The sequence below is a fragment of the Grimontia sp. SpTr1 genome, assembly GCF_947387585.1.
Taxonomy (GTDB): domain Bacteria; phylum Pseudomonadota; class Gammaproteobacteria; order Enterobacterales; family Vibrionaceae; genus Enterovibrio; species Enterovibrio indicus.
Genome location: NZ_CANDOD010000001.1, coordinates 633702 through 691372, shown reverse-complemented (window position 1 = coordinate 691372; position 57671 = coordinate 633702). Strand labels below are relative to the sequence as shown.

Annotated in this window: 52 protein-coding genes (1 of these 52 only partly in view); 15 read left to right on the top strand and 37 right to left on the bottom strand. The window is 47.7% G+C overall.

The features are described from left to right. The first annotated feature begins 20 nt into the window (after positions 1-20). Entirely contained in the window at positions 21-323 is a 303-nt protein-coding gene (locus QL223_RS03260; protein WP_002535968.1) for a hypothetical protein, read from the top strand. Positions 324-380: 57 nt separating this feature from the next. Here the strand turns inward: QL223_RS03260 and QL223_RS03255 are convergent, their stop codons facing one another. Next, the gene (locus QL223_RS03255) at positions 381-953 is read right to left on the bottom strand and encodes a glutaredoxin domain-containing protein (RefSeq protein ID WP_281543889.1); all 573 of its coding nucleotides are present in this window, start codon (positions 951-953) and stop codon (positions 381-383) included. Positions 954-1198: 245 nt separating this feature from the next. Between QL223_RS03255 and QL223_RS03250 the strand changes: the two genes are divergently transcribed. Both QL223_RS03250 and QL223_RS03245 read left to right on the top strand, forming a co-directional pair. Continuing rightward, a complete protein-coding gene (locus QL223_RS03250) occupies positions 1199-1882 on the top strand; it encodes a spondin domain-containing protein (RefSeq protein ID WP_281543888.1) in 684 nt (227 codons plus the stop codon). Positions 1883-1891: 9 nt separating this feature from the next. After that, complete coding sequence (locus QL223_RS03245) at positions 1892-2620, top strand: spondin domain-containing protein (RefSeq protein WP_281543887.1); 729 nt, start codon at positions 1892-1894, stop codon at positions 2618-2620. A gap of 67 nt (positions 2621-2687) precedes the next feature. Here QL223_RS03245 and QL223_RS03240 read toward each other — a convergent pair whose 3' ends face one another. The 7 genes from QL223_RS03240 to QL223_RS03210 all read right to left on the bottom strand — a co-directional run bounded on the left by QL223_RS03240 (position 2688) and on the right by QL223_RS03210 (position 11446). Next, positions 2688-3113: a hypothetical protein gene (locus QL223_RS03240; RefSeq protein WP_281543886.1), complete on the bottom strand. Its 426-nt coding sequence runs from the start codon at positions 3111-3113 to the stop codon at positions 2688-2690. Between the two features lie 133 nt (positions 3114-3246). After that, a complete protein-coding gene (locus tag QL223_RS03235; RefSeq protein ID WP_281543885.1) occupies positions 3247-3759 on the bottom strand; it encodes a GNAT family N-acetyltransferase in 513 nt (170 codons plus the stop codon). Continuing rightward, entirely contained in the window at positions 3756-4274 is a 519-nt protein-coding gene (locus QL223_RS03230; RefSeq protein WP_281543884.1) for a GNAT family N-acetyltransferase, read from the bottom strand. The genes QL223_RS03235 and QL223_RS03230 overlap by 4 nt, the downstream gene beginning before the upstream one ends. A gap of 160 nt (positions 4275-4434) precedes the next feature. Next, positions 4435-4884, bottom strand: a complete 450-nt coding sequence (locus QL223_RS03225) for a DUF302 domain-containing protein (RefSeq protein WP_281543883.1) — start codon at positions 4882-4884, stop codon at positions 4435-4437. A 227-nt stretch (positions 4885-5111) separates the two neighbouring features. Continuing rightward, a complete protein-coding gene (locus QL223_RS03220) occupies positions 5112-8990 on the bottom strand; it encodes a glycosyl hydrolase (protein ID WP_281543882.1) in 3879 nt (1292 codons plus the stop codon). Positions 8991-9205: 215 nt separating this feature from the next. After that, entirely contained in the window at positions 9206-10018 is an 813-nt protein-coding gene (locus tag QL223_RS03215; protein ID WP_281543881.1) for an alpha/beta hydrolase, read from the bottom strand. Between the two features lie 102 nt (positions 10019-10120). Further along, positions 10121-11446: a DEAD/DEAH box helicase gene (locus tag QL223_RS03210; RefSeq protein WP_281543880.1), complete on the bottom strand. Its 1326-nt coding sequence runs from the start codon at positions 11444-11446 to the stop codon at positions 10121-10123. A 217-nt stretch (positions 11447-11663) separates the two neighbouring features. Between QL223_RS03210 and QL223_RS03205 the strand changes: the two genes are divergently transcribed. The 3 genes from QL223_RS03205 (at position 11664) to nhaA (ending at position 14084) form a co-directional block, all read left to right on the top strand. Beyond that, positions 11664-12185 (top strand): NUDIX hydrolase, encoded by a 522-nt coding sequence (locus QL223_RS03205; RefSeq protein WP_002535988.1) that lies wholly within the window; start codon positions 11664-11666, stop codon positions 12183-12185. A gap of 84 nt (positions 12186-12269) precedes the next feature. Beyond that, positions 12270-12746: a DUF4442 domain-containing protein gene (locus tag QL223_RS03200; RefSeq protein ID WP_281543879.1), complete on the top strand. Its 477-nt coding sequence runs from the start codon at positions 12270-12272 to the stop codon at positions 12744-12746. Positions 12747-12881: 135 nt separating this feature from the next. After that, complete coding sequence (gene nhaA / locus QL223_RS03195) at positions 12882-14084, top strand: Na+/H+ antiporter NhaA (RefSeq protein WP_281543878.1); 1203 nt, start codon at positions 12882-12884, stop codon at positions 14082-14084. Between the two features lie 405 nt (positions 14085-14489). Here the strand turns inward: nhaA and QL223_RS03190 are convergent, their stop codons facing one another. The 6 genes from QL223_RS03190 to QL223_RS03165 all read right to left on the bottom strand — a co-directional run bounded on the left by QL223_RS03190 (position 14490) and on the right by QL223_RS03165 (position 25728). Further along, positions 14490-17558 carry an efflux RND transporter permease subunit gene (locus tag QL223_RS03190; RefSeq protein ID WP_281543877.1) on the bottom strand — a complete coding sequence of 1023 codons (3069 nt, stop codon included), beginning with the start codon at positions 17556-17558 and terminating at the stop codon, positions 14490-14492. Then, the gene (locus tag QL223_RS03185) at positions 17558-18655 is read right to left on the bottom strand and encodes an efflux RND transporter periplasmic adaptor subunit (RefSeq protein ID WP_281543876.1); all 1098 of its coding nucleotides are present in this window, start codon (positions 18653-18655) and stop codon (positions 17558-17560) included. Before QL223_RS03185 ends, QL223_RS03190 begins: the two co-directional genes overlap by 1 nt. A 1-nt stretch (position 18656) precedes the next feature. Next, positions 18657-19694, bottom strand: a complete 1038-nt coding sequence (locus tag QL223_RS03180; protein ID WP_281543875.1) for an efflux RND transporter periplasmic adaptor subunit — start codon at positions 19692-19694, stop codon at positions 18657-18659. 474 nt (positions 19695-20168) lie between these two features. After that, a complete protein-coding gene (locus QL223_RS03175; RefSeq protein WP_281543874.1) occupies positions 20169-23477 on the bottom strand; it encodes an ATP-binding protein in 3309 nt (1102 codons plus the stop codon). 4 nt (positions 23478-23481) lie between these two features. Beyond that, the gene (locus QL223_RS03170) at positions 23482-24690 is read right to left on the bottom strand and encodes an HDOD domain-containing protein (RefSeq protein ID WP_002536002.1); all 1209 of its coding nucleotides are present in this window, start codon (positions 24688-24690) and stop codon (positions 23482-23484) included. A 153-nt stretch (positions 24691-24843) separates the two neighbouring features. Then, positions 24844-25728: a PhzF family phenazine biosynthesis protein gene (locus QL223_RS03165; protein WP_002536004.1), complete on the bottom strand. Its 885-nt coding sequence runs from the start codon at positions 25726-25728 to the stop codon at positions 24844-24846. Between the two features lie 310 nt (positions 25729-26038). Between QL223_RS03165 and QL223_RS03160 the strand changes: the two genes are divergently transcribed. Continuing rightward, entirely contained in the window at positions 26039-26212 is a 174-nt protein-coding gene (locus QL223_RS03160) for a hypothetical protein (protein ID WP_002536006.1), read from the top strand. A 48-nt stretch (positions 26213-26260) separates the two neighbouring features. Here the strand turns inward: QL223_RS03160 and QL223_RS03155 are convergent, their stop codons facing one another. The 4 genes from QL223_RS03155 to QL223_RS03140 all read right to left on the bottom strand — a co-directional run bounded on the left by QL223_RS03155 (position 26261) and on the right by QL223_RS03140 (position 34289). Beyond that, positions 26261-29008 carry a M16 family metallopeptidase gene (locus tag QL223_RS03155; RefSeq protein ID WP_281543873.1) on the bottom strand — a complete coding sequence of 916 codons (2748 nt, stop codon included), beginning with the start codon at positions 29006-29008 and terminating at the stop codon, positions 26261-26263. A gap of 457 nt (positions 29009-29465) precedes the next feature. After that, the gene (locus QL223_RS03150) at positions 29466-30917 is read right to left on the bottom strand and encodes an MFS transporter (RefSeq protein WP_002536010.1); all 1452 of its coding nucleotides are present in this window, start codon (positions 30915-30917) and stop codon (positions 29466-29468) included. Positions 30918-31582: 665 nt separating this feature from the next. Beyond that, positions 31583-32647, bottom strand: coding sequence for a 3-deoxy-7-phosphoheptulonate synthase AroG (aroG, locus tag QL223_RS03145; RefSeq protein WP_002536012.1), 1065 nt, complete (start codon positions 32645-32647; stop codon positions 31583-31585). A gap of 166 nt (positions 32648-32813) precedes the next feature. Next, positions 32814-34289 carry a cobyric acid synthase gene (locus QL223_RS03140; protein ID WP_281543872.1) on the bottom strand — a complete coding sequence of 492 codons (1476 nt, stop codon included), beginning with the start codon at positions 34287-34289 and terminating at the stop codon, positions 32814-32816. 199 nt (positions 34290-34488) lie between these two features. Between QL223_RS03140 and QL223_RS03135 the strand changes: the two genes are divergently transcribed. After that, a complete protein-coding gene (locus tag QL223_RS03135) occupies positions 34489-35040 on the top strand; it encodes a hypothetical protein (RefSeq protein WP_002536016.1) in 552 nt (183 codons plus the stop codon). A gap of 63 nt (positions 35041-35103) precedes the next feature. Here QL223_RS03135 and QL223_RS03130 read toward each other — a convergent pair whose 3' ends face one another. After that, a complete protein-coding gene (locus QL223_RS03130) occupies positions 35104-35991 on the bottom strand; it encodes an AraC family transcriptional regulator (protein WP_281543871.1) in 888 nt (295 codons plus the stop codon). Between the two features lie 226 nt (positions 35992-36217). Between QL223_RS03130 and QL223_RS03125 the strand changes: the two genes are divergently transcribed. The 4 genes from QL223_RS03125 to QL223_RS03110 are packed head-to-tail and all read left to right on the top strand — an operon-like array spanning position 36218 to position 40549. Then, positions 36218-36682 (top strand): (2Fe-2S)-binding protein, encoded by a 465-nt coding sequence (locus tag QL223_RS03125; protein ID WP_281543870.1) that lies wholly within the window; start codon positions 36218-36220, stop codon positions 36680-36682. A 4-nt stretch (positions 36683-36686) separates the two neighbouring features. Then, complete coding sequence (locus QL223_RS03120) at positions 36687-38891, top strand: xanthine dehydrogenase family protein molybdopterin-binding subunit (RefSeq protein WP_281543869.1); 2205 nt, start codon at positions 36687-36689, stop codon at positions 38889-38891. 24 nt (positions 38892-38915) lie between these two features. Then, positions 38916-39938, top strand: coding sequence for an XdhC/CoxI family protein (locus tag QL223_RS03115; protein ID WP_002536024.1), 1023 nt, complete (start codon positions 38916-38918; stop codon positions 39936-39938). Positions 39939-39940: 2 nt separating this feature from the next. Further along, the gene (locus QL223_RS03110) at positions 39941-40549 is read left to right on the top strand and encodes a nucleotidyltransferase family protein (protein ID WP_002536026.1); all 609 of its coding nucleotides are present in this window, start codon (positions 39941-39943) and stop codon (positions 40547-40549) included. Between the two features lie 18 nt (positions 40550-40567). Here QL223_RS03110 and QL223_RS03105 read toward each other — a convergent pair whose 3' ends face one another. The 6 genes from QL223_RS03105 to QL223_RS03080 form a co-directional block, all read right to left on the bottom strand. Further along, the gene (locus tag QL223_RS03105; protein ID WP_281543868.1) at positions 40568-42103 is read right to left on the bottom strand and encodes a BCCT family transporter; all 1536 of its coding nucleotides are present in this window, start codon (positions 42101-42103) and stop codon (positions 40568-40570) included. 272 nt (positions 42104-42375) lie between these two features. Further along, entirely contained in the window at positions 42376-42810 is a 435-nt protein-coding gene (locus QL223_RS03100) for a hypothetical protein (RefSeq protein ID WP_002536029.1), read from the bottom strand. 249 nt (positions 42811-43059) lie between these two features. Further along, the gene (gene modC / locus QL223_RS03095) at positions 43060-44166 is read right to left on the bottom strand and encodes a molybdenum ABC transporter ATP-binding protein ModC (protein ID WP_281543867.1); all 1107 of its coding nucleotides are present in this window, start codon (positions 44164-44166) and stop codon (positions 43060-43062) included. Beyond that, complete coding sequence (modB, locus tag QL223_RS03090; RefSeq protein ID WP_281543866.1) at positions 44163-44855, bottom strand: molybdate ABC transporter permease subunit; 693 nt, start codon at positions 44853-44855, stop codon at positions 44163-44165. Before modB ends, modC begins: the two co-directional genes overlap by 4 nt. Then, positions 44855-45628, bottom strand: coding sequence for a molybdate ABC transporter substrate-binding protein (gene modA / locus QL223_RS03085; RefSeq protein WP_281543865.1), 774 nt, complete (start codon positions 45626-45628; stop codon positions 44855-44857). Before modA ends, modB begins: the two co-directional genes overlap by 1 nt. A 123-nt stretch (positions 45629-45751) precedes the next feature. Further along, a complete protein-coding gene (locus QL223_RS03080; protein WP_002536037.1) occupies positions 45752-46051 on the bottom strand; it encodes a hypothetical protein in 300 nt (99 codons plus the stop codon). A 211-nt stretch (positions 46052-46262) separates the two neighbouring features. Between QL223_RS03080 and QL223_RS03075 the strand changes: the two genes are divergently transcribed. From QL223_RS03075 to QL223_RS03065, 3 genes are all read left to right on the top strand, one after another. Next, positions 46263-46385, top strand: a complete 123-nt coding sequence (locus QL223_RS03075) for a hypothetical protein (RefSeq protein ID WP_002536038.1) — start codon at positions 46263-46265, stop codon at positions 46383-46385. 456 nt (positions 46386-46841) lie between these two features. Then, positions 46842-47273 (top strand): RNA-binding S4 domain-containing protein, encoded by a 432-nt coding sequence (locus QL223_RS03070; protein ID WP_046305355.1) that lies wholly within the window; start codon positions 46842-46844, stop codon positions 47271-47273. A 582-nt stretch (positions 47274-47855) separates the two neighbouring features. Next, positions 47856-48806, top strand: a complete 951-nt coding sequence (locus QL223_RS03065; protein ID WP_281543864.1) for a TDT family transporter — start codon at positions 47856-47858, stop codon at positions 48804-48806. A gap of 36 nt (positions 48807-48842) precedes the next feature. Here the strand turns inward: QL223_RS03065 and ureG are convergent, their stop codons facing one another. The 12 genes from ureG to urtB all read right to left on the bottom strand — a co-directional run. Next, positions 48843-49463 carry an urease accessory protein UreG gene (gene ureG, locus QL223_RS03060; protein WP_046305351.1) on the bottom strand — a complete coding sequence of 207 codons (621 nt, stop codon included), beginning with the start codon at positions 49461-49463 and terminating at the stop codon, positions 48843-48845. A gap of 11 nt (positions 49464-49474) precedes the next feature. Then, positions 49475-50143: an urease accessory UreF family protein gene (locus tag QL223_RS03055; RefSeq protein WP_281543863.1), complete on the bottom strand. Its 669-nt coding sequence runs from the start codon at positions 50141-50143 to the stop codon at positions 49475-49477. A gap of 2 nt (positions 50144-50145) precedes the next feature. Continuing rightward, entirely contained in the window at positions 50146-50337 is a 192-nt protein-coding gene (locus tag QL223_RS03050; RefSeq protein WP_046305348.1) for a hypothetical protein, read from the bottom strand. Between the two features lie 37 nt (positions 50338-50374). After that, positions 50375-50842 (bottom strand): urease accessory protein UreE, encoded by a 468-nt coding sequence (gene ureE / locus QL223_RS03045; protein WP_281543862.1) that lies wholly within the window; start codon positions 50840-50842, stop codon positions 50375-50377. 8 nt (positions 50843-50850) lie between these two features. Then, positions 50851-52557: an urease subunit alpha gene (ureC, locus tag QL223_RS03040; protein WP_062664477.1), complete on the bottom strand. Its 1707-nt coding sequence runs from the start codon at positions 52555-52557 to the stop codon at positions 50851-50853. Position 52558: 1 nt separating this feature from the next. Next, positions 52559-52915, bottom strand: coding sequence for an urease subunit beta (locus tag QL223_RS03035; protein ID WP_281543861.1), 357 nt, complete (start codon positions 52913-52915; stop codon positions 52559-52561). Positions 52916-52924: 9 nt separating this feature from the next. Continuing rightward, positions 52925-53227: an urease subunit gamma gene (ureA, locus tag QL223_RS03030; protein WP_002536054.1), complete on the bottom strand. Its 303-nt coding sequence runs from the start codon at positions 53225-53227 to the stop codon at positions 52925-52927. Between the two features lie 71 nt (positions 53228-53298). Next, positions 53299-54174: an urease accessory protein UreD gene (locus QL223_RS03025; RefSeq protein ID WP_281543860.1), complete on the bottom strand. Its 876-nt coding sequence runs from the start codon at positions 54172-54174 to the stop codon at positions 53299-53301. 10 nt (positions 54175-54184) lie between these two features. After that, positions 54185-54880: an urea ABC transporter ATP-binding subunit UrtE gene (gene urtE, locus QL223_RS03020; RefSeq protein ID WP_002536057.1), complete on the bottom strand. Its 696-nt coding sequence runs from the start codon at positions 54878-54880 to the stop codon at positions 54185-54187. 11 nt (positions 54881-54891) lie between these two features. After that, positions 54892-55785: an urea ABC transporter ATP-binding protein UrtD gene (urtD, locus tag QL223_RS03015; protein ID WP_281543859.1), complete on the bottom strand. Its 894-nt coding sequence runs from the start codon at positions 55783-55785 to the stop codon at positions 54892-54894. Then, positions 55782-56861, bottom strand: a complete 1080-nt coding sequence (gene urtC / locus QL223_RS03010) for an urea ABC transporter permease subunit UrtC (protein ID WP_281543858.1) — start codon at positions 56859-56861, stop codon at positions 55782-55784. Before urtC ends, urtD begins: the two co-directional genes overlap by 4 nt. Then, positions 56862-57671, bottom strand: partial view of an urea ABC transporter permease subunit UrtB gene (urtB, locus tag QL223_RS03005; protein WP_281543995.1) — the 3' end only. The gene runs 852 nt beyond the window's last position; 810 of the gene's 1662 nt are visible here — the last part of the coding sequence; the start codon falls outside the window, past its right edge; its stop codon occupies positions 56862-56864.

Below are 57671 nucleotides of genomic sequence, written 5' to 3'. Positions count from 1 at the left end.
TTTGCAAGTAGGGAAATAACATGAAAAAACTCGTATGCGCTATCGCACTATCAGTCGCTCTGACTGGCTGTTCCACGCCTTTTGATGAAAGTGCGAAGTTCAATGCATTCAACGCTCAAACCAATGTCACCACAATGGACAGCGTCGTTTCTTATCATGGTGAACCTGATGAGATCATTGAAGCCGCTGATACCACCGTTTACGTTTATGAGTACCGCGAAACCGTCGATATTATTCCGTATTTCATGTCTACCATGGCCTTCCGATCGCGCGCTTTTACCTTCGATAACGAGACTAAAACACTGTTAAAGGTCACTGACTAAAAATGAAAAAGCATCCGCTGATTCACTCAGGCGGATGCTTTCAAATACTTTACCGATTTACGCGTTAGCTTTCGAAGCCAGCCATTGCTCTAAGTTATCTGCCCCGCCGATGTATTTTCCGTCCATCCAGATTTGAGGAACAGTAACCGGCGTTTTCTCACCAATGATGGCTTTCACTTCCGGGATCATGCGATATAAAGCAGCACTTTCAACCACCACATCGTGGTAGTTATATTCAATCCCAGATTCCGCCAGCATCTCTTTGGCTTTCACGCAATACGGACACGTTGCTTTGCCATAAACAATGTTGCCTTGCAGTGTGTCGCGCTTCGCCCACTCTTTGATAACAGATTGAACCAATACACCGCGATTAAGCGCTTCACCCTGGCTAACGAGCTTGCCTTCTACCATCAGGATTGGCGCATGCCATGCTCCCACTTTCAGAGGTTCCCACCAATGGGAAAGCCAATCTTTCACTTCCAGTTCGATAGGCACATCACCGAGCTCTTTTTCAAAAGTGTCTTTCAGGATGTCTTTGGTAAGTGTGCATTCCCCACATGGGATTTTCACACTGAAAGGTCCCCAACTGCCACCCCAGCGATAAAGCGTTACTTTGATTGGCTTAGCCACAACGACTCACTCCTTAGCCTTGCTTATGTAGGTGCTCATAACAGGCTCACCAAACAAGCCTTCATTTAGAAAACTGTCTTTGAGCATGCTATCAGTATCAAACTGCAATAATCACATTCATATAGACCCCAATAAACCCATTTTCATTGCAATAAATTTGTGAGGTTTTAACGAAACTCTTGAGATCGGGTTGAGAAGTTTGCTCTTCACACTACTTAAAAACTCACTCGTTAAGGAAGAGCAAAATGAGAAAGTCCACCAAACTAAATCTAACAGCAATCGCCCTGACCTGTTCAATGGCTTCTGCGTCTGCCCTCGCAGCTCAACTCGATATCAGTTTAACCAACGCAACGAAAGGCATTCACTTTACCCCTCTGCTAGTCGCGGCTCACGATGGTTCTACATTTCTATTTAGAGCAGGAACCAGTGCGTCAGCGGAATTAGAATCAATGGCTGAAGGGGGTGATATCTCAGGTTTATCTTCTGCTGTCACAAATGCTGGAGGAATTGTTGTTGAGAACCCTGCCTCTGGCCCTCTGGCACCGGCGACTGGCACTAACTTTTCTATCGATACCGGAGAAATGGGGTACATCTCGTTAACTGCCATGCTGCTGCCAACAAACGATGGATTCGTTGGGTTGGACAGCTGGCCAATTCCTTCAGAGCCCGGCACTTACCATATCAAGTTGAATGGTTATGATGCTGGCACAGAAGCAAACGATGAGTTGAGCACAAGCATCCCTAACCCTCCTTTCCTCACCTTTGGTGCAAATGGTACTGGCGTGGAAACCACTGTTAGCAATAACACCGTTCATGTTCACCCAGGTAACATTGGAGATGGTGATGCAAATGGCGGTCGAAGCGACGTCGACTTCTCTGTTCACCGCTGGCTGAATCCTGTTGCTGTTATGACCGTTGTCGTCAACTAAGGAGGCAGCATGAACTCTCGTTTATTAATTATTGCTGGCTCAGCACTTGCTCTGGCGGGTTGCCCATTCGATTCGGATGACAATACAACTAACCCGTCACAGTCTTCGCCACCAGAGACTGAAACCAGTCAAATGACCACGTATGAAGTCACGGTGACCAACGCCACTTCGGCACAACCGCTGTCACCAATTGCATTGTTGGCTCACGATAACAACTATACGTTGTTTAAGACTGGTGAAGCCTCGTCAGACGCGCTGGAGATCATGGCAGAGTCTGGAGACAATACAGGGTTAATCGATATGTCTTCACTGGAAAGTGTTCATATAACGGCAAGCGGCAACGGAATTGTGCCGCCTGGAAGTGCCGAAACCCTTTCTTTTGACATTGACCTATCAAAAGCAAAATACCTCTCTCTCGGCACCATGCTGGTCAACACAAATGATGCATTTGCTGGTTTTACTCAGTTTGATCTTTCAAGCGTCGATGAAGGCATCACACGCACATTTGGCGCAGAAGTCTGGGATGCAGGTACAGAGGGCAATGATGAGTTGGCAGCCAGTATTCCTGGGCCGGCCGGTGGCGGAGAAGGTTTTAATCCAACGAGAAATGATGATAACCGCGTCACCATTCATGCAGGTGTTATCTCTCAAGATGATGGATTAACAACGTCTGCCCTCTTTGGACAGCATCGTTTTGATAATCCCGGCATAAAAGTCAGCATCAAACGAGTCAACTAGCCCTAAATAAAAAGCGCCGAGCTTTAGCTCGGCACTTTTTTAATCATTCAATGTGTAGCGTTTTTGGTTACATCACACACTCTTTTGCCGCTTTGGCTTTCTCTACACCTTTCTCAATCAAAGATTGGGTATCTTCGCTGCCAATCGCTGACATGAACTTGTTCAGCAGCTTTTCTGCCGTACTTTCAGAAGTGGCATCAACTAAGCACGCGTAAGAGTTCGCTACTTTTTCCTGAACGTCTGCAACGACATCTGCATTCGTCAAATCAGCGGTGAGTGCTTCTTCCATCGACTCAGTAAACTCTTTGGCATACGCTGTCGCGTTCTCCAGGGAATCCAAATTCAGCTCGCTCAAATCAACGGCATCGACTTTATCTTGAATGCTATCTACTGCGCTATTTGCCGCTTCTTGCGCTTTATCAATCGCCTCGTTGGCCTCTTCACAACCTGCCAGCGCGAAAACAATAGCCGCTGAAACAATCATCTTTTTCATCATAATCTGCCTACGTTGGGATAGTCTGCATTGGGTTCTAGCATATTAGTGCAAACTGTTTCATTAGATAAAGAGAAATTGGTAACGGGAGATTGAAGAGTGTTAGTGCTGGCTAGGCGCGTTTGACACGTTGTCACTCTGATATCTTTGAGGTGCTTGGATAGTGAAAATGAATAAAATACATTTCTAAATCGGTGTCCACTTCCAAGCCCAAAGAGTAGTCACCTTCCACCAGCGCTTCGACCGCAGACTGCCAGAAGCCAAGTACCGCAATATTTTCCTTTAGAATGCGGACTTGCCAATCACCGTGTCGTTTATCCAACACTGCTGATAGTGCCTTTCTACCTATCCCTTTGCCTGCAAACTTGCGTAAGACAAAGAACTGGTCAATGTCCCACACAGCAATGTTGGGTGGATAACGACGAACCAGCACAAAGCCGGCTAATTCACCATCAGACAGAATGAAATACGGATGGTGATCATCACGAAGCCAATACGGATTTAGGGTTTCAGGTTTGAAGGCGTATTTACCATCACTATCAAGGCTTAGCCCTAAGGGACGGGAAAACTCATACACATAGTAAGAGAACAAATTTTCCAGAACATGACGTTCTCGGATATCAATAGGTTTGAGAGAGACTGTCATTCGCATTCCACCCTAAAGTGGACAATCGGCCATTTATTCACTTTGCCGACGACCGTTTTTACGTACTGGCCACCATTGGCTTTGATGATCTTTTGAGAAGCGAGATTGTCTTCATCCGCCATAACAAGTGCTTTGGATATTCCCAATAATTTTGCCTTTGGTAAAGCAAGCTTAAGCATGGCAGTTCCATAGCCCTTTTGACGATGAGAAGGCGCGACATCATAGCCTATGTGACCACACTCAAGGGCAAGAAACTCGTTGTTAATATGGTGTCGTACGCGAATAACGCCAACCATGTTGTCTTTATCATCCATCAACCAAAAGTGACTGCAAGGTACAAACCCTTCCCGAAGATTGATCCCTTTAGACTCATCCAACAAGCTTTGAACGTAACAAGAAAAATCCACTTTAGCTGCCTGATAATAATTAGCATTTTCTGGATCATTCTTTGAAAAGTCATCGTAAAAGGCGTGAAATGCTTTTTCATAACCCGATGATGGGGTCACCAATTTCATCGTACTCTCTTTTTGTTAAACAACATCCCAGACAGGTTTTTACTGGACAGCAAGAAAAAGGGATTGTCGATTCATGCTACCTCAAATTGCGGTAGAAATCGGATATATGCCAATAACAAGAAGCCCAACTGCTTGCCAGGCTTCATATAGGTTGAATGGATTATTTCGTCGCGGTTTTGCTGATTGCACCAAGTACTTTAGACACTTTCTCCAGCACCTTTTCACAACCTTCCATGTTATGGCGCTCATTCAGATACATTGGGTCGTTATAGGTTAGCCAAACATTGTTTTCCTCGTCTTGGCTAATCAGCATTTTTTGTGGCAAATCGATAGCCACGCTTTGCGCACATTGCATCAGGGGCGTACCAACCTTTGGATTACCAAAGATAATCACTTCTGTAGGACGTAGTTCCAAACCCACCTTCTCAGCGTTAGCAGTATGATTAATGCGTGCAAACTGGGTGAGTCCTTTTTCCTTCAAGAATCCTTCAATATTATCCGCCGTTTGGGCAACAGAATGCGCACTTTGTATTTTGATCAACCCGTTATCGGCATGCACTGAAAATGCCACCATCATTGAAGCCACCGCAGCCACTACATATTTTTTCATTGTCGTTTTCCTTTCTCTGTTTCTGTTCTAACTTTTCCGTTCATACACAGATATGAAAACTCGCCTAAAAATTACAATCAGCTACCTGATTTGTCGGCCCTGCCACAAATAAAAAAACTCAACGAGGTTTCCCCCGTTGAGCGCGTATCAATCGTATCGCTAATAACCAGTGGCAGTGGTCAACGACACATTGGTGTATGAATTCTGCTAACTACTTAATCGCGTCTTTACTTCACCAAAGTGCCAAAACTGTTTGCTTGTACGTTCAATGTTGTTCCATCACTGAATCGCACGGTCTTGACTACATCATCATAGTTGTAGACAAGATATGTCATTGTATTACCGTTCTTAAAGGCAACAGCCGCTGGGTAATCTGCTGTCAATTCGCCCGTTCCGGTTTCAAGTTGTCCCAACGCCTGCCAGTTGTATATCCAATGGTAGGTATGAGCTTTTGATTCTCCCTCTTCCGGAATGTAGTTGGAGCCTACGGTTTCATAATCTGCGATAGACGCATCAGCATCTGTCATCGCCCAAAGGTTCCACCAGATATCTCGCCAGTGGCCGTCCAGCAAACCAGAAGGTTTACGGTTTGAAGATTCCGTCAAACCCAGCTCGACATAATCTTTCATGTAGTCGGCATGCAAACCAACATGGAATACCAATGGGTTCAGAGGTAATCCTTGTATACCCAGGATGTGCGCAAAGGCAGGACTGAACCAGGTCGAGAATGAAGCACCTTGCCCCCAGATTATCGATGTCGTGATCTGGTTATAGTTATCCGGGAAGTTGTCATAGCTGTCGCCCAAATTTGGGTAAGACGGCGAGGCATTTCGGTAACCATCAAGGTTATTCCAATATTCCCAATATGTCGCCGCAGACGAAGCGTGTAGATAGATACCTTTGTCTACCAACTCTTGGTCACCTTTAATTAACCCATAAAGGATGATGGCACCGTAAGAGTTTGCCGCTTCAGAGGTTGATTCGTTGTTGTTACCCAACGCAAAGTTCGCGTGGCCGGACGCCCAGGAGAAACCATTGGCCGGGTCGAAATTGCGCAAGTAAGGGAACATGTCATCGCCTTTACTCGCTGCATAATCGCGGATAAGCAAATCAACCATTGGCCCATACTGATCTTCACCACACCATGATTTATCTGTGCGACAAACTTCCGCTGCAGCACGGACAAAGTAGCCATAGTGGAAGTGGTGGTCATTAAGCTGTTGATGCGCGCCAAACGATTCTTCAACACCTAATAAGGTCGTCCATAACTCGTCATACACAAAGTACTTAACGGTATCGAGATCTCCAGAAGTATCAGCGGTAAACCAATCTTCCAGCTCATGCTTCAACCATGCGGTTAAAGTATTGGCTTCTGATGTCATACCAATATCACGTGCAATAGCGATAATTTCGGCAGCTTTACCATAGCTCTTACCAGACCAGTAAGTGTCCGTGTAAGGGTTCCAGGAATGCTCTCCACCGTTCATGTATTCGATAACCAGAGCACGTAAAGTGTTCAGATCGAGGTCTGCAACATTCGGTAAGAATGGCAACACACCCACAAATGGTAGTGTGTAACTGAAGCCGTTAGTTTGAGCGAACTTGGTGATGCCGCGAGTACTGCGCACGCTGTATTGTGTCGGCATTGCATTGCTGTTTTTCCAATGCAGAGGCTGCATACCAGCAAGGGTTTCGATTGAATTACCACTTGCGTCAAGATATACATGTGACACCGTCACTTCATTGTTTGCATGATTAACCGAATAAGCTATCTCGACATCACGAACTACTTGGCGAGCAAGACTTTCGAAATATTCTGATTCAGCACTGCTTGGTGTTCCAGCTGATGGCAACAAAGCGACTGTCATTTCTTTTGCTGAGTTACTGACCGTAATGAGATTGCCCGAGATGTTACTGAAAGTGGTATTACCCTCACCAACAATCAGGAAGCTGTTTCTATTGCCAGCAATATCAGTCCACACCCCCAAAGATTGGCTGTTTTGATAGAAAGTGCCTTTCTGGGCTCCATCAGAGCTGGTCGTTTTGATCTGGAAATCACCGTCGTAAGACTTGAAATAGACATAAGGTGAACCATGTACAAAAGTGGCTTCCATCACTGGTGTTGCACCTGACCACCATTCGACTGTCATGGCACCATCGCTATGGTCTTTCAGATAGCCTTCCATATTGGAATGCTTGCTGTTGGCAACCGCAATCCCATCAAATACTTCGTTGAATGGATCCGGCACCACATACTGGAACAAGTTACCCTGCCCTTGCAGTGCATTGGGAATACCCATGATTCTTGCGCCACGCTCTGAAATGCGGGCGGTCACTGGATCAGGCGTAATATAGCCAGCATCGTTCGGGTCACCGATCGTCATTTCACCGTAGAAAGAGACAGATCCCCACCATTTGTGCGTGGCAATGGGTTGGTCTTCCAATTCAGGAACGATTTGTGGGTAAAGCTGTTTTGGCGTGCCTATGTTGTCACAAGAAGGTACACCCGGCTCAACAACACCAGCATTCGAGACCCAAAAGCCATGATCGACCGTACATCCGTATCCTTGAGGGTTGAATGTGTTTGCCACGTTACCCGCGCCATATTGCGTGACGAAGGCATCAACTGGCACATTTTCTATGTAAATATCAGCAAGCTCGATAGTGCCGTCACCCGCGAACATCAAACCAATCCAAGTCAGGTCGTCAAACCCAGGGAATGGCACTTCCATTTCATACCAGTCGTTACCCAAAGCAACAGCAGTGCCAAGCGAGTAAACCACTTTTGATTCTGAGCTGTTTACACCTTGGATAGACACTTCAACTTGTGTTGCGAAGTCTGATTTGTATTTGAAACGAAGAAGATCAAACCCTGTCGTATCAATAGCGTTTGCAGACTCATTACCCCACGCAGCAACCGCAAATGGAGCTCCCCAACTGCTACCACTTGTTACCTGAATACTTTGAGCAAATTGGCTACCGGATGGATTCCATACTGCTGTAGAGCCCGAATTCCAGGCATCGCCCTGATGTTCAAATTCGAAAGAAGAAGCATGTGATGAATGATACACATAGGCTATTTCATTAGAACTCGGTGGTTCTACTGGAGGCTCTACTGGCGGCGGTTCCACTTCTTTAGCAAAAAGCGCGACAGTTACCGACTGTTCAGTCGTCGAGAGATAGGTGATCTGCTGTTTAGATTCATATTCTGTATGAGATACCGAGATCTGATGTGCACCATAAGCCAGACTAAATACAGCTTCACCTGCAGTGTCGGTCTGAAGTGTTGTTCCATCGATTTCAATGGTGGCAACGCTGAGCGTTTCGTTTGTGTCGGCATTGACAACTTTTACGGTCAGTTCGCTAGTGTTGCCAGTCTCCTCGCTTCCACCTTCTTCAGTGCCTTCGGAGCCATCTTCCCCGGAACCGCCACCAGTACCGCCAGAATCTGTATCGCCACCTTCGCCCGAGCCTTCTTCGGAACCAGCACCGCTATCGCCTGAACCACCTTGCTCTTCTGAGCCACTATCAGTGCCGCCAGAACCTGTACCGCTGCCTTCGCCGGAGCCTTCTTCGGAGCCCGCACCGTTATCGCCTGAGCCACTTTGCTCTCCGGAACCGCCATCAGTGTCGCCAGAATCTGTACCGCTGCCTTCACCCGAGCCTTCTTCGGAACCAGCACCGCTGTCGCCTGATCCGCCCTGTTCCGCGGAACCACCTTCAGAACCAGAGTCACCGCCGCTACTTTCTCCACCCTCTGTTACTGTTGGGTTTGATGCCATTCTTACGTCGAGAGTTTGGGCAACACTGCCTAATGTCGTTGTGATCTTGGATGTTTCATAACCATCTTTTTCAACGGTTACGTCGTAGGTGCCGCTGCTCAAAGAGAGTTCAGCGACGCCAGAAGCATTCGTTCGGGCAATCTTGTTATCAACACTCACCGTCGCGTCACTTAATGGCGTACGGGCGTTGTCTGTCACATTGACAGTGAGCGTAAAAAGCTGAATATCGGAGCCGGAATCACTGTCTCCTCCCCCTCCGCCACCACAAGCAGAAAGAACAAGGGTTGCTAACGTCAAAAACAGCAAACGGCAATACTTCTTCAAACCCAAACTCCTTATGGTGTGCACTATAACGACAAAAGAAAGCGCTTTCTTTTCGTGCAGTATAAGGATCTACATTTTCTTAACAATCGGGGTTTGCCTTTGAATCAAACGATCGTTCGATTTGTCTCATTACCAAAACAGATCCGATGAGTTATGAAAGAAAAACATCATAAAAAAAGCCGCAAATTGCGGCTTTATCATTGATTTAATCAGGGTTATAGATGGCCTGAAAGAAACGTGCTCAGTGCATCGGTAACAAAATCTGCCTGTTCAAGGTTACTAATATGGCCAGCGTTTGGAATCACAATATATTGACTGCCATCAATCGCATCATGCATCAGCATGGATTCAAGAGGTGGACGAGGTTTGTCTTCCGAACCAGCCATGATGAGCGTAGGTAGCGTAAGTTTTTCTACGTCGTCAAAGGTGTCGCGGCGATCAAAAACCATGCGGCCTACCCTGACAACATTTTTTGCTTCTTCACCTTTCAGATTCGCCAGCTTTTCTCTGAATGCAGAAACCAGTTCCGGGTTGTCCGTTTCAGCGTTATTAGCGAAGAATAAAGGTGTGATTGCATCAATCATTGGTGGCGGAATGAAGCCAATCTGCTCGATAGTGTCGAACATGCCGAAGTATTTCGCTTTCGCGACTTCAGGTTCAAAGCCAATGAATGTATCCATCAATACCAAGGCACTTACACGTGTTGGTGCTTTTAGCGCTAACTCAGCGCCCCACATTCCCCCAACCGATAGGCCAACCAACGCAAACTTGTCGATATCAAGTTGATCCATCAATAACAGAATGTCATCAGCATAGTGAATCAGCGAAGTGGTGCTTTCAGGCGCTGCGTCCGACTGACCATGAGCCCAAAGATCCGGGACGATGCAGCGATAGTTTTGGCTTAGCGAATCGATCTGTGGACGCCACATTTCACTGTCCCACAAGTAGCTGTGACCTAACAGTACGACTGGACCTTTACCAACATCCAAGTACGACATATTTTTGCCGTTTATCTGAATTGAATTCATTGAGTTTCCCTGTAGTTATACTTCTGTTTATATGGATTGATATAGACCGACAATATAGAAAAAAAGCGCCAATGGAAGGCGCTTTTTTGAAGCAGAATCTGATTATTCTTCCGCAGGCTTTTTCTTCTTAACAGCAAACACTTGTTCGCCAACAGCCACACCTTGGTAGAAGCTCTTGTTACGCTTCTTAGGTGCTGCTGCTTTCTTCTCTGAAGGCTTGCCAGTTTTCTTCTTGTGCTGTGGCTTCTTGCTAAAGGTTTTCTTTTTCTTCGGAGCCAAGCCTTTGAACTTGCCTTCAAGGCCTTCGAAAGTCACGAAGCTCATGCGCTTATCGAGGAAACCTTCAATGCTCTTGAAGCTGTTCCAGTCTTTAGGGCCTACGAAAGAAATCGCGATGCCTTTGTTACCTGCTCGACCAGTACGGCCGATACGGTGAACATATTCTTCAGCATGTTTTGGCATGTCGAAGTTCACCACGTGAGATACGTTTGAGATATCCAAACCACGTGAGGCGACATCTGTCGTTACCATCACTTTATGGAGGCCACGTTCAAATTCGTTCATGATGCGGTTACGCGCGCTTTGGCTCAGATCACCGCTCAGAGCAACGGCTTTAATACCACGGTCAGCGAACACTTTAGCCAAACGATCTGTATCCGCGCGGGTCGCGGTGAAGATCATCATTTGCTGGTACTGCTCTTCTTCCATGACTCGATCGAGCAAGGCTTGTTTGTGGTCAAGATGGTCACAAAGGAAAAGACGTTGTTCGATGTCTTTGTGCTCTTCATTCACAAAGCCAATTGCAACACGCTTTGGCTCCTTAAGCATGTCAGCAGCAATCTCGTTAACTTGCTGGTGATCCAGAGTTGCAGAGAACATCAGCGTTTGACGACGACGATGGCTGGCCGCGTTATTGATCGCTTCCAATTGCGGAGCAAAACCCAGGTCTAACATACGGTCTGCTTCATCAAGAATGAGCAATTCCAGACCTTCCAGCGTCAAGTGACGGTGTTCCAAGTGGTCCGCCAAACGGCCCGGGGTTGCAACGATAAACACAGGATCTTTACGGAATTCTTTTGCTTGGTCGTTAAAGTTTTCACCACCAAGGATCAGCATGCCTTTGTATTGGGTGCCAGCCAGCAGTTTACGCAGTTCACCATAAACCTGTTTTGCCAACTCACGGGTTGGTGCAAGAACTACAACACGTGGACCAGAACGGCTGAATGCTTTACCGCGCATCACGCGCTGCAATGCAGGCAGGAGAAAAGCCAGGGTTTTACCTGATCCGGTTTTAGACGACGCCAGCAGATCTTTGCCTGCACAAACGACAGGAATGGCAGAAGCCTGCACATCAGTCGGGGTACTAAAGCCCCAAAGTTCCATCGTTTTAAGAAGGCGTTTATCTAAACCCAGGTCTTCAAATTGCAAGGTAATACTCCAGAATTATCATCTATACAGAGAGTTACTGAGCCCACTTGGCGTTCCAACTCCCACAAAATTGGCGCGGATTCTACCATACTTCTGTAAATTGCCGCAGTTTTTATTGTGGTGGATCACATTTTTACGTTGCCTAATCAACCAATCTTCTGCCTTTAACGGTATTGCAGTTAGCGTAGTCGACAGCACTTCAATGGAATTATCATCTATGAACCAACCTAAACAACTCTTCGCCTGGAAACGATTCTCTCTTGAAGAGAGCGAACACACGCTGCCAAATGGTCTTGTGACCAATCACATCACTCTGGAGCATCCCGGCGCTGTTCTTATTCTTCCGATCGCAAACGATGGGAAATTAGTGATGATCCGCCAATACCGCCCTTCTATTCGCAGATGGATTTATGAATTTCCGGCAGGAACCCTCGAATCATCGGAATCACCCAATGTTTGCGCACAGCGAGAATTGGCAGAAGAAGCTCAATTACAGGCCGATGAATGGCACGCCATTGGTGAGTCTCTTCCCGCACCGGGCTTTTGCAATGAAACCCAGTACCTGTTTGTTGCTAAACAGCTATCCCCCTGCGCGGCAGAGATGGATGACGATGAAGTCATTGAAGTGGTGCATTTTACCGTCGATGAAGTCAAACGACTGATTGCAGAAAATGAAATTCAGGACAGCAAAACCATTGTCGCATTTTGCCGGGCGCAATTACTCGGACTGATCACATAGAGCGCTCATTAACAGTGGCTTAACATTGACATCCGACCAGTTGAAAATTAGGGTGAACGCATCTTTCCTCTTCAAGGACGAAGCATGAAACAGTCTCTCGCCCACGCCAACCGCATGCTTAAGCTGTTTGGCTTCTTCAAAGTTCCTCTGATTTGGTACTGCCGCCCCAAGATCTTGGTGTTGAACGAAGAACAAGTTCAAATCCGTATTCCGCTCAAGCGCAAAACCAAGAACCATCTCAATAGCATGTATTTTGGAACGCTAGCAGTTGGCGCTGACGTTGCCGGTGGCTTTATGGCAATGAGTAAAGCAGAATCCCGTGGAAAGGAAATTTCGCTGGCTTTTAAGGCTGTCACCGGGGAATTTCTGAAACGCCCGGAAGCAGATGTTATTTTCACCTGCAATGACGGCCAGTTAATCGACGACATGCTGGATCAAACCATGGCAACCGGGGAACGCGTTAATCAACCCGTCCGAATCACTGCCACATGTCCTTCCTTACATGGCGACGAACCAATGGCTGTGTTTGACCTAACCTTGTCTGTCAAAGCTGTGGGATGATCAATTAGTTGCACTAAAGGTCGATCTGTCTAGCTTCTATCACAAATTTCTCTCATATCCATGGGGCAGACTTTGCCCTTTTCTCTTTTTACTCATTAGACTTATGTAGTATTAAAAGATATCGGGAGAAGCATTTTGAACAAAAAGCTAGTCGATTTTTTTCAGCTCGATACAGCGCCCGGTATCATCCTGATTGCCTCTGCATTTTTGGCTTTAATCATCGCAAACTCGCCCCTCGCTCATTTCTATCTCGCACTTCTCGATACACCGATACATTTCAAAGTTGGATCGTTGGATATCGAAAAGAATCTTCTGCTTTGGATTAACGATGGCCTGATGGCCATCTTTTTCCTTTTAATCGGTTTGGAAGTGAAACGAGAGCTGATTCAAGGCGCCCTCAGAACCCGCTCCCGAGCTATGTTTCCCGTGGCTGCAGCCATTGGCGGTATGGTTGTTCCGATTTTGTTCTTTGCCGTCTTTAACTACGATGATTCGAAAGCCATGCAAGGCTGGGCAATTCCAGCCGCAACGGACATCGCCTTCACGCTCGGTGTGTTGGCATTATTTGGAAAACAATCGCCAGTCAGCTTAAAGGTTTTTCTATTGGCACTGGCAGTCATCGATGACTTGGGGGCGGTTATTATTATCGCCCTTTTCTTTAGTAGCGATTTGTCTGTTATTGCCCTGTCTATCGCTGTGCTTGCCAGTGCAACGCTCTTTTACATGAATGCAAAAGGTGTCGCCCGCCTAACAGGATATTTGCTGGTCGGTGCAGTGTTATGGGTAGCGGTGTTGAAATCAGGCGTTCACGCAACAGTTGCCGGTGTCATACTGGGCTTTGCTATTCCGCTTCGTATTAAGCATCATCGCGTCCGCAGCCCTCTCCGTTATCTTGAACACGGTATACACCCTTGGAGTAGTTATTTGATACTACCAGCCTTCGCTTTTGCTAATTCGGGTGTGCCGCTGGATAACTTTAGCCTTGGTCTTTTGCTAGAACCCTTACCGCTGGGTATTACCCTCGGCTTATTGCTCGGCAAACCCATCGGTATCTCATTGGCCTGCTTTATCTCGATTAGGATGGGTATTGCCAGCCTGCCCAAAGGGCTTCATTTTGCCCACATCATGGCAGCGTCGATTCTTTGCGGTATCGGTTTTACGATGTCCATATTCATAACTACTCTGGCGTTCCCGGGGACAGACAATCATGCGCTGGTTGATTTGTCGCGTATTGCCATATTTATCGGCTCGTTTCTGGCCTCTGTATTGGGCTACTTGGCGCTCAAGCAAACCTTCGAGCGGATTCCTCGTCACTCCTCAGAAGCAGAGCAGACTTAGCTCTGACACATTAACGATATATCAATCAGTTAAAGCCCGTCAGAAGATCATTTGGCGGGCTTTTTCTGTTCTACAAAATCATGAGATGCGTTTAGTAAAAGGTTAAAATTCTGCAACCCAGAATTATCCATTTCGTCATTGAAACAGATGAGGTATTGACTTTCACAGAGGCCGCTTTTAGTAAGGTTTAGGAAGAGAAATCTACCGACTTATCAACTGTTTTTGTGGATAAAAATTCCGTTATCCACAAGCGAAACATAAGCGTAATGCATTGTTTTTATTTAATTATTTATATAACAAGTAATTACAGACAAATGAAATAAATTTTTTCTGTGTGATTTTTAGCACTATTTTCAAATGAAAAATGCCTGCATTATGCAGGCATTTTTATGGGTGAAATCGTGCTTAGGCAGGATGATATTTTATCTTGTAGAAGATCCGGTAAAGTACCGGCACCACAATCAAGGTCAACACCGTTGCAAATCCCAAACCGAACATGATGGTCACCGCCATCGGCTTGAAGAAAACATCAGGCAGCAGAGGCACCATACCAAGCACGGTAGTAATTGCCGCCATGCATACTGGACGAACCCGGCTCACAGCAGCGTCAACAATCGCATTGTAATGGTCTTTCCCGCTCTCCATTTCAATATTGATTTGGTCAATCAAGACGATACCGTTTTTGATCAACATCCCTGAAAGGCTTAAGAAGCCCAATAAAGCCATAAAGCCGAATGGGGTATCCAGTAATAACAAACCTGTCGTTACACCAATGACCGCCAATGGCACTGTCAACCAGACAATCAGCGAATCTTTCACTGAGTTGAACAGCACAACAGTGACCAGGAACATGAACAGGTAGCCCATTGGCATGGTAGTAAACAGGCTTTCCTGCGCTTCACCAGATGATTCATACTCACCACCCCACTCTATGTAATAGCCTTTAGGCAGCTCAATCTCTTCCACCAAAGGTTGAATACGTTTTTGTAGCGTCGCCGCTGTCACTTCATCCTGAAGCGGATCAGGGTCGGCCAATACTGTTAGAGTGCGTTTACGGTTTTCACGCATGATGAGTGGATCTTCCCAAATCAGGTCATAACCCAAAATCACCTGCTGCAATGGAATGTAATCTTTCAGCACAGGGCTCCAGATCTTCATTCCTTCAATGGTCTTCACATCAACGCGCTCTTGCTCTGGTAAACGTGTCACGATCGGCATCAATGTCGTGCCATCACGATAAACACCAACATTCAGACCCGAGAAGGTCATCATCAGCAGTTCATCAACGTCTCTTTTGGTAATACCGTAACGACGCGCCTGACTTTCGTTGAATTGTGGCTCGAGAATCTTGGTCCGTTCACGCCAGTCATGTCGCACGTTTACTGCATCCGGGTCTGCATTCAGGATGTCAGTTACTTGAGCGGCTATCGTACGCAGAATGGTTGGGTCAGCACCTAAGATACGCGCTTCAATTTTCGACCCGGAAGAAGGCCCTAATTCAATGCGCTTCAGCTTGTATTGGATATTTGGGAAATCGGCATCAATATGCTCACGAATCGACGCCATAGTTGGCACCACTGATTCGTAATCTTTGACACGAATAATCACTTCACCATAAGCCGAGTAACTTTTCTCCGGCGCATAGGTCAACATAAAGCGCTGAACACCCTTACCAGAACTGGTGTTTATATACTCGACATTAGGTTGTTCAAGAATCCAGGACTCCAACTCAATCAGCGTTTCTTCTGTGGCGCGGATATCGGTTCCTTCTGGCATCCAAACATCGACCATAAACATTGGCGTGGTAGAAGATGGGAAGAAAGACTGCTTCAACAGAGTGAAGCCATATAGCGCTGCCACCAATGCGCCCACCAAAATGATCATGGTTAAGTAAGCGCGCTTCATGCAGATATCCAAGAACTTTTTGTAAACCACAAACAACATACCGTTGTAGGGGTCTTCCATGGCTTTGCCGTCTTCCATGTTCTCTTCTTTAAAGAACAAACTGGCAAAAAATGGCGTCAATGTAATTGCGGTAAACCAGCTCAGCATCAAAGAGATCAACAGCACTGAGAATAAGGTGCCACAGTACTCACCAGTAGAGTCATCTGACAAACCAATTGGCGCAAATGCAGTTACGGCAATCACTGTTGCGCCCAGTAACGGCCATTTTGTTTGCGTGACGATATCGGATGCCGCTTCTATCCGCGTTCGCCCTTTCTTTAACCCTATAAGTATCCCTTCCACCACCACTATGGCGTTGTCCACCAGCATACCGAGAGCGATAACCAAAGCACCTAGGGAAATACGTTGAAGGTCGATAGCGAAGTACTTCATGAAGATGAACGTACCGAGCACGGTAAGCAGAAGAATCAAACCAATCAGCAGACCTGAACGCAAACCCATGAAGAAGAGAAGGACGATGATAACAATCGCCACAGCCTGACCCAACGACACCACAAAGCCCTTAACTGAGGTATCGACTTCCACTGGCTGCGCGTAAACCACCCCTATATCTATGCCAATTGGCTGGTTCTCTTTTAATTCGGCCAATCGTCGTTCCAAACGTTCGCCCACTTCCACAACGTTAACGCCGTCGGCAAACGACACGCCAAGGTGCAGTGCCTGTTGACCGTTGTACATTAAGACATTAGTGGGTACTTCCTGATAACCGCGCTTAATGTACGCCACGTCTTTCAGGTAGATAAGTTCCTGTGAACCCGCCTCATTGAGGATAAGGTTACCGAGTTCTTCAACACTTTCGAACTCACCCGTGGGGTGAATGCGAAGGTATTCGTCCCCGTGACGCAATGCACCAGCACTGGATACGATGTTCTGCGTCGCCAGCAAACTATCAAGGGTATCCGGTGAAATACCCAGATTTGAAAGCCTTCTCATCGACATTTCAATGAACACTTGCTCTTGCTGGGTACCTGTTACCTGAACCTTGCCGACGCCATCAACCAGTTCCAAATCCCGGCGAAGAAAGTCGACATAGTCAGACAGTTCCTTATAGGAATACCCCTCCCCCGTAATGGCGAGTAATACGCCGAATACATCACCGAAATCGTCAATGACCTGAGGGTCACCAACGCCAGGAGGTAGGCTACTTCTAACGTCATTGACCTTACGACGCAGTTCATCCCATATCTGTGGTAAGTCGTCTGGGCCGTAGTTGTTTTTCATTGTTACGGTGATCTGTGATAAACCACGGCTCGAAATCGACCTTACTTCGTCGACATACACTAATTGTTGAACGGCTTTTTCAAGTGGGTAGGTCACTTCCTCTTCTACTTGTTGAGGCGTCGCTCCCGGGTAGCTAGTAATGACCAAAGCATCTTTCAGTGTGAAAGCGGGATCTTCCAATCGTCCAAGACCAAAGAATGAAGTGGTACCGCCGATCAGAAATATCAGCGTCAGCATCCAACTGATGATCTTGTTATTGATAAAGTAGCTGGCTACGGTCTGTTTCATCAGTTGATTTCCTTATTCGCAACGATATTGACTGACTGCCCGGCACGAAGGCGGTTCACACCTTCAGAGACCACTTTGTCTCCCCGCTCTAAGCCACTGGTGACCAAGACGCCTGTCGGCGTGAGTTCACCCACTTTCACCTTGCGTTTCTCAACTGTGTTGTCAGCGCCAACGACCCATACAAATTTGTTGGAAGGATCGAGCGCATCACCATCTTCGTTGAAGACCGTTTCCATCGGGATTTCAACCTGGCTTGCTCTATCGTTGTACAGCCCAAGCTCTTCAACCACTACTTCAACCGTCATACCATCCAAAATGAACTTGTCTTCCGGCATTGGCATGGTCAGTGTCACCATGAAAGAGCCTGTTTCAGGATCCGGCTGCGCCGTAAACTCTTTCACTGATGCACGGTACTCTTTGCCATCTTCTGTTCTGACATGGGGCCGAATGGTTGCGTTGTTCTCTTCACGGGTTTTACCACCATGTTTGGAGAACAGTACATCCGGCACCTGAATGCGGATATCAACCTGGGTAGCATCATGAATGTTCAAAATACTCTGCCCTATACCCACGTTTTCGAATTGCTGAACAGGAACACGGCTGATAACGCCGTCAACCGGTGCTTTCAGCTCGGTGTAAGAAAGCTTGAGCCTTGCCAATTCAAGTTCAGCTTTGGCAATTGCTCGCTGCGCACCGATTTCATCAAATTGGGATTTTGCCAGTAAGCCTTTGTCTACCAACGGTTTGGAGCGTCGATATTGGCTATCCACCACATCGAATCTTGCTTTCGCATTGTCGACCTGCAGTTTGTAGTCTGTCGGATCCAAGGTCGCCAGCACGGTATCCTTCTTAACGATATCCCCTGCTTTTACGTTGATCTTATTGATCTCGCCAGCGACAAGAAACGAAAGTTCAGCTCTGTCTGCCGCTGCGGCAATGGCTGGGAAATGCAACTCACTACCCAGTGAGTCGTCGCCAATTTCCACGACATCAACATTCAGAAGTGCTTTTTCTTTGGACTGAGGCGCTTTGCCACACCCCGAAAGGGACAACGCCAATGCTGTCATTGCCACGGTAAGGCCGATTGGATTTTTCATATTACAGTCCTCGCTCCTTAACCCACGGGAACACCACCATGCCCTCTTCAAGACTGGATAGACCGTTCACCACAATAACATCACCATTGTTTAGCCCAGCTTCGAGTTTGTTATCTTCACCCAGCTCAACCTGAACACGTGAAACCGCACCACTGTCGGCAACACGCCAGACATAGGTACCTGCATCACTGGCTTCCACAGCCGTTTCTGGCAATTTGTTATGACTGGATGCAGTAATAGAAGTAAAGACTTGTGCTGCCATACCCGGCAGAACATTTACGTTCTCAGGCCGAGGCAAAGAGACGGTGATGCGATAAGAAGCAGATGTCGCATCTGCTTCGGTATCGACTTCTTTGAAGTCAGCCTCAAACTCTTGATTTGGATACGCGTCAAACCGAATACGTGGCTTGGAGTGCGTAGAGTCGTTTTCTTGGTCAAAGAAGCTAATCAATCTTTCTGGCAGCTGGAAGCTCACGTTAATCACATCCTTAGTTTGGATATGCATAACAGGCTCCATGGCGTTGGCAAACTCGTTCTTCTCCTTCATACGCAGAGAAATCGTGCCGGTATAAGGCGCTTTAAGGGTGGTGTAATTAAAGTTTGATTGCGCCAAATCTAATCCAGCTTGAGCTTCATTTAAGCTGGATTTTGCTTTATCAAAATCCTGCGCGGAGATGACGTTAGTTTTCTTCAGTTTGACTGCGCGATCATATTGCACCTTGGCAAGTTGGTAACTCGCTTTGGCCTTTTGCAGTAGAAGGCTGTATTCGTCTTTATCCAGCTCTGCAAGCGCATCACCTGTCACCACATCCTGTCCAGCTACGACAGGAATATCGACAATCTCTCCTGCAACGCGGAAAGCGAGTACGGCTTCATCATCGGCTTCTACAGTACCCGGGAACTCACGAACAACATCACTATCACCAATGGCGACTGTCATGAGCTTCGCAGGGCGAGCTTCAGGTTCAGGGATTGGGGGTTCTTCACTACAGCCGGTTAAGTAAAGGGAGACCAACGCCAGTGATAGCGTTTTCTTCATGGTCGCGCTCCTTGCTTTGTGCCGCCAACGAATGGATATATTGACGGTATTAATGGGATGACTAGCATTTCATGCACTTTTGAAATAGTAGCCATTTCTATAACAACTGAACCTAGGTCTGAAGTCGAAAGTGATGAAATTTTGTTTAAATTCTGAGGATTGAGATAGGTAGCAGAAGTGAAGTCTGCAACAAGGTCACAACTCGACTTTCATAGCGTGACCTGAACTATTACTGATCTTGCACGTCTGTTTTTGTGTCCAAGCAACTCTATAAACCGGATTTCTGCCAGTTTGCTTATATACCCAAACAACCTGAAGATGCAGGATTCAGCGAGTTTGACTGGCGTTGTGATCGCGGCGTCCCTTTGTAGGTGTAGTTATCTCCATCAAAAAGGGACAACAAAGAGCACGGCGTCAGTCAACTCGCCCGAAGGGAGGGCCTCAATGCGAGCATATTCAGGTTGTTTGGGTATATCAGGCACTGGAAAGGCTTTCTAACTCTTGCTTGATTTCCGCAGTACGGGCATTCAACTCGTCAAAACGGTTTTGTATGAGCTCTAGGCCTTTGTCGTGATCTTTTTCAATGGAAAGACACAGTTCTGCCAGTTCTCTTGCCCCGATCATCGACGCCGCACCTTTCATTCGGTGCGCGATTTTTCTCACGCCAGCCAGGTCGGAAGATGACATTGCGCTATGCAGCGCTTCCATATCAGCCTCCTGAGTAGTGAGATATTTGGTCAGAATATGAAGCATCAACTCTTCACTATCTCCTACTTGATCTTTGAGTTGATTGACATCAAACGTGGTGCATTCTTCCAGCGTGACTTTTGGTGGAGCTTGCTCAGATACCTCATCTCCCTCTTGCTTTATCTCTTCAGGCTCCCACCCTTTGGAAACCGGAAATGCTTTTTCTCCTGGCACATACAACAGCATCAAATTCACTAATTGTTCTTTAGTAAACGGTTTAGCAAGGTGAGCATTCATTCCCGAATCTAAACAACGCTGCGCATCACCAGATAGCGCATTCGCTGTCACTGCGATAATCGGGACATTTTCATCAAAATCACGTATGTTTCGCGTTGCCTCAAAGCCATCCATTTCCGGCATCTGACAATCCATCAGGATCAAATCAAACGGATTGGCCCGGTGTTTCTCTAACGCTTCTAACCCGTTATCCGCCAACGTTGACTGGCAACCTAAACTGTTAAGTACCAATACCATCAAATCCTGATTCACTAAGTGGTCTTCAGCGATCAGAACATTCAATCCATCAAAACGCACCGCATCAGCTTTTACTTCCGGCACTTCTACATCAATAGGCGAGTCAGCAGAAAGCGCATTAATAAGTGCATCTGGGTTGATAGGGTTAATGAGACACGGCATACCAAACTCGTCTACCACACCACTATGACTGATCAACAACGTGTGATTAGCAGGGTTCATTGCAGGACGCATTTCACTGATCATATTGTCATCAACAAATAGCAGCGCCGATTCACAGATTTCCTCTTCTGGCGGCGTGCTCTTAGACCATTGCTCAACGTTTAAGCCAACGTTTGAAAGGTATGCATTTAATACGGCATAAAGTTGGGAGTCCTGAGTAGCGATGATGGCCGCTTTACCTTCAACCTCCGGCTTCAGTGTCAGGTTCTCCAGCAAACAGTTGGTGTTCTCTGGTACCAACGTGAGAGGAACATCCACAATGAAGGTCGTTCCCACGTCTTCCTTGCTGACAACCTCAATTGCACCGCCCATCAGTTCCGTGAGTTTCAGACAAACTGGCAGACCAAGCCCTGTGCCTTGATATGAGCGAGAATAGGAGTTATCGACTTGAGTAAAGTTTTCGAAGATGGTTCCTAACTTTTCTTCGGGAATACCAATTCCCGTGTCCTTAACTTCAAGCCTGATATGCTCCACTTCGTCCAGAATGGTTTTGCTCACATGGACCATCACAGACCCATGTTTGGTGAACTTGAGAGCATTCCCCACCAGGTTCAGAATAATTTGCGTATAGCGAACTGGATCCAGCATTAACCAACGCGGCAAGTCTGGTTCGATAAGGCAATGCAGCCTCAAGCTTTTTTCGACAGCTTTGGCATGGAAAACCACTAGCGCATCATGAACGAGGTCCGGCAGCTCACATTCCTGATCCAATAGACGCATTTTACCCGCCTCGATTTTGGTTAAATCGAGCACGTCATTGATGATATTCAGCAATGCATTCGAAGAGTGAACCAGCGTATCGACAAAATACGATTGTTGTTGATTGAGGTCGGTTTCTTTGAGCAGATTAGACATGCCCACAATGCCATTCATCGGCGTGCGGATTTCATGGCTCATCATCGCGAGGAAGTTGGTCTTGGCTTCGTTGGCTTTCTCAGCTTCCTCTTTAGCGTGCACCATTTGCTCGGTGATTAAATCATTCAATTTCTTCTGGCGGACGAAGTTAACCATGGCACTGAGACTCGACAATACCGGCTCAAGCCAAGACACCAAGTCTTCATCATAATTGGTAGATTCATCAAAGAGACAAACCACGCCCACTAATTGGTTCGAGAGAAACAGAGGCATGCTGAGGGAGTTAATAATCAGTTTCCCGTTGTTTGACGATTGCCCCGCCAATTGCAGGCTTCTGTCCCCTTTCTGGGTGTCAATGACACGCGTGACAACGTTGCGAACGAATTCTTCCGACACATAGCCATTCGCAATCAGCCGTGTTTGCGCCAGAATGCGGTAATTATTCTGGGCTTCGTAATCCAGCTCCACAATAATGCCGTGATTACTCTCACCAATCTTTAACAGGATCTTTAACACTTCGCGAAAGCTGTTGTGGTAGTCATCGCTGATCAGGAATTTGTCCTGCAAGGTTTTCACGGCAGAGAAGAGCTCCGCACCTTTTGACACTTTTATTTTGTCCAGATGCTGTTCCGTAATGTCGCGGATAATCGCTACTTGAAGCGGTTTTTCATTCACCTCGATTTTATTGGAGCGAACCTGCACGATCTGACGTTCATCGGTTCTGATAAGCTCATAATTCAAGCTTTTTGTATTGAAGCCATAAAGTGCTTGTGAGAAATACGCGCGGGAATCAGGAACGACTTTGGCGATAACTTTCGATAAGGTCACCTTCTCAATCGGCACGTCTTCCAGCTCAAACATCCGCCTCGCAGCTTCATTGAGCGTTGTGATTTCGTGGTCTTCCCCCAGCACCAAAAGTCCGTCTTTGTAGCTGTGGATAATAGTGTTGAGGTAGTTTTTGCTTGATTCAATTTCCTTTATCGCCCGGGCGTACTTCCAAATCAGGAACATGATCATCAGATCCAGCAGGAAAACCTGCGCGATACCGGAAACGATTTCTGACGTGAGGGTACTCTCAATCGGTCTCGGGTCTTCATAAATAATCAAGTCCCCGACTTTGGCTTGTTCATTCAGCTCGTCATAAATCAATGGAATACTGCGTAGACGAAACTCGTTACTGAACTCTCCGCTTTTGGGCTTGGTGATATGACGGAAGTTATCGTCTTTAGAAACAACTTCAATGCGATAGACGAAACGGGAAAGGGTTTCACTTTCCAGATCTTTAACGACAGACTCAAAATCATAGTTCCACATCTGGGCGGGAAGCCGGTAGGAAAGCCGGGCAATAATAGATTCGAGTTCGAAGTCCATCTCACCATAAAGGCGATCGTGGGTTTTGTAGTAGTTAAACACGCCAAACACACTGAGAATCAGTGTGCCGCTAACCACCAAAATTACCGCGAGTTTTGTTCGCATCATCAGCATAGGGTCATACCTGCATGCTGGAAGTCATGTCCGCGGTACTGCTGCGAGCCTGTTCGAATTCTTTCAACACTGCCTTGTCATTGAGTTTGAGCTGGTTACAGGTGTGTAGCACACCATTCCAATTTGCCCTTTCAATGTCATGGCATAGCGACAGGAACTGTCCGTAAACCCCTTCTTTAGCAATCAATGCACGTTTTACGTCATTGGAGAGATCCAACTCACCGACGATGTCTTCCATGGGCTTGCTTAGCATCACGTCAAGCATAGAAAATGCACCAACAATAAATGCCTCATCTTTGTCAAAACCGCGTATGTTATTTTCCATTGAAGATAGAAAAGTCGCACGTATCAAAGACGCACTCTGTAATTGATGGGCATGTTGATGGTTCAGGTTCGTCATGATCAACAATGACACCAAACGTCTAAGTGCCTGCACGCCAAGATAAACCACTGCTTGGCGCGGGTTGGAAATCTTATTGGTTTTGGTTTTAGCGAGAATGTTGGCACTCGCCACCACTTTGTACAGCAGTGATACATCTTTCGAGATGATTTTGGTGAGCGTGTCAATGTCATCTGGATTACGGTTGATGATGATGCAAACATCCAGCAACGACATAACAGAAGGCGCTATATCTTCTGAACGTTTGATCTGTGGTTTCTCGAAGAAGTAGCCCTGAAAAAGTGCGAAACCGCAGCTTTGTGCGGCGGCAAGTTCATCTTGTTTTTCTACCTTTCTAGCCAGAAAAACCTGCTGCGAATATTGGGAAATAACATTCTCCCAATCAGAAGGCTTGGAGCGCTCCATGCTGATGCTGAAAATATCTACCAGCTCTAAATGATTACGCCACTCATTGGTCATGGCTTTCCCGTCCATCAGGATACGGTAGCCTTCTGTACGATAGGTGCGGAGTTTACTGACTACTTCCTGTGTGGGTGCACAGTCGTCAGTGACGGAGATAATCAGGTGCTGGGGCGGCATCGAAAGTGGAATTTCATCCATCAGGGATGACTGGCCAAAGCTAACGATATATCGCGTTTTATCCGGCTTACCGCCACACGCTAAAAAGTTTGCACTAAGAATGCGAGACGTCGCTGTGTCTTCGTCGATAGAAGGGAATTTGTTCTCCAGTCCTTCGCGGAACAAGAGCTCACTCCCCCAGTGTTGAAGGTCTTTATCGAAAACTGGCTGACATGAGAAAAATACTTCGGCCACGCAGAGTAAGTCCCATAGTTAAGATTCCTCTTTAAAAATTAGACCAATTGCCGAATTTTTCCTTCTTTTTCCGCTAAATAAGTCACATCCTTGAACATGCAAACCGATGAGCAACCACATGAAAAAAGGAGCATTTCTGCTCCCTTCTGAAAATTATACCGCTTCAACTTTTAATCTGTAAGGAATCCGCACTGGCTTATCACTGACGCCGCCAACAAATACCGCGCTAATCTTGTCGTCTTCAGACTCTACACTCGCCCAAAGCAAAGAGCGCTTATTCAACACCTCACCCTGCTCAAACAAGTAACGGTATTTGCCTCCCTGATAGATATGAAGGTAAGAGGCCAAAGCACCGGCTGCACTACCCGTTGCCGACTCTTCATCAATACCCAACGCAGGGGCGAAGTTTCTGCATTTCGCTGAGATATCAGATTCTGTCGGCGTCAGTGCGAAGGCGTGAATTGCACCTGTGTTCGTTTTGCGGTTGAACGTCGAAATTGCTTTGTGATCCGCTTCGATCGCCAAGAGCTTAGCTTCATCATCGACAGGAACAATGATGTCCCAAAGGCCTGTCGATACGGCTTTGATGGGTAGCCCGGTGGCGAGGATGTCTTCCGTTGAAAGACCAAGCAATGGCGCGATATCTGCCTCGCTAAAGGTGTCACCAAACTCAGGTAACACTTGTTGCATGTTAATGCGTCCGTCTTCGGTCACCGTCACACCCAATATCCCAGCCCCGGTTTCCTGCTTGTAGTCTCCAGCTTCTATTTTTCCGGTTTTGAAGAGCGTTGAAAACGTGCCTACCGTTGCGTGCCCACAGAAATTGACTTCTTCAGTGGGGGTAAAGAAACGAACACGGTAGTCCGCTTTTTTGGAAGGCGAAATAAACGCTGTTTCAGAATAACCTAGCTCTGCCGCGATAGATTGCATTTGTGCAACAGTTAACCCTTCAGCATTCACTACAACCCCTGCTGGGTTACCGCCTTGGTTTTCTGCCACAAATGCGTTGGTTACATAGACTTCAAGAATATCTGACATAGTTACCTTTCCTTAGTTCTTATTATTGTCAGTTGGCTTTCCATCGAATGATGTCGAGTCAATTCAGCCTGAACACGCCAAAATGTTCAGCACCTACACCAAGTTTCGTTATCCCATTCTCTCTGTTGAAGAAATTAAGGCCATGGGGAAATCAATTTGCTTGGGTATCTTTGTTACAGTGTTACAAAATGCCGTAAAACACAAGAAATTGATTGATATTTAGGGAAGCCGCGATAGAGAGCCTGTAGCCTTGATAGCTAGGTCACTTTTTCATTAAAATATCGGCAAATGTAATTTGGGTAATAACCACATGATCGATTTAGAAAACCTGATTAAAGATGCGCCAGAACGTGAACCGGACATTCCATTGCCTTCGATGGATGAGCAGAAGCGTATCGCAGCAGAGCTAAAAGCACTGGAAGAAAAAGGCGAGCTGACGCCAGAGATTCTTGAAAAATACTTCGGTGGGCAAAAGAGCCATTAATTATCTGTCGAATGAAGGTTAAAACGCGCCCCTCGAGGCGCGTTTTTCTTATTTAGTGGGCCGCAAAATACTTTCGAAGAAAGCGGCATCATCAAACAGCACAGACGCCATACGAGAAAGTCGCTGTGTATCGATTCTGTCGACAACCTGTTCTGGGAAAATGAGTCCTTCCAGCGCATATCCCCAGAGATCGTAGCGCGCAAGGGTTCCAACGATAAATTGCGGATCGGTTTGGGGATCATAAAGGTCTTTCAACAATTGACGCGCCGCATTCTCCCGCTCGGTCTTGGTGACGGGCTGTGTCAGCGTCTGTTTTATTGTTGGCCATAATGCTACTAATGCCTGCTCCTTATCTGGGGAGACCAACGCTGTCATGGTCGTCGTAACGACTGATTCTCCATCCCACGTCCAGGAAGAGAAAAACGGATCGTAGGACAGCGAGTACTTTTCTCTCACTAGCTGGTTATAGCGCGCTTGTAGAATGCGGTTAAGCAGGTCCTCTGCAAACACCGAATCAACCGTGCGTGGCGTTGAAGCGCGAATATACACCTGCTCCACATAAGTACGGTTTTCCGGAGAGAGGTGTCTGACTACCTTGCCCCCATTCTTGTTGTAGTGGAGTGGGCTGGTATTTGTTCTTTCCCTTTTCGTTTGCAGGTTTCCAAGCAACGCCGTAACCACACCTTGAACAGCCAGCACAGGTTCATCGGACACGACATAGACACTGAAATGCCCCATATCGCCAAATAACTTTTCATACAGCGATGTGACATCTTCAAACGTTAACCCCTGATAGTCTTCGGCACCTAAAGGCGACTCATAGGAAGGTCTAGGGTAAATCAACGCTAATGACGCCCGTCCAAACAGGTCATACGGTGAAGTTTGCGCCAAATGCATGCGTTCAATCAGCCGAGCTTTTTCGCGCTCAAATGCCACTTCGCTTGGCTTCACGTTTTCGATCAGATAACGCAATGCATTCAGGCCTTCCAACAGTACTTCTGTTGGCATATACATCGAAAAGTTATGGCTATTGCCATAAACCTGTGGCTCGATGTTCACACCCAAGGACTCAAGGTAGTGCGAGAAATCGTTGGCTGAAACATCACCGACACTGCCGTTACGATACGTTTCAAACATCAAATCTAACGCTGCTCTTTCTTTCGTTGTCATTGATGCGACGCCACCTTTGGCCTGAATCACAACCTGTGTTTCGTAGTAACTGTCATCCATTTTGTAGTAGAGAACCGGCAAATCATTAGGGAGTTTCCACCGGAAAACATTCTCCGCCATTTCAACCGCATCTTCGGTAACCGTGACAAAGGAATCTGGTTGAGGAATTTCCACATCCGCGTAGGAGACCTTCACCGCTTCGCCTGGCTTTGCCAACGTTTCTATATATTGATTTCGTTGCAGCTCAGCATTAGCAATAGACTCCCCTTTTCCGTAAACCAACGTCAGAGATTGATTTGATGCTTTCAGTAAGCGTGCCAGCTCTCTGTTTAGATCTTTTAATTCGATGTTTCTAAGAAACTGGCTGAAGTTGTCGTTTTGCTCGACTCGGCTTTGAGGTAAGCGGTTGTAATAGAGATCGTTGTACACGTTCTCCGCCACTTCGATAGGCAACTGATTCTCATAGAACACAATACTGGCTTCGTATTGCTCTACCAAGGACGAAAATTCATCTTCTGTAACGCCATAGTCACGGAGCGACGCGAGGTTTTTGGCTACTGATTCGAGTACATAGGGACGATCAACATCGTTGTACTCCACACTCAGTTCATACACTGTCCAGCCTGGTAGAAAGCCAAAGTTGAAATACAAGCCATTGTGTGCAAGGTTTTCCCGCTCAAACTGCTCTTCAAGACGCAGTTGTACCGCATCAAGCATCATCCAATGCAACCAAAGAGCTCTCTGATCTGCTAGCGTCTCGGGATATTGATCCTCACCATCTTTGAAACTGACCACTAAAGCGGGCGACTCGCCCTGAGAGGCATAAAGCGTCAGTGGATATTGCGTATCTCTGTCGACGGGGACAATGCGGTGAGGCTCGGGCCTTTTGCTTTCAGTGCGGAGCGAGGAAAACTCCTTCTCTATTTCAGCCTGCAGGTTTTCAACATTAAATCCGCCAATCACCACTAATTGGATTCGATTTGCTTGATACCACTTGTTGTAGAACGCCCTAAGACTTTCCGGCGTGACACTATTCAGCGAAAGCTCTGTACCAATCGGATCCCGGTCGATATAAGGAGTCCCATCTATTAGCGCCTCATAGAGTTTGAGGGGCCAAGATGTATCTTCTCGGTTGTCACGTCGCCACTCTGCGAAAATGACACCCACCTCCGCGTCCACTTCTTGGCTGTCCAGTGTCAGACCATCGGAAATATCACGGAACCAATCCAACGCGTCAGGAAGACGTTGGGCATCCGGCAAAGAAAGCTGGTAGACGGTTCGCCCATAGTCAGTCACTGCGTTGATATCAGGGCCAAACTCCACCCCAACCTGAGCAAACTCTTCAAACACTGAGTTATTCGGATAACGTTGGGTGCCGTTGAAAGCCATATGCTCGATAAAATGTGCGTAGCCCCTCTCATCCTCTCCTTCATTCAGACTACCCACATTCACAACCAACCGAACTTCAATTTGCTCGCCTTCGATGGGATAAAGGTGGTAGCGCATGCCATTTGGCAAGGTTTCAGAGACCCAGTTAGGGTCTGTTGTTAGTTGTGGAGAGGAAGAAAGAGAAGCACAGCCGGAAATCAGTAAAACAATGAGCGCGACTGCGTAACGAACGAGCATAGATACACCAAACTAAGTGATTAAAAAAGAATGCGATCCTTTCAATCAAGCACAAGATAGTCGTATCAGTAAAGGCAAGTATCGCCAAACTCTCTGAACAATCTCAGTTTCTGTTATCCACACGGAAAATATTTTTAAAGTGGTGGTAAGAATCCACTTGTAGAGCAAGTGACTACAAGACGCTTATAACAGGGGCTCTGGTCTTTAAACCGATCAAAGTCTCTAGTACTTCAAACTGAATTATCCACAACGCTGCTTTATCTCTTTCGAGATGATGCATTGATAATATTCAAGAGTGGAAGCAGGACTTAGTGCACCAAGAATTCTGACAGTTCGAAACAGTAAATCTCTCTTTAGCAAAAAACCGATTAAACGATCACCAGTCCATCGGAGGTGGTTTAAGGCAGATAACGAAAAAGCGAGGCCAAAGCCTCGCTTAGTTCATTCATGATGAGAATTACAGTTCGCCGCGCAGCTCAATCAGTTTTTGTTTGATTGCACGTGCTTTCTCTTCAGTCAGGTCATATTTCCACATAACCAGAATCGCCAGGAATGCCGTAGTTGCTGGAATGATGATATCTGCAAGGCGCAGGTTAGTGATGGTTTCAACAGACTGCGCGCCTGCGCCTGGATCGAAGCCAACCACTTTCAACACAAGACCACCAAGGATAAGCGCCAGTGCTTGACCAATCTTAACCATCAGCCAGTAAATAGCACCAAACGTCCCCTCTTTACGAGGCATGCCATTGTCCAGTTCATCCATGTCACAGACGTCAGCCGTCATGCTCATCATCAGCGTAAACAAACCGCCAATACCGAACGACATCAATGGGATTGGCATAAAGATCATCCAAGGGTTGCTTGGGTCAAAGCCCCACCACTTAAGACCGTAACCAACAATTGAAATCGCGGTAGAGATAACAAATGCGTTGCGCTTGCCCCATTTGCTCGCCATCCATGAGATTACCGGAATAACCAGGAATGCAGTTACTATCGCGCTAACGGTTGAGAACCATGCTGGCCATGTACCCGTTGCACCGTAATCACCACCAAACATGTGGAATACGATGATGAAGAAGCTGAAAGATGCAACAAGCTGGAAGCCATTAAATACCAAGAAGGTCGCGCCACAAAGGCGGACAAAAGGCCTGTTTCTAAAGACTTGTTTAATACCTTTAAAGACTTCCTTCAGGTTAGAGAAAATGGTTTTAAAGGAAATCTCTGCACGGTTACCCATGTCTGAAGCATCGATACCTTTACAAAACAGTCCCGGTAGGATGCCCAAGGTAATACATGCGCCCGCTACAAACAGTGACAGTTGTTGAACACCTTCAGCCTGACTGCTGAACAGGTCAGGGTCAGCAATCAATACCCAGAACCAAGGCACAATCATCCAAGCTACCTGACCCATGGTATTTGCAAAAGCCATCAGGCGGGTGCGTTCGTTGTAGTCAGAGGTCATTTCATAACCCAAACCAACAAACGGCGTTGCGAACATCGTGTTACCAATGGTGAAGATCAAAGAGAAAATGAGGAAATACCAGAAGTTATACTCTTGTGACGCTTCAGGATCGAGTTGCCATAGCATGGCAAAGAACACGCCACTCAATATTGCACCAACGACAATATAAGGACGTCGTCTACCCCAACGTGATTTGGTGTTATCAGTGATAAAACCCATTATTGGGTCTGTAATAGCATCAAACAGCCTTGGAAGACCACCTAACAGACCTGCCAGGAAAGGGTCCATGCCGAATGCGGTAATAAGGAAGAAGGAGAAAACACCCAAAGCACCAGGGAGGAGGTTAAGCGTCAGCGTACCTGCACCATAAGCCCCTTTCTGAATGACTGGAACGCTTTCCCTAGCGTCGTGAAGCTCACCTGCTGTTGTTTCTACTTGTTGTGACATAGCAAAATGTTAACCATATGTGAATACCGTGTTGGAATATTACCTAGCTATGCTAAAACACAGCAAATCGAGCTCATACGATATATATCTCCAAAACCACACTCTGAAAGCGCTTTCTTTGGTTGCAAATAGCGGGAATAAGAAATGCTGCCGGAAAGGCGTTTAATTACAGTTTGATTGCACGATTATGTGCTGAATTTGTCGCGAATCGCCCTATTTTTTGGTTCCGCTGATAGCAAGCGATTTTTTATGAAAAACAAAGTAACAAGTCTTATTAAGGAGACTTTGTGTTCGAGAATGGTTAGTTTAGAAGAGGCGTTAACAGCAACAAAAAGACAAAATAAAAGCCGCCGAAGTCACAAAACTTGGCGGCTTTAAATTAAGTGGAGCTAGGGGCTGTTGACCTTTGGTGATGATTTTTGCAGCAGTTTGTGGGGGTTTTATGCAAGGCAGAGGCTTCGATGTGTAGCTAGCCTACATGAGAAGCCGATAACGCAGCAGAAATTCCCCACAAACGCTGCCCGAAGGGTTCTGCTCTAAGCGTTTTATGCTTTGTTGAGGTGTGTTTGCTTAGAATAACTAGGCGGCACACACCTCGCCGCGCCTAAAACGCTTATAGCGAGAACGAAATTTAACCACCAAAGGTCAACAGCCCCTAGCAGCGCTTATCGTTTACTGGCGCGTCGTTCTTGAACTGCATCTGCCAGAATATTTAACACTTTCTCGGTGTCTTCCCAGCCAATACATGCATCTGTAATGCTCTGACCATAGGTCGGCGCTTTACCGTCAACCAAATCCTGACGACCTTCCACAAGGTGGCTTTCAATCATCACACCGAAGATAGCGTCATTTCCGCCTGCGATTTGGTTTGCAACATCTTCACCTACAACCACCTGACGCTGGTATTGTTTACTGCTATTCGCGTGGCTGAAGTCAATCATCAACTTATTGCGCAGTTTTGCCGCATCCAACTGCTCAGTGATAGCTGCAACGTGCTCTGCAGAATAGTTTGGCTCTTTACCACCTCGCAAAATAATGTGGCAATCTTCGTTCCCAGCCGTTTCAACAATTGCTGAGTGACCAAACTTCGTCACAGACAGGAAATGGTGAGGCGACTCTGCTGAGCGAATCGCATCGGTAGCAATCTTGATGTTACCGTCAGTGCCATTCTTGAAGCCAACAGGACAAGACAAACCCGAGGCCAGCTCACGGTGAACCTGAGACTCTGTCGTACGTGCACCAATCGCCCCCCAGCTGATCAAATCGCCCATGTACTGTGGCGTGATCATATCGAGGAACTCACCTGCCGTTGGCAATCCCATGTCAGTGATGTCCAGCAGCAGCTTTCGTCCAATACGCAGACCATCATTCAATTTAAAGCTGTTATCCAAGTACGGGTCGTTAATCAGGCCTTTCCAGCCAACAGTGGTACGCGGTTTTTCAAAGTAAACGCGCATCACAATTTCCAGTCTGTCGCTCAGTTGGTCACGCAGCACTTTTAGCTTTTTACCGTATTCAACCGCAGCTTCAGGGTCGTGAATCGAACAAGGACCAATGATGACGAGAAGGCGATCGTCTGTGTCATTCAGAATGTTATGGATAGCCTGACGAGCGTTAAACACTGTTTCAGACGCTGTTTCAGTTGCAGGAAACTTCTCCAGCACCGCTACCGGTGGCAGTAGTTCTTTGATTTTACTAATTCGGACATCGTCTGTTTGATGGAAGCTCATTCATTCACCCTTGCTACATTCTTCACATCCACCATCTTTGATGGAGTGCGTATTCCCTACTTATTTGTTGTTAACTTATCGCCATTCCAATAAGAGTGCAAACCTATTTTTACGCTTTTTATAATATTTTTATACCACTAAAATATTGACTAACGGTAATCATGTGCTAGCAATCAGTTTTCAAGGTGTTTGAGAACAAGAGCCCCAAATCCAGATATTCTTCAAGCGTGTCCGCCAGCACGTCTAGACTATGTTGTTTTTCTTTAACTAAATCAATATCTTTAGTATCTTCTAGCCCAGCCCATTCAAGAATGAGCTTGAGTGCCTCTGGTTGATCGAACAACCCATGCCAGTATGTCCCGAAGATATTGTTATCTGAGTTGATCAGACCATCATCACCCTCTTCACAGACGACAGGGCTCACACCTTTTGATGTGGTCACACCCATATGGATCTCATAGCCCGTGATTGGACTCACCTTTCCATTGAGGTGAAGATGTCCCGATTTTTGGGTCAGCACTTTTTCTTTTTCAATCACAGTCATTGCATCAAGGTAACCAAGTCCTTTTGTTTCCAACTTGTGACCTTCCAGCCCCAATGGGTCTGAAATATGTTTTCCTAGCATCTGATAACCACCACAAATACCAACGACTTTACCGCCATATCTCAGGTGTTTTTGAATTTGTTTATCCCAACCAAACTCTCTCAGGCTGGTTAAGTCTGAAATCACACTTTTACTGCCCGGCAGTACAATCAAATCACACGAAGGAATTGGTTTTCCCGGCGCCACATATTCCAAGTTAACCTGTGGATGAGCTCGCAGTGCATCGAAGTCTGTGTGATTGCTAATACGTGGGAGGACAGGCACCGCAACGTTGAGAATGCTACCGCTGGAATCGAGTTCGTCCTGTTTGGTGTCTATTGCGTCTTCGGCATCAAGCATCAAGCCCTGTAGATAAGGCACTACACCAATAACAGGCTTTCCTGTTTTCTCCTCAAGCCATTCAAGTCCCGGCTCCAATAGACTCACATCACCTCGAAAACGATTGATCACAAAACCAACTACACGATCACGTTCCGATTGAGACAAACAATCCAAAGTGCCAACAAGATGAGCAAACACGCCACCACGGTCGATATCAGCCACGATAATTACCGGAACATCTGCCTCCTCTGCAAAGCCCATGTTCGCGATGTCATTTTCACGCAGGTTGACCTCGGCTGGGCTGCCCGCACCTTCAATCAACACACACTCATATTCTGAGCTGAGCTTTGAAAAAGAGTCCAACACAGGCGTCATCGCAAATGCTTTGTAAGATCGGAAGCCAATCGTATCCATGGCATCAACGGCCTTTCCCTGCACGATAACCTGTGCGGCGCAATCAGTACTTGGCTTCAACAATATAGGATTCATATGCACCGTTGGTTCAATACCACAAGCAAATGCCTGAAACGCCTGCGCGCGCCCAATCTCGCCTCCATCTTTTGTCACTGCACTGTTAAGCGCCATATTCTGTGGCTTAAACGGGGCCACTTTCACCCCTCGGCGGGCAAGCACGCGGCATAAACCCGCGACAATGACACTTTTTCCAGCATCGGACGTTGTGCCCTGAACCATAAGGGCTTTAGAAGTAGGTAACATGAAGGAATCCGAAAGATATGAAACTTTGACTTGAGCGGCAAAGATATCACAGTCATTGCAAAAAAATGCTAGCGCCATCGTCTAGCCGCAAATTCTTTGTAACCCTTGTCAAAGTTATTTGCATCGCCACTAAAGTTTTCGCACAGGTAGCCATACACTCAGTAACATGTTGCAACAAACCTTAGCTGCAAGGAATGCTGTGAAAAATTTAAAAAAATCATTTGCTATCAAAGCAATTATGACTGCAATGACCTTGACTTCATCAGCCGCAATGGCGACCAATTTTAACTACACCAATTTGGAAGTCGGTTTTACTGGTAACCCATCAGGGCTTGGAGCAACAGGCCGAATGGCGTTTATGGATGGTGCGCATTTTATTGCCAATGGGAGCAGCCAGTTTGAAGGAGACTGGATTGTCTCAGGTGGAGTTGGCTTTCACGCCCCTGTTAACGGCTTTGTAGATATACATGGTGACGCACGCATTTATTCTGTTAAATTCCCCGAAGATGACAAGCACGATTGGGGAGAATTGGCTTACGGCGTGAATGTCGGCGGGAAAGCATGGATATTACCTCAAATAGAAGCAAACCTTCTCGTTGGCCAAATTGCTTTTGATTCTGACGACACCCGTTCGGTCGTAGAATTAGGCGGTAGATTCCATTCAACAGATGTGCTCTCTGTAGGCGCAACCTATCGAGCAAACGGCTTGTACAAAGAACAGTTCTACTTCGACGTATTGTTCAACTTCTAACCCAAATATCAAATCAACTAAAAGCGGGCTTAACGCCCGCTTTTGTTTGGTGTTACATTGCCATTATTCAATGGTTGTAACCAAAGAACGTGCTTCGCTTGGCGTAAAACCAAAATAGCGCTTAAACTCGCGGCTGAATTGAGACGGACTGCTGTATCCCACTTCATAGCAAACCTCCGCTACTTGATACCCTGAAGAAAGCATCGATCTGGCTTTATGCAGCCTGAGTGATTTCACATACTGCATCGGCGAAACTGTCGTAACCTGCTTAAAATGCTCATGAAGCGTCGAAGCGCTCATTCCCGCTACGCTCGCAATCTCCTCAATCGCCAAATTTCTTTCAAAGTTCTGCTCAATGTAATGAACAACCGGTGCAATACGGTTGGCTCCCGCATGGTTACTCACGCAATTGCGTAGCAATCCACCACCAGGCCCTTTCAATACTTCGTAGTAAAGTTCTCTAAATATTGAAGGCGCTAAAATGTCGCGATCCATTGGGTTATCCAGCAAACCCAACAATCGAACCACCACGTTTTCAATGGCCGGGGTCATTTTGGTCGACTGAGTAAAGTCGCGCTGCGGTAGCGAAGAGGTTTCCTGCTGCCAAGGCGACATTTCCATCATCAATTGGCCGACCATTTGCTGGTCTATCGCCAGACTGAAACCCACATAAGGCCTCTCTTGGCTAACATCTAAAAGGCTTGCTTCTACGGGCCGCGTAACAGAGTTGATTAGGTAGGTATCTTCACTGTAGACAAAGGTTTGCTTTCCTGTGGAGACGTGCTTTTCTGCTTGCAACACAAAACAAATTGAAGGCTGGAGCACTATCGGCATCAGATCAACCTTCTCCAAGCTCGCATACAGCTTTAAACCCTCTATTTCAGACGGTTGACCACACTCACCCTTCACTTTTTCAAACACTTGCTTTGCAAGCGATGAGGCAAACTCCATTTCATTAACCTTTTGCTAAGCATTATCTACACAACCGTAGGATTATGACACTAAATAAGCATTTAGAATGATACTCCTAATTAATTCCGGAGTAATAGGCAAGAGTTCTGGAACATCTCGATAACATTAGCCTCAAATAGAATACATAGTAAATAAAGGCTAGTGACTACAGTTGCGTGTGTTAAAGCCAAATACGCTGCCGTTCTATGTACGAAAGGAGACTACCATGAGCGTATCCGTGAATATTAACGGACAGGATCTTGAGCTCGATGTACCTGCAGACACCCCATTACTCTGGGCTATTCGTGACAACCTCAACTTAACAGGCACTAAGTTCGGGTGCGGTCTCGCACAATGTGGCGCGTGTACTGTTCATATGAGTGGTCAACCCATTCGTTCTTGTGTCACTCCAGTGTCTGCTGTTGCAGGGCAGAAAATCACCACCATTGAAGGTATTGAGTCAAAGGCTTCCAAAGCCATTCAAGCCGCTTGGGAAGAGATTCAAGTGCCGCAATGTGGGTACTGCCAATCAGGCCAGATCATGGCTGCCAGCGCACTACTTGCCAGCAATCCATCCCCTACCGACGCGGACATTGATGCAGCCATGAACGGAAACATCTGTCGCTGTGCAACCTATGTCCGTATTCGTGAAGCAATCAAGCAAGCTGCCACTGAACTGAAACAGGGATAGAACCATGCGCGATTTTCTGAACGGTTATGTGCCTGAAGAGGCTTTCCTCAAAAATACTAAACAGGTGGGAGCCAGCCGCCGTAACTTCATTAAACTCATGTCAACAGCCGGTGCTGGCTTAACCTTAAGTGTTCATCTTCCTTCTGTTGCAGCCGGTGCCAGCGAAACAGCGGGTAAGCCTTTTGAACCCAACGCTTTTGTGCGCGTCGGTTCAGATGACACAATCACCATCATGATTAAACACTTGGACATGGGCCAAGGTGTGACGACGGGCCTGGCAACGATTGCTGCTGACGAACTCGATGCAGATTGGAGCAAAGTCACTACAGAGGCAGCTCCAGCAAATGCCAACGAATATAACAACCTGTTGTTTGGCCCAGTGCAAGGTACAGGCGGCAGTACTGCTATCGCAAACTCCTTTATGCAGCTTCGCATGGCTGGCGCCAAAGCCAAAACAATGCTGGTGAACGCTGCTGCCAAAGTCTGGGAAGTCCCTGCTGCAGAAATCATGGCGAGCAACAGCACGTTGTCCCATTCTGGTGCAGGAAAATCAGCCAGCTATGGTGAGATGGCCGAGCTCGCAGCACTCCAATCAGTGCCTGCTGATGATCAAGTAGTACTAAAAACGCCGGACCAATTCACCATCATCGGTAAAACGGGAACAGCACGTAAAGATAAAGGCAAAAGCAACGGCACAGCAACCTTCACACAGGACGTTCAACTGGAAGGCATGCTGACCGCGTTAGTGGCTCATCCACCGGCATTTGGTGCAAAAGTCGTTTCATTTGATGCCACTGCAGCCAAGCAATCTCCCGGCGTTGTCGATGTTGTGCAGATCCCGACAGGTATTGCGGTGATTGCAAAAGATTTCTGGAGTGCAAAAACGGGACGCGACAAATTGTCGATTGAATGGGATCGCTCTGCGTTCACCAAGAACACTGAACAGCTCAAAACTGAATACACGGCACTTGCCCAAACGCCCGGCCTTCCGGCCCGCAGCGAAGGTGAAGCCAGTAAAGTTCTCGAAAGCGCCGAAAACGTTGTCGAAGCGACTTACTATTTCCCCTACCTTTCCCATTCACCAATGGAACCCATGAACTGTGTGGTTCTGGCTGACGATGGTAAGGCTGAGCTTTGGTACGGCGCGCAGATTCAAACGATCGATCAGTTTGCTGTTGCTACCGTCCTTGGTATCAAGCCAGAGAATGTGACCATCAACACCTTGTTTGCAGGGGGCAGTTTCGGGCGTCGAGCTAACCCTCAGGCAGACTACGTTGTTGAAGCGACAATGATTGCCAAAACGCAGCCTGGTGTGCCCGTCAAATTGGTGTGGACACGTGAGGATGACATGCGCGCGGGTTATTACCGCCCAATGTACATTCACAAAATCCGTGGTGCCATTGATAACGAAGGCAACATTACTGCTTGGGAGCAGCGCATCGTTGGGCAATCTATTGCTGCAGGCACGGCATTTGAGGGCTTCATGGTCAAAGACGGTGTCGACTCATCTTCTGTTGAAGGCGCTTCCACTTTGCCTTATGCGATTCCCAACTTAGCCGTTGAGCTGCATACCGTTCAGCAACCGGTACCCGTTTTGTGGTGGCGCTCAGTGGGACATACGCACACCGCATTTTCAACCGAAACCTTCTTTGATGAACTGGCACATAAAACAGGGAAAGATCCGGTCGAACTGCGCCGAGCTTTGCTTAAAAACCATCCCCGCCATCTTGGCGTTCTGAATTTGGCTGTCGAGAAATCAGACTGGGGCAAACCACTGCCGAAAGGTAAAGGGCGCGGTGTTGCCGTTCATGAGTCGTTTCGTACCTTTGTTGCTCAGGTTGTTGAAGTCACTGTCGAGAATGGCCAAATCACCGTCGACAAGGTCGTTTGTGCCGTTGATTGCGGCGTTGCCATCAACCCGGACATCATCAAAACCCAGATGCAAGGCGGTATCGGATTTGGTCTGTCTCCAGCGCTTGTCAGCGAAATAACACTGCAGGATGGTGCCACGGTGCAGTCAAATTTCCATGACTATCTGGTGCTAAGGGAAATGCAGATGCCAGAGATTGAGGTACACATTGTGCCGTCTGCCGAAGCACCAACAGGTGTTGGTGAACCTGGTACACCACCTATCGCCCCTGCTGTCGCAAACGCCGTGTTTGCTGCAACTGGCCAGCGATTACACAATCTGCCAATGAAGCTGTCTTAACCTCAACGTCATCAAGGAAGGATAATGGCAAACCACCTACATTACTTGCTAAACGAGTGGTATCCGGAAAGAGACAATGCCGAGTGGGTACTCGGCACGGTTTACGAAACGGAAGGACCTTGTTACCGAAAAGCCGGTGCAATGATGCTTTTCAGTAGTTTGGGTCAACAACTCGGTATGCTTAGCGGAGGGTGTCTGGAATCAGACATCCAGCGTCATGCAAAAAAGGTGATGATGACAGGTGAAGCCTGCACGTTGACTTATGACAGCCAAGATGAAGACGATTTGTCTTTCCAACTTGGTATTGGCTGTGGCGGCACCGTTCACATCATGCTGCAGCCAATCCACAAGAGTAACGGCTACTTAAGCCTCGATGTTATTCGCGCTCAGTTAGAACAAAGACGATCCGGCTTCTACTATCAGCGTATCGTCAAGAACAGCGCTGAAATAGAGGCGAACTATATCCCCTCAGAGAAGACTCACCAGCTAGAGGCCGATAAAAACACCATTGGTGAAAGACTTGATGAAGGTCATCAGCGCTGGCTGAAAACCTTCATTCAACCCCCTACTCACCTTCTCGTATGTGGTGGAGGGTTTGATGCTAGGCCGATAGTTTCCCTTGCTCATCAATTAGGTTGGCGCGTCACGCTTTGGGACCCCCGCCCAGCAAATGCAAGACGCGATTACTTTCAAACCGCGCATCACATCCTGCGAGAACAGGCAGAGACCTTGGGGTATTTCTGCAACGAAAAGCATGTGGATGCTGCAGTAGTAATGACGCACAGTGTTTCTCTCGACGCCTCCGTATTGAAATCGCTCACGGATACGCGTTTACGTTATCTTGCCCTACTTGGCCCAGCACATAGAAAAGAAGACGTTCTGCAAACCGCAGAGTTACAGGAATCACAATTACCGTGCAAACTTGCAGGACCAGCAGGGTTGCAACTGGGTGCAGCATTGCCAGAAGGGATTGGACTTTCTATTCTGTCAGAATGTATGGCGGCTCTTAACGATTCAAACGCCAAATCTTTCAGTGGAATAGTATAAGAATGATAAATCTTGCCGCAGTGATCCTCGCTGCTGGCCGCGCTTCACGTTTTCGCGAATGCAAAGCGCTGGCTGAAATCAATGGCTCTCCGCTCATCAGCTTCCCTATCAACGCTGCAGTTCCTGTTACTCAGGATATTTTCATCACAACAGGGTTTTGGCATAAAGAGATCGAAGCAGCCTGCAAAGACAACGATTGGCCAGCAGAAATCTTATATATCGACTGCTGGAAAGAAGGAATTGGCAGCGTTATATCTTCGGTGACGGAGAAACTTGAGAACGACTATGATGCCATTCTATTTATGCTTGCCGACCAACCAGCAGTAAGCAGTGATAATGTCGAACTGCTTTGGAAAGTCTTTATTGAACACATTAACGACGCAGTTTGTTGCCAGTATCACGATACAGTGGGTGTACCAGCGATTGCATCGAAAACCATGTTTGAAGAGCTTAAAACGTTGAAAGGCGATGCAGGCGCTAAGCATCTGCTTAACAATGGCAAACATGTGGTGAATGTGGTTGCTATTGATCAGTGCAACATAGATATCGACACTCAGGAAGACCTAGATAACTACATTCATTACCTGAATCACATGGCGTCGCTTTGGTAACGACGCCATGTTCGCCAATCAGGCCAACACCTCCTGAGTCCTTGCGTTAGTCGCAGACATACATTTCAAAGCCAATGGCGCAGAAATCAGTGTCGTGGCTATCAACAACGAAACTGGCACTGCTGTAATCACGATAAATGACTGCAATGCTGCGAAGCCTCCATTTCCAGCCGTTAGCAATACGGCTGCAACCACACCCAACATCACCGCCCAAAACAGTCTTTGATGCTTAGATGGTGTCGCGTCTTCTGACGTGACGACAGCAATGGAATACGCCATGGAATCGCCCGTTGTTGCCACAAAGGTCGTGGTGAGTATCAGAAATGCAGGTACCAATATAAATTGAAGAGGGAGTTGTTGAAGCGTCGCGATCAGCACACCCGGTAATCCCGCCCCCGCCATTGGGCCGGATATCGCCCCCGGATTGGTCAACTCAAAGAAAATCCCCGTGCCACCCAGCGCAGTAAACCAGAAATTGGTGACAATCGGTGAGCCCACGGCAACTGCTAAGATCAATACGCGAATGCTTCTCCCACGAGATATTTTGGCAATGAAAATCGCCATCATGGGCGCAAAGCCAATGAACCATCCCCAGAAAAACCACGTCCAGTTGGTCATCCAAGCTGCTTTTTCGGTATCTAGACTCATTGAAGAAAAATGCTCTAGATAACTACCGAATGCAGTGACAAACGAACCGAAGATGAAAGAGGTCGGCCCCAATACCAACACAAATAGAAGCAAAGCCAACGCGCCAAGCACATTGAGTTTAGAAAGCCACTGAAGTCCCTTATCCATTCCCGTAAAGGCAGACAGCGAGTAAATCGCTACGACCGCCATGAGAATCATCACTTGTGTGCTCATGGTATTTTCGATACCAAATAAAGCTTCAATACTGAAACCCAATTGGCTCGCCAAAAAACCGATGGGACCAATGGTTCCTGCTGCCACACCGACAATAGAACAAGCATCTACGACGGCACCGAACCAATGCTTTTCGAAACGCTCGCCAAACAGGGGATATAGCAATGCACGGGGCCTTAGCTTCAGTCCCTTTTCGTAGTGGGCATGCATGAGAACGATTGTCGCAAGCGTGCCTAAAACCGCCCAAGCGAGAAATCCCCAATGAAGAAAACTCTGACTCAGGGCTGCAGTCGCTGCGGCTTCAGTGTGTTGTTCAATGCCGGAATAGGAAGGAGAAGGCGAAAGGAAGTGATACACCGGCTCAGCGGCTGACCAAAATACGCCACCGCCAGCCAGTAAGGTACACATGATCATCGAGATCCAGCGAAACGCGCTGATATCCGGTTTTTGTTGAGCGCCAAGTTTCAGCTTACCAAATGGAGAAACAGCAATTACCAAAGCCAAAGCGAGGTTTGCCACCATCAGCCATTGCCAGAAAACGCCGAATTCATTTGCCGCTAACCCGAATATTTGGTTGATGGTTTGAGAGAAGAGCGACATGTCATAGACGGCCGCAAAGAGGAACAGCGCGAAAAAGCTAATGGTCAGTGTCGACACCAGCTTCTCAGCCTTAAAAAGAGAAGTAAAAGTCATTGTGCTCTCACATTGTGTGTGAGGGGCGACACCTTAGCAAAACCATTATGTGATATCTATCACTTTTATTTGATCACTAAGCTTTCCGTTACATTGGAACTCCAGACCAATAGACGCAGGTGTGTTTTAACTCATTGTATTTAATGGCATTAGTCAACCCATAGCGTTTTTCACACCAGTTGAAAGGGAAGATAAACCCCTCGATCTCTAACGATTTATGATGAGACGATATGGCGGGCGTTTGGGAACAGCATACAAAAAAGCCTGATTTCTCAGGCTTTTTCTTTGGTCTTTTTCTTCTTTGAGCTCGCGTGAGCTTCAATAATTTGTTTATGAAGCGAAGTGGCTGCACGCACCAACCTGGGGTGGATCTGCACTTTCTTTCCTTCCAGCAGCATCTTGTTGTAATTGATGACAGATGCCGTCAGACACGCCGCAACTTTGATCTGGTTAAGCTTGTGCGCATACATAGCGGTCTTAATCGCAATAAACGCACGCTGGTCGTCCTTCTTGTAGCTTTGAATAGCAAAGCGTTCGAATCGCTGAAAGTCTTTGTGATAAGACTGATGGATACGGGTTACATGCTTGTCATAGTACTCGCTGTATTTTCCGTAGCTACCAGAACGATTGGCTTGCATGAGCTTCTTAACCCAATCCGTCGACTTGAGCTTTTCTTTCTTAAACAGGCCGGTTAGCCATGCAAACATTTATCTCTCCTACTACTCATCACGAGCCATCTACTCAACGAGAGTATCTAATCTGCTCGTGAAAATTATGCTGTTGCTTGTTTTTAGGAGGTATTTTTGCGACGCATGATACAAGTCGCCCTCCCAGTGCGTTTCATTCGTACACCTTATCGTTTAACAACAAAAAATGCGGTTAGCGAATGTCACACGGTATACGGCAAGCACTGAGGAATTCTACTTCAATTTGCGATAGAAACGGCATAGAAATTATTAAAAATTCTTGTGCTGGTATGCCAAATCGCCTTTGGTGACGCTCACGCCCTTAAGCTGCGCATAGACTGTATCACCTTGTGATAACTGAAGATCATCGACTGCCCATTGGGTTATATTTGCCAGTAATCTTTGGTTACCAATTCGTAACGCGACCTGACAATAGCCCGAGGCATTCTCTTCGCACTCGGAAACACAAACGTCATCTACAATAGCGGGCAATACATTTCGGATACTGGTATCGACAGGGCGGGATTTCACTATAGAAATGTCATTGGCAAAAATCCGAAGGCGAAGCAAAGCACCTTCCGCATCATCAACCTTTGTTACCCAAATGGTCTCACCTTCCAAGTCCAATTGAGCCATCCCATATTTAGCGTGATGCCCTACCAGCTTCGCGCTGACAAGAGCACTCTGTTCTTTCGCCGAAAGCCAAGGACGCATTGGCGCAGAACCCCAAACATCATGAAGCGGTCCATTGGCAACAACCTGACCTTCATTCAAGATCAGCATGTTGTCTGCAATCTGAAGGATTTCATCCAAACTGTGACTAACGTAGAGCACAGGAATATTTAAGGAAGCTGCCAATCGAAGCAAATACTGAATCAGTTCTTGCCGACGCGGCCCGTCCAAGGAAGCGGTCGGCTCATCCATGATCAACAGTTCAGGTTCAGACAGAAGCGCCCGCCCTATCGCCACACGCTGCTTCTCACCACCAGATAGCGCGGCGGGATGCCTTTTCAGTAGGTGTTCAATCCCCAATAACTCGGTGACTTCTTCAAACTTAGGGCGGTTTTCCTTTGGCTGACCGTATTTGAGGTTCTTCTCGACCGACATGTGAGGAAACAGACGCGCTTCTTGAAACACATAACCGATACGTCTGCGCTCAGGGGCGAGGTCAATGCCGGCAGAGCTATCAAACAACACTTTATCCCCGAGCGCTATTTGTCCGGATTCAGGTTTAACCAGGCCGCTGATGGCATTGATGAGTGACGTTTTACCCGCGCCGGAACGACCAAACACAGCGGTAATGCCCGATGAAGGGATCGTTTCATTCACCCTAAGCTGAAAAGGCTTGTGATCAACGTTTAGCGACAGCGTAATCATGACAGCCCCATCTTCTTTTTCATTCGACGGCTCAGCCATTCAGAGCCAAACAGTGAGAGTAACGCAATCACAATAGAAAGGATGCAAAGACGTGCCACGCTTTCTTCCGCACCAGGTGTTTCAAGAAAGGCAAACATCGCAAGAGGAATGGTTTGGGTTTCACCGGGAATATTCGAAACGAATGTAATGGTTGCGCCAAATTCACCCAAGCTACGGGCAAAAGCCAACACCACACCAGAGAGAATACCCGGTGCTATCAGTGGCAACGTAATGGTGAAAAACACACGCCAGGGAGACGCCCCCAAGGTGCGTGCAGCTTGTTCAAGCTTGCTATCCACGAGCTCGATGGAGAGCCTGACCGCACGCACCAATAGTGGAAATGCCACCACAGCAGACGCTAATGCAGCGCCTTTCCAACTGAACGAAAAAGAAATGCCAAAGGTGTCATACAACCAACTTCCTACCGCGCCACGACGCCCCATCACAACCAATAGCAAATAACCAATCACGACAGGTGGCAACACCAAAGGCAGGTGGATAAAGCCATCTAACAGAGATTTTCCCGCAAAATCTTTTCTTGCGAGTAGCCAAGCCATCGCGATACCCAAAGGCAAACTTGCAGCCACAGCGACAAACGATATTTTCAGGCTGAGTGTCAGCGCTTCCCATTCAACAGGTGTGAGTAACATTAGTGATCATTGCTCTGTTTTGGCATCACCACAAAGCCATTGTTGGTGACAATTTTCGTCGCGGCATCTGAATTCAAAAATCGAAAGAAAGCCTTAGCCTCTGCGTTTGCTTCTTTCGTTAGCGCTTTAGGGAACACGATAGGCGCGTGCGAGTTAGCAGGAATCTCAGCAGCAATTTTTACCTGCAAAGAAGCGTTAGCATCAGAAAAATACACAATACCAAGCGGCGCCTCACCACGCTCCACCAACGCTAGTGTGGCTCTCACGCTGTTTGATAATGCCAATTTACTTTTCACGCTCCCCCAAAACCCCAAGGTTTCAAGAGATTCTTTGGCATAGATACCCGCAGGCACATGTCCAGGGTCAGACATCGCCAGCCGACTATTGCCGATGGCAGCAACAAGATCTTGCTGATTGAGGCCATCGAGGGTTTTACCATCACGTCCTGCCACGATAACCAATTGGTTTTCTACCCAAGGTGTTACCGCAGTGGGTTCAATCACGCCTTGCTCAACGGCATAAGCCATCCACTTTTCATTCGCCGAAATATAAATATCCGCTGGTGCACCATAGGCCAGCTGCCTTGCAAGTGCTGAAGAAGAAGCATAAGAAACAACCACCTTCTTTCCTGTTTCAAGCTCGTATTGATCAACAATGTCATTCAGCGCTGTTGTCATTGAAGAAGCCGCAAATACCAAGACCTCTTCGCGGGCGAAGACCGGAGAAGACAACAGCAGAGTGAGCGAGAGAAATATGAGAAGAATGCGTTGCATACCGCCTCTGGTAAATTGAAGACAGAAAAGCAGTATCATAACAACGAATCTATCAAGACGGGAATTCAATACGAGAGACAACAACTTACTTGGCGAGTAAGCGTACAAAAGAGGCGTAAGCCCTTACGCCTCTGTGTTAATAGTGATGGTGTAGCGATTGTTACCAGCTTGCATCATATAAAGAATTTGCTGTCCCATTGAGTGGTGGGAAATCAGATAATTCCCTTGAGGAAATTCAGTTTCATCAGGGCCAACCAATACCATGGTGAAGTTCTCAACAAGACGGTCATTTTTCGTCGTGCCATTGCCTTCGCCTTCATTGACCGCCTCAACCAACACATCGTATTCGTTTTCTGCACCATCGATCAGTTGAACAGTATGTCCGGCTAACTTGGATATATTCTCCCAAGACAATACATTCATTTTTTCTCTCCCGACATCCATGTTAGTTGTTGTGTTGCGTCCTGATTAAATCGTTATTTTTGTATATCAGCAGGCATGGTTAAAGTGTAGCCAGCATCGGGTTGGGATACTGATTTTAAATAGAATTTTCTGACAGTTGCCCCACTTTTTCTGTGCAAGTATCAAGAAAGCGAGGATGTAATCGGGATAGAGAGAATTTTGGGAGGAGATTTTGGAACCAGAAACGCCGAATGGCGTTTCTGGTATCTTTGCGATTAACGCAGTTTTGATGGACGCGTCTTTTGCGTTTTACTTTGATGGTAAAACCACAGGCGTCTTGCTTTATTACTCATAGAGAACACCTCTTTTTTTAATCAGGTTAAAATGAGCCGACCTTCTTGAACGAAAGTGCGCACGCATTACATTCCTGAGTGTTTAAAATACACTTCATCTGCATTTGCCAACTTATTGGCTGTCTCCCCTTATTCGTTTACCTCAAGGAGCACACTTCTTAAGAATGAAAGATTCATTCGTAGATGCAGGATGAAGCTAATGATATGACAGTGGAAATTGAAAAAAATTCCAGAACTTGTCACAACGAAAGTATTTTTATTACATCCCTTTTCAAGTTTCAAGAGATTCCGAACGTGTGCATGACGTTCAGGTCACAGTTCTGCACCAAAACAGCTCACCTGAATAGAGTATCATTAATTCTATCAATACCACGTCATTCGTGCGTTTCAGAGTGCACAGACAACGAATCTTACGCTAAACTCCCAGCGAGCAAATTACAAAGAAATGAGTAGCGAAGATGTCGCACGAAGAAATTGAAGTAGAAGCGTTAGGTATCGAAGTCTCTTCCCAGCCAGTAGAACTTTATAAAGTATTAAAGATCGCCAACGCCGTTAGCGGTGGTGGTGAAGCCAAAATGGCGATCGCTGAAGGCTATGTCTTCGTGAACGGCGAAGTAGAAACCCGTAAACGTTGCAAAATCTATGATGGCGACGTGATTGCGTTTAACGAAGAGTTTTACGTAGTGCTTTGTGACACGCCACCTGCGCCGGTTGAACCAAAGCAGAAAAAGCCTAAACAGCAGCAACCACAACAGGCAATTCAAAAGCCAAAAGCACAGAAGCAAACCGCTAAAAAGCAAACGGCAAAGCCAACAAAACCAGCAAAAGGAAAAGCGAAGCCTCAAAACGAAGAGCGCGCGGAAAATGGTAGACGAAGCATTTCTTTCTGAATCCCGACTTCACAAAGAAACGCCACACGAAGAAAAGCCACCTAAACGGTGGCTTTTTGCTTAACTCTAAAGGTTGAAAATCGAATACTGTGGTGTTGTCGTAGATATAGCGTGCCTCACATTGCTCACTACGTTGAGCTACCGTGCCTCGTGCATTTGCATCTCATGGGCTATGTGGTGTGTAAGGACTTTTTCAGTTTTGGTGTATTTCTACACTGGTGTAACATTCCAAATTGTTATGCGACCCAAACTCGTCGCCAGCACTCTTTTGCCCGGCGGACTCGAGCTTCAAAGCTCATCCTCATTCGTCTAAATTTCTGGGTGCAATTTGATTATAGGTAACCTTGACGAAGGGGCTAGATTGCATTTCTGTGATTGTGATCAGGTTTCCGCTTTCGACAATATCAGTCTTTTGGGGTGATTTTTCGGCAGGAATTATGCTTTAAACCCTTGCCATACAAGGCCTGAACGATACTTCCAGAAATTCGCTGCCCCTATTGTCTGAAATTAATAAAGAAATTTCGCAAACGCACTCACAACCATAAATCAGCAGGCGTATAATGCCCACTCTGCAGTTAGCTCATGGATGTTAGATTGACGGCTTTCCACTCCCCATTTCGATTTATACCTACCGCCCAGTCTTCCCTTGCGATGGCATTTTTTGGGCTAGGTGTCGCATGGTCTCTCTACCAACCAATAACTGGACATCTCACCCGCCCCATTCTTTCTACAATCGGCATTTTGTTGATTGGTCCTGTTTGGCTCAAATATATCTTTGAGCCAAAGCGTTTCTTCCAGGATCTCCGAGACCCGCTCTACGGTAGCTTGATGGCGCCCATGACTATGTCGCTATTGTTGATGGCAGATTTTCTGGCAGAAGTGAATGTCAGCGTGGCAGCCGTTGTCTGGTATCCAGCGATGACGATGCACATCTTCATGATGTGTTATTTCTTCTTTCATCAGTTGAAGAACTTTGAGAAGTGCAACATCTACCCGAGTTGGTTCCTATATCCAGTCGGGTTAATCAGCAGCACATTGGCAGGTCCAAAACTGGGGTTTGACAACGAGTCTGCCCTGCTGGCCCACATCTGTATCGGTGCGTATTTCTGCATGTTGCCATTTGTGCTTTATCGGCTTTGCTTTTTGGAAAGTTTACCGAGGAACTCACGTCCGGTACTGGCAATCATGGCAGCACCGGTGAACCTTGCGCTCACCGCGTATTTGGTCAACATGCCAACTCCTGATCCTGTTTTGGCTGGCGCCTTGGCCGGAGTCGGTATCATGATGACCCTGTTCGTTTATCTCTGCTACATCGACCTACTCAAAGAGCCCTTCCAGCCCACGCTCGCAGCACTGACCTTCCCTTCGGTTATCAGTGCCGTTGCTATGGAGCGATTGATTCTCTGGTTAGGCAAGGACTTCCCACACTGGACATGGCTGGAGCGATTAGGTCTGGTCGAACTGACCGTCGCAACGCTTCTGGTGAGCTGGGTCAGTTTTTGCTATTGCCGACACTATGGGTTTGGTAAGTAAATAGCGCTAGATATAACAAAATGAGAAGCGGGTTTATCAACCCGCTTTCTTTAGCATTCCTTCCGTCTCGAGGAAATGAATCACTTCCGCCAGCCCCACACCTTCTTTCAGGTTGGAAAAGACATAAGGTTTCACCGGACGCATTCTTTTGGTATCCGAATCCATCACATCGAGGTTTGCACCGACGTAAGGTGCCAAGTCGATTTTGTTGATCACCAGTAAGTCGGAACGTGTAATGCCCGGCCCACCTTTGCGTGGGATCTTCTCGCCTTCTGCCACATCAATCACGTAGATTGTCAGATCAGCGAGTTCTGGGCTAAACGTGGCACTCAGGTTATCGCCGCCGCTTTCGATAAACACCAAATCCAGATCTTTATGAAGCTTTGCCAATCCCTCAACAGCTTCAAGATTCATTGATGCATCTTCACGAATCGCGGTATGCGGACAACCGCCTGTTTCCACCCCAACAATGCGTTCTGCAGGCAACGCCTCGGCTTCGGTCAGAATGCGCTGATCTTCGCGGGTATAGATATCATTGGTGACGACAGCCACCGAATAGGTATCACGCATGGCTTTACATAGCACTTCTAAAAGCGCCGTTTTTCCTGACCCTACCGGGCCACCCACACCGACTCTTAGCGGTTGTTTATAATCCATCTTCATTCTCCTTATGAGCGGAATAGCCGCGTGTATTGCGTTTCATGGCAGCTCGACGCGATGGCCTGCGCTGGTGCAAAAGAGCCAACTTGTTCGTCAGCGATAAAACGCGACGCTTCGACGACTTCCTGCAAAGCATCTGACACATCCATCAACACACGCTGTCCCGCTGTTTGTCCTAACGGCACCATTTTCACACCAGCGACGACACAGTTTTCCAACCAACTCCATGCATAGCCGTGGCAAAGAGATTCTTCTTCAATGCCCCATTTCATTCCGGCATACGCGAAGCCTGCGACCTGACTTTTCGCCAGCAACACATCTAACTGGCTTTCCGCTTCAACCAGCTCAAGCTGCTGCAACAGCTTCAGCATGGTGCGTCCACGCTGGAGCTCTTCCGTTCTTAGTTCCATCGTTTCGCGGCTGGCATACAGCCAATCGCACCAATGATTTGCCGTCACAACTTCATCTGACTCCAGTGCAGCGAAAACGCGGCGAAGCACGGGCAGTTCGAGCTGTTGCAAGCTGTCTGTTGCCAAGCTCACCAGCCAGTCCTTCAATACAGATTCACTATCAACCCAGCCTGTTTCTATCGCCCACTCCAAACCTTGTGAGTAGCTAAACGCCCCCACTGGCAAAGAAGGGCTAATCAGTTGAAACAGACGATAATCGGATTGCATGACTAGCGCCCGTTGAACATGCGGTGAATCATGTAGCCAATTCCCGCCGCAGCCACCAGCATTAATACTGTTTCAAATGGGTGTGCTTGCGCGGTGGCCAAAATATGATGCGGCGTCTCAGCATGTGGTTCACCAGTGATGTGTGCAAACGCGGGAAATGGCAATGCCAACGCAGCGATAAGTAATTTTTTCATAGTCCTGTCTCCTTGACTGAATGTATTAAATCTAAAATCAATGATGATGGTGATGACCGGATGGGTGGCCGCCATAAGCGCCCGCTTCTGGCTCAAAAGGGGCCATTTCGATCACCACACGGCCTCCGAGTAATCCCACCATTTCGTCTAAAACGTGGTCATGCTGATAACGTACCCACCAATCACCCACTTGCAACGGTACATGGCGGTTACCCAAGTGGTAAGCGAGCCGAGCCAATAACACGCCATCATCAGCGTGTACGGTTGATACTTTTTCCTCTGCCGCGATAACACGAACTTGGTGGCCGCAGGTTGATACCAACACATCACCACCGCGAAGCGTTTGCCCACGGGGAAGAAACAACCCAGCCTCACTGCCGTTGTCCAACGTGACGCGGATACGGCTTTTTATTCTTGAATCAATGCCCAGGTGAATGGTCGCCAATTCGGTGATATCACTTTCCCTGACATCCGATGCTTTGATGATTTCTGTAAATTCGATCATTTTTCACCTCAGAACAGGAAGTAACGTTGCGCCATCGGCAACACATCAGCAGGCTGGCAAACCAGTAATTGGCCATCAGCACGAACCTCATAGGTTTGAGGATCCACTTCGATCGTTGGCTGCCAGTCGTTCAGTTTCATGTCTTTTTTGCGGATGTTTCTGCAGTTCTTCACCGCCACTGCACCACTCTTCAGATCCAGCATTTCTGGTACACCGTTATCAATTGACATCTGAGACATAAACAACAGCGAGCTCTGCGCTGGGCCAGCACCAAAAGAACCAAACATCGGGCGGTAATGCACAGGCTGAGGCGTTGGAATGGAGCCGTTAGGATCGCCCATTGGCGCGGTAGCAATTAAGCCGCCTTTGATCACCAGCGAAGGTTTCACACCAAAGAAAGCTGGCTTCCAAAGTACCAGGTCCGCCAACTTGCCCTTTTCAATCGAGCCGACTTCATGGGCGACGCCATGAGTAATCGCCGGGTTGATGGTGTATTTCGCCACATAGCGTTTAATGCGCGCGTTATCGCTATAGCTGCTGTCGCCTTCCAACGCACCAAACTGCACTTTCATCTTGTGCGCGGTTTGCCAGGTACGAAGGATGACTTCACCGACTCGTCCCATGGCTTGCGAGTCTGACGAAATCATCGAAAACGCGCCCATGTCGTGAAGCATGTCTTCCGCCGCAATGGTTTCGCGGCGAATACGGGATTCCGCGAACGCGATGTCTTCGGCGATTGAAGGTGAAAGGTGGTGACACACCATCAACATGTCGAGGTGTTCATCCACCGTATTGACCGTATAAGGACGTGTTGGGTTGGTTGAAGACGGCAAAACGTTCGCAAGGCCTGCCGCTTTGATGATGTCCGGCGCGTGACCACCGCCCGCCCCTTCGGTGTGATAGGTATGTATGACGCGATCGCCAATGGCATTCAGCGTCGATTCCACAAAGCCACACTCGTTGAGTGTATCGGTATGGATCGCAACCTGAGTATCGGTCACTTCAGCCACGCTCAAACAGCAATCAATCGCTGCTGGCGTTGAGCCCCAGTCTTCGTGCAGTTTCAAACCACAAGCGCCTGCGGCAATTTGCTCGTCCAGCGCGTCCGGTAAGCTCGCGTTACCTTTACCCAGCAAACCGAAGTTCATCGGGAACGCATCCAACGATTCGAGCATGCGGTGAATGTTCCAAGGTCCGGGAGTACAGGTTGTCGCATTGGTGCCTGTCGCTGGGCCAGTACCGCCACCAATCATAGTAGTCACGCCAGAGGTCAGTGCTTCATCGATTTGCTGCGGGCAGATAAAGTGGATATGAGAATCGATGCCGCCCGCTGTCAGGATTTGACCTTCACCCGCCACCACTTCAGTACCTGGGCCTATGATGATATCGACATTGTCCTGAATATCTGGGTTGCCGGCTTTACCAATACCTGCAATGCGACCGCCTTTTACAGCGACATCCGCTTTTACGATGCCCCAGTAATCGAGCACGACAACATTGGTGATCACCATGTCCGGTGTTTCGCTGCTCGGGCGCTGGCTTTGTCCCATACCATCGCGAATAGTTTTACCGCCGCCGAATTTCACCTCGTCGCCGTAAACCGTGAAGTCTTTTTCCACTTCCAGCCAGAGTTCGGTGTCCGCCAAGCGCACACAGTCTCCAGTGGTTGGGCCGAACATTTCTGCATAGGCGCTTCGGGATATTTTCTTACTCATCTCAATCATCCTTATCGCTGTTTGATGCACCATCTATCGGACCCATGCAGCGCCCTTGAAAGCCATACACTTCGCGGGAACCCGCGTAAGCCACAAGCTCTACCGAGCGGCTTTGACCGGGTTCGAAACGCACCGCCGTACCTGAAGGAATGTTGAGACGAAATCCTTTTGTCATGTTGCGTTCAAAAACCAGCGCATCATTTACTTCGAAGAAATGATAGTGAGAGCCGACCTGAACTGGCCTGTCACCTGTGTTTGCTACATCAACGGTAACCGTTGGGCGACCTACATTGAGCTCGATTTCCCCGTCTGCTGCGCGAATTTCACCCGGCGTAAAGGAACCTGTTTTTAGTTTCATTTTGGCCTCCTAAACAATCGGATCGTGAACGGTGACGAGCTTGGTGCCATCAGGGAAAGTGGCTTCCACCTGGACGTCGTGGATCATCTCTGGCACCCCTTCCATCACGTCATTGACGGTCAGGATAGTGCGGCCGTAATCCATCAACTCCGCCACGGTTCGACCGTCTCGCGCACCTTCCATAATGGCGGCGCTGATCAACGCGACAGATTCGGGATAGTTCAACTTCAAGCCACGTTCTTTGCGTCGTTCGGCAAGTAAAGCAGCGGTAAACAGCAGCAGCTTGTCCTTTTCTCTCGGGGTTAACTCCATGTGTTGACTCCTCGCAGTTTTTGCGGTCAATACACCGCTATAAATCAGTTACGCCAGAACACCGCTATCCATCAGGTACGCCAGATCCTCGGCACATCAGGAGTTGCGCCGGTCCAGTGTTTTCGAATTTTTAGCCAGCATTCCGTCAGAATGTGGAACAGGGTTTCTGTGTTTGATGCCAATGCCCGCACAGCCACCAATCCGTCGATATAGGTGATGCCGAGTTCCAGCTCACTCGGTTTGTCCTGTTCAGCCCACCAGCTTTTAAGCAACTCAGACAAAGCCTCTGCGTCGCCATACACGAACATCGCACCGACAACGGGATAGCCACGAAGCGCCGCAGCAGAGTGTTGTAGGGTGGCTGGATTGACGCGTAGGCGCTCGCAGAGAACGAGCTTCTCGTCGATGGAAATCGTGGTCATTCCATCAATCACGCCTTTATCGAAGGCTTGGTTGGAAACGGGCTGTCCCAGGGTCCAAATTTCCCAGCCTGCAAAGCGCGCATGAGAGGAAATTTGAATATCCGTGCGGGTGACAAGATGGGCATTCGGAAACGCAATGTTTTCCAAGGGCAACCACTCAAGACGGCTGTCTTCACCCACTTTCAGCGATTGGTTTAACGTCGCAACGCGACCGTCTGAGCGATAAAAACGGGTTGCGCCGGGGGTGGTAATCAATGCTTCTGCGCCGTCTTTGGCCTCGACAAACACATTCAGGCTATCGCCACCCACCACACCACCCGGAGGGTGCAACAAATGGCTGTGGCATACGCCACCTTCAGGATACAAAGCACGCTGCACCGCCAAAGGGCCACGGTGCAGGCAATCACGCAATACCGTTCGGGTGCCGTTGTGCTGATACCCAAGGCGAAGCTCCGCTTCCCATCGGCCGTGAGACTGGGTGTTCAGGGCATTGCTTTCATAAACATCAGAGAGCATTTGTGCCATACAATCACTCCTACACCGTCAGATACTGTCGGATCAGGTCGTCAGAAAGCTCGTCCATTTCACCGCTTGCCACACTTCTTCCGCGATCAAGCAAACAGAATCTGTCGCCGACTTTTCGTGCGAAAGGCAGCTTCTGCTCAACAAGAATGACAGTGAGACCCATCTCCTGATTGAGTTTGCAGATGATGTCGCCAATTTCCTGCACGATGTTTGGCTGAATCCCTTCTGTTGGCTCATCCAACAGCAACAGTTTGGGGTCGATCACCAAAGCGCGGGCAATTGCCAACTGCTGTTGCTGACCACCTGATAGATCCCCGCCAAAGCGACGCTTCATTTCCGCCAGAACAGGGAACAACTCATAGATGTAATCCGGGATTTTCCTGTCGTTCTTCGGGCGAATTGGCAGGCCAATTTCCAGATTTTCCTCAACGGTTAATCGTGGGAAGATCTGACGCCCCTGCGGCACGTAGCCCACACCGGCTCGTGGTCTGTCTTCCGCACGGCGCGGGGCAAGGTCATTGCCTTCCATCAGGATTTGACCAGTATCGACTTTCAACAGCCCCATGATGCTTTGCAGCAAGGTGGTTTTTCCGACGCCATTGCGTCCCATCACCACGGTGCATTGTCCTTTTGGCGCTTCAATAGAAAGATCCCAGAGTGTCTGACTCTCTCCGTAACGCTGATTTAATCCATTTACTGTCAGCATTAAGCTCTCTCCTATTGGCCCAAGTACACTTCGCGAACACGCTGGTCGTCCTGAATCGATTTCATCGACCCTTCTGCCAGCACATGCCCTTGGTGAAGCACAGTCACTGTCGACGCAATGCTGCGAACAAAATCCATGTCGTGCTCAACGACCATGATCGAATGCTCGCCAGCCAGCGAAAGCAGCAATTCTGCGGTACGATCCATCTCCTGATGCGTCATGCCCGCCACAGGCTCATCCACCAGCAAAAGCTTGGGTTTCTGCATCAGCAGCATGCCGATTTCAAGCCACTGTTTCTGGCCATGGGAAAGCTTGCCCGCCAACATTCTGGACTGCGTGTCTAAGCCTATTAGCTCCAGCACTCTTTCTATGTCGCATTTCTGCTCACCGGATAAAACAGCCCGGAACAGGTGCAATGTCGATTTCTCACCCGCCATGGCGAGCTCAAGGTTTTCCCAAACTGATAACGCTTCAAATACGGTAGGTTTCTGGAATTTTCGGCCAATGCCCGCATTGGCAATTTCCGCTTCATCCATCTTGAGCAGGTTCAATTGCTGACCAAGCCAGACATCGCCCACATCCGGTCTCGTCTTACCCGTGATGATGTCCATCATGGTGGTTTTACCCGCACCATTTGGCCCGATAATGCAACGAAGCTCGCCTTCTTTGATGTACAGGTTCAAATCGTTAATCGCTTTGAACCCATCGAAAGATACCGACACCCCTTCGACGTAAAGCAACATGCCGTTTTTCACGTCGACTTTTGGGTTGTATTGAGGCTTCAGGAAGCTGAATACCTGATCACGTCGGGTGATTTCATTCAGCAGCTCCGCCGTAGGATTAATTTCAGGCAGTTGTTCTTTTTGGTGGTTCATGCCTTCGACCACCAAGGTTCTCGACATCATGCGTTTGCCTCCTTGCGAAACAGTCCACTTACGCCTTTTGGTAGATACAAGGTGGCGAGCACAAACAACGCACCCAACGCAAACAGCCAGACTTCAGGAAATTCAACCGTGAACCAGCTTTTCGCATAGTTCACCAACACGGCACCAATGACAGCACCGTAAAGGGTTGCACGACCACCCAGTGCCACCCAGACCACAATTTCAATCGAGTTCAGCGGAGCAAATTCTCCCGGGTTAATGATGCCCACCTGAGGGACATACAGCGCCCCTGCCACACCTGCGATGGCAGCAGACAACACGAATAACCAGAGCTTGCTGTTTTCGACACGATACCCAACAAATCGGGCGCGGGATTCCGCATCGCGAATCGCGATCGTCAATGCACCTAATCGGCTGACAACCACCGCACGACACAACAAGTAAGCCAGCAACAACGCCATCACAGTCGCCGTAAATAGCCCAATTCGGGTGGCATCGCTTTGAAGGCTGAAACCGAGAATGTCTTTGAAATCCGTCAGGCCATTATTGCCGCCAAATCCCATTTCATTGCGGAAGAATGCCAGCATCAAAGCGAACGTCATCGCCTGCGTCATGATGGAGAGATAAACGCCGGACACACGGGAGCGAAATGCCAGCCAGCCGAACACAAAGGCCAACAAACCCGGCACAGCGACCGCCATCAAACAGGCGAACCAGAATTGGTCGAAGCCAAACCAGAACCACGGCAATTCCTGCCAGTTCAGGAACACCATAAAGTCCGGCAGTTCTGGATTACCGTAAACACCGCGATCACCAATCTGGCGCATCAGGTACATGCCCATGGCATATCCGCCGAGTGCGAAGAACGCGCCGTGACCCAGACTCAAAATACCAAGATAGCCCCACACCAAATCCACTGACAGCGCGAGAATGGCGAAGCAGAGATATTTGCCAAGCAGAGAAACGGTATAGGTTTCCAGATGAAAAACGCTACCTGCCGGTACCACCAGATTCAGGATAGGCACCAGAAAACCGATGCTCAGCAGCACCACAATCATCATGACCGTTGAGCGGTCGAAAAGAGATTTAGTGACCATTTAGTTGTCCTCCGCCATGCGTCCACGTTGCGGGAACAAACCTTTAGGACGTTTCTGAATAAAGAGGATGATGAACACCAGCACGAGGATCTTCGCCAATACAGCGCCCGCCCAAGGTTCCAAGACTTTGTTGAACACGCCGAGGCTCAAGCCTGCAGCCAGCGTTCCCCATAGGTTTCCAACACCGCCGAAGACCACCACCATAAAAGAGTCAATGATGTAAGCCTGACCCATGTTCGGTCCCACATTGGTGAGCTGCGATAGCGCAACGCCCGCCACACCGGCGATGCCCGAGCCCAAGCCAAAGGTCGCCATGTCGACCCATTCTGAGCGCACACCCATCGCGCGGGCCATTGCGCGGTTTTGCGACACAGCGCGAACCTGCAGGCCCAGCGGCGTGCGTTTCAAAATAAACAGGAGTGCAAAGAAGACCATCAGGCAGAACACCATGATGTACATGCGGCTGGCTGTCAGCTCTAGCATCGGCGTCACTTCAATCATGCCGCTCATAAAATCAGGCGTACTGACGGAACGGTTAAGCGGTGAGAAGATGCTACGGACTGCTTGTTGCAGAATGAGGCTGATACCAAAGGTCGCCAACAAGGTTTCCAATGGTCGACCGTAAAGATGTCGAATCACCGAGCGTTCAATCGCCATGCCCACCAAACCGGAAACCACAAAGGCGCAAGGAATAGAAAGCAGCAACGCCATGCCGGTTTGCGCCGGGAAAAGTTGTTGTAGCACATAAGTGGTATACGCGCCGATCATGATCAGCTCACCATGTGCCATGTTAATCACGCCCATTACACC

What these genes read in the sequence shown, in the direction of transcription:
- QL223_RS03070 (WP_046305355.1), top strand. Translation starts at nt 46,842, where the DNA reads ATGTCGCACGAAGAAATTGAAGTAGAAGCGTTAGGTATCGAAGTCTCT.
- QL223_RS03215 (WP_281543881.1), bottom strand. Translation starts at nt 10,018, where the DNA reads ATGAATTCAATTCAGATAAACGGCAAAAATATGTCGTACTTGGATGTT.
- QL223_RS03165 (WP_002536004.1), bottom strand. Translation starts at nt 25,728, where the DNA reads ATGTCAGATATTCTTGAAGTCTATGTAACCAACGCATTTGTGGCAGAA.
- QL223_RS03180 (WP_281543875.1), bottom strand. Translation starts at nt 19,694, where the DNA reads ATGAAGAAAACGCTATCACTGGCGTTGGTCTCCCTTTACTTAACCGGC.
- QL223_RS03225 (WP_281543883.1), bottom strand. Translation starts at nt 4,884, where the DNA reads ATGAAAAAATATGTAGTGGCTGCGGTGGCTTCAATGATGGTGGCATTT.
- urtE (WP_002536057.1), bottom strand. Translation starts at nt 54,880, where the DNA reads ATGCTGACAGTAAATGGATTAAATCAGCGTTACGGAGAGAGTCAGACA.
- urtC (WP_281543858.1), bottom strand. Translation starts at nt 56,861, where the DNA reads ATGGTCACTAAATCTCTTTTCGACCGCTCAACGGTCATGATGATTGTG.
- ureC (WP_062664477.1), bottom strand. Translation starts at nt 52,557, where the DNA reads ATGAGTAAGAAAATATCCCGAAGCGCCTATGCAGAAATGTTCGGCCCA.
- urtD (WP_281543859.1), bottom strand. Translation starts at nt 55,785, where the DNA reads ATGATGTCGAGAACCTTGGTGGTCGAAGGCATGAACCACCAAAAAGAA.
- aroG (WP_002536012.1), bottom strand. Translation starts at nt 32,647, where the DNA reads ATGAGCTTCCATCAAACAGACGATGTCCGAATTAGTAAAATCAAAGAA.
- QL223_RS03100 (WP_002536029.1), bottom strand. Translation starts at nt 42,810, where the DNA reads ATGTTTGCATGGCTAACCGGCCTGTTTAAGAAAGAAAAGCTCAAGTCG.
- QL223_RS03235 (WP_281543885.1), bottom strand. Translation starts at nt 3,759, where the DNA reads ATGACAGTCTCTCTCAAACCTATTGATATCCGAGAACGTCATGTTCTG.
- QL223_RS03250 (WP_281543888.1), top strand. Translation starts at nt 1,199, where the DNA reads ATGAGAAAGTCCACCAAACTAAATCTAACAGCAATCGCCCTGACCTGT.
- QL223_RS03245 (WP_281543887.1), top strand. Translation starts at nt 1,892, where the DNA reads ATGAACTCTCGTTTATTAATTATTGCTGGCTCAGCACTTGCTCTGGCG.
- modB (WP_281543866.1), bottom strand. Translation starts at nt 44,855, where the DNA reads ATGTTACTCACACCTGTTGAATGGGAAGCGCTGACACTCAGCCTGAAA.
- QL223_RS03150 (WP_002536010.1), bottom strand. Translation starts at nt 30,917, where the DNA reads ATGTCACAACAAGTAGAAACAACAGCAGGTGAGCTTCACGACGCTAGG.
- ureE (WP_281543862.1), bottom strand. Translation starts at nt 50,842, where the DNA reads ATGATCGAATTTACAGAAATCATCAAAGCATCGGATGTCAGGGAAAGT.
- QL223_RS03140 (WP_281543872.1), bottom strand. Translation starts at nt 34,289, where the DNA reads ATGTTACCTACTTCTAAAGCCCTTATGGTTCAGGGCACAACGTCCGAT.
- QL223_RS03205 (WP_002535988.1), top strand. Translation starts at nt 11,664, where the DNA reads ATGAACCAACCTAAACAACTCTTCGCCTGGAAACGATTCTCTCTTGAA.
- QL223_RS03115 (WP_002536024.1), top strand. Translation starts at nt 38,916, where the DNA reads ATGGCAAACCACCTACATTACTTGCTAAACGAGTGGTATCCGGAAAGA.
- QL223_RS03055 (WP_281543863.1), bottom strand. Translation starts at nt 50,143, where the DNA reads ATGCAATCCGATTATCGTCTGTTTCAACTGATTAGCCCTTCTTTGCCA.
- QL223_RS03155 (WP_281543873.1), bottom strand. Translation starts at nt 29,008, where the DNA reads ATGCTCGTTCGTTACGCAGTCGCGCTCATTGTTTTACTGATTTCCGGC.
- QL223_RS03160 (WP_002536006.1), top strand. Translation starts at nt 26,039, where the DNA reads ATGATCGATTTAGAAAACCTGATTAAAGATGCGCCAGAACGTGAACCG.
- QL223_RS03080 (WP_002536037.1), bottom strand. Translation starts at nt 46,051, where the DNA reads ATGAATGTATTGTCTTGGGAGAATATATCCAAGTTAGCCGGACATACT.
- QL223_RS03230 (WP_281543884.1), bottom strand. Translation starts at nt 4,274, where the DNA reads ATGAAATTGGTGACCCCATCATCGGGTTATGAAAAAGCATTTCACGCC.
- QL223_RS03120 (WP_281543869.1), top strand. Translation starts at nt 36,687, where the DNA reads ATGCGCGATTTTCTGAACGGTTATGTGCCTGAAGAGGCTTTCCTCAAA.
- QL223_RS03130 (WP_281543871.1), bottom strand. Translation starts at nt 35,991, where the DNA reads ATGGAGTTTGCCTCATCGCTTGCAAAGCAAGTGTTTGAAAAAGTGAAG.
- QL223_RS03065 (WP_281543864.1), top strand. Translation starts at nt 47,856, where the DNA reads ATGGATGTTAGATTGACGGCTTTCCACTCCCCATTTCGATTTATACCT.
- QL223_RS03125 (WP_281543870.1), top strand. Translation starts at nt 36,218, where the DNA reads ATGAGCGTATCCGTGAATATTAACGGACAGGATCTTGAGCTCGATGTA.
- QL223_RS03175 (WP_281543874.1), bottom strand. Translation starts at nt 23,477, where the DNA reads ATGCTGATGATGCGAACAAAACTCGCGGTAATTTTGGTGGTTAGCGGC.
- modC (WP_281543867.1), bottom strand. Translation starts at nt 44,166, where the DNA reads ATGATTACGCTGTCGCTAAACGTTGATCACAAGCCTTTTCAGCTTAGG.
- QL223_RS03110 (WP_002536026.1), top strand. Translation starts at nt 39,941, where the DNA reads ATGATAAATCTTGCCGCAGTGATCCTCGCTGCTGGCCGCGCTTCACGT.
- QL223_RS03050 (WP_046305348.1), bottom strand. Translation starts at nt 50,337, where the DNA reads ATGAAAAAATTACTTATCGCTGCGTTGGCATTGCCATTTCCCGCGTTT.
- QL223_RS03025 (WP_281543860.1), bottom strand. Translation starts at nt 54,174, where the DNA reads ATGGCACAAATGCTCTCTGATGTTTATGAAAGCAATGCCCTGAACACC.
- QL223_RS03200 (WP_281543879.1), top strand. Translation starts at nt 12,270, where the DNA reads ATGAAACAGTCTCTCGCCCACGCCAACCGCATGCTTAAGCTGTTTGGC.
- ureA (WP_002536054.1), bottom strand. Translation starts at nt 53,227, where the DNA reads ATGGAGTTAACCCCGAGAGAAAAGGACAAGCTGCTGCTGTTTACCGCT.
- modA (WP_281543865.1), bottom strand. Translation starts at nt 45,628, where the DNA reads ATGCAACGCATTCTTCTCATATTTCTCTCGCTCACTCTGCTGTTGTCT.
- QL223_RS03105 (WP_281543868.1), bottom strand. Translation starts at nt 42,103, where the DNA reads ATGACTTTTACTTCTCTTTTTAAGGCTGAGAAGCTGGTGTCGACACTG.
- QL223_RS03185 (WP_281543876.1), bottom strand. Translation starts at nt 18,655, where the DNA reads ATGAAAAATCCAATCGGCCTTACCGTGGCAATGACAGCATTGGCGTTG.
- QL223_RS03035 (WP_281543861.1), bottom strand. Translation starts at nt 52,915, where the DNA reads ATGAAACTAAAAACAGGTTCCTTTACGCCGGGTGAAATTCGCGCAGCA.
- QL223_RS03240 (WP_281543886.1), bottom strand. Translation starts at nt 3,113, where the DNA reads ATGAAAAAGATGATTGTTTCAGCGGCTATTGTTTTCGCGCTGGCAGGT.
- QL223_RS03260 (WP_002535968.1), top strand. Translation starts at nt 21, where the DNA reads ATGAAAAAACTCGTATGCGCTATCGCACTATCAGTCGCTCTGACTGGC.
- ureG (WP_046305351.1), bottom strand. Translation starts at nt 49,463, where the DNA reads ATGGATTATAAACAACCGCTAAGAGTCGGTGTGGGTGGCCCGGTAGGG.
- QL223_RS03190 (WP_281543877.1), bottom strand. Translation starts at nt 17,558, where the DNA reads ATGAAACAGACCGTAGCCAGCTACTTTATCAATAACAAGATCATCAGT.